Here is a 56,072-nt window from a genome sequence, read left to right as displayed (position 1 = left end):
CCAGGGCAGCCTGACCACGGCGGGCAGCAGCTACGTCGGCGGGTTCAAGAACGGGCGACGCAACGGCGAAGGCACCCTCAAAGAGGGGCAGATGACCTATCGCGGCGAATTCAAAAACGATCAATATTCCGGCCTTGGCCGCCTGGAGTTGGCCGACGGCAGCCAGTACCAGGGCCAGTTCGTGCACGGCAAACCCAATGGCGAAGGCCAGCGCAACGACGACAGCGGCAACCAGTTCAGTGGCCGCTTTGTCGACGGCCAGCTTGAGGGCAATGGCACCTTCAACAGTGCCGACGGCGATATCTATGTCGGCCAGTTCAAACAGAACCAGCTCAACGGCAAGGGCCGTTATGAAAACGCCGACGGCGACGTGTGGATCGGCCAGTTCAAGGAGGGCGCGCTCAGCGGCAAAGGCGAGCTGATTGGCGTGGACGGCAGCCACTACGTGGGCCAGTTCAGCGAATGGCGCTTCAGCGGCGAAGGCCGTCTGAACCTCACCGACGGCAGTTTCTATGTCGGCGGTTTCGACAGCGACAGCTATCAAGGCAAGGGCACCCTGGTGCTCACCGACGGCACCGTGCAGGCCGGCACCTGGGTCAACGGCATGCGCGTGCGCGACGCCGACGGCAAGTTGCTGCCCGACCCACTGGAGGTCGGCGTACTGGCCCAAGGCCGCTTGCTCGATGCTGCCCTCGCCGCCGTGCCACCTTCCACGCCTGCCGTCGAGCTGTACACCCTGGTGCTGGCCGGCGATGGCAAACAAAGCGTGTTCCTGCGCGAAGCCGATTACGTCAGCAACATGCTCGCTACGCGCTTCGGCGCGCGCGGGCAGATCCGCCTGGTCAACCATCGCGACCACATCGCCGACCGCCCGTTGGCCACCCGCGAAAGCCTGCGCCGCGCCGTGCAAACCCTGGCCGAGCGCACCGGGCCGCAAGACCTGGTGTTTATCTACATGACCAGTCACGGCACCCACGAACACGAATTGGTGCTCGACCAGCCGCGCATGGAACTGGCCGACCTGCCCGCCGATGAGCTGGCCGCCGTGCTTGCGCCGCTCAAGGAGCGTGACAAGATCATCGTGATTTCCGCCTGTTATTCCGGTGGGTTTATCCCGGCCTTAAAAGACGAACACACCCTGATCATGACCGCCTCGCGCGCGGATCGCGTGTCCTTCGGTTGTTCCGAGGAAGCGGACTTCACCTACTTCGGCGACGCCCTGTTCGCCCAGGCCTTCAACCAGACCGACGATTTGCAACAAGCCTTCAAACTGGCGCAGTTGCATGTGGCCGAGCGTGAACAGGCGGACAACTTCGAAGCCTCTGAACCGCAGATCTGGGCGCCCAAAGGCGTGATCGCACACTGGCAATTGTTACGTAAACAGCAGGCACGAAAGGCGCTCGAAAGCGTCTCAATGAATAGCAAGGAAGCCAAAGGCAACTAAGCTGTAACGTGTAACAAGGGGGAAACACCATGTACCTGACACCTCAGCATATCCTGCTCGCCGGCGCCTCCGGCCTGACCGGCGAACACCTGCTCGACCGTCTGCTCAACGAGCCCACGGTGACTCGCGTACTGGCACCTAGCCGCAAGCCACTGGCCGAACACCCGCACCTGGAAAACCCGGTGGGCGACCCGGCGGTGTTCCTGCCGCAACTGAGCGGCCAGGTCGATATCGCCTTCTGCTGCCTGGGCACCACGATTAAAAAAGCCGGCTCAGAAGAAGCCTTCCGCGCAGTCGACCTGGACATGGTAGTGGCCTTCGCCAAGCGCGCACGGGAAATGGGCGCGCGGCACTTGATCGTAATCAGCGCAATTGGCGCCGACCCGAAATCCTCGATTTTCTACAACCGCGTCAAAGGCGAAATGGAACAGGCGCTCAAGGCCCAGGACTGGCCGCAACTGACCATCGTGCGGCCTTCGTTGCTGTTGGGGGAACGCCTGGAGTCACGTCTGGCCGAGAAAATCGCCGGGCCGTTGTCGCGGTTGATTCCGGGCAAATACCACGGCATCGAAGTCTGCGAACTGGCCCGCGCCATGTGGCGCCTGGCGCTGGAAGAGCAGGATGGCGTGCGGGTGGTGGAGTCGGATGAGTTGCGCAAGCTCGGCAAGTAATTTTGCGGCGCCTGTGCCCACGCCATCGCAGGCAAGCCAGCTCCCACCTTTGGAATGCATTCCCCTGTGGGAGCCGGGCTTGCCCGCGATAGGGCCGGCGCATTCAATACAACACTAAAGCCCGCCAGTTGCGTTGAACCCCACCCCCAACACCGTCAATACCGACAACGGCAACAACAAGGTATCGAGCAACGCGCTGGCCGGCAGGTCCACATGCGGATAGCTCGGTGCCTCAGCGCCAAACCGGTCCTTGGCGCAACAGCCGCCATTGATCGCATACAAATCCAGCCGCGTGCCGGCATACACCACTGGCGCCCCAGGTTGCGCAGCGTCCAGTGTGCGCGCCGTGGCGCAGCCCGTCAGGTGCAGCGCCAACACCACCAGCAGCGCCTTATTCATCGCTGCTCAAATGGTGCTCGCCCCAACGTGGCAGCATGTCCTGGGGAATGTTCAGCAGGTTGAGAATCCGCGCCACCACAAAGTCCACCAGGTCATCGATGGTTTGCGGCTGGTGATAAAACCCTGGCGAGGCCGGCAAGATGGTCACGCCCATGTTCGACAACTTGAGCATGTGCTCCAGGTGAATGCTCGAATACGGCGCCTCGCGGGGCACCAGGATCAACTGGCGGCGCTCCTTCAAGGTCACGTCCGCCGCCCGCTCGATCAGGTTATTGCAGGCGCCCGTGGCAATCGCCGACAAGGTGCCGGTGGAGCATGGCACCACCACCATCGCCGCCGGCGCACCCGAACCGGACGCTACCGGTGACATCCAGTCCTCTTTACCGTAAACCTTGATCTGCCCGGCCGCCGCGCCGGTGTATTCGGTGAGGAAGGCTTGCATCATCTGCACCTTGGCCGGCAGCTGCACATCCGTCTCGGTGGCCAATACGAGTTGCGCGGCCTTGGAGATCAGGAAGTGCACCTCGCGGTCTTCACGTACCAGACAGTCCAACAGGCGCAGGCCGTAAGGCGCACCGGATGCGCCCGTCATCGCCAGGGTAATGCGTTCCGGGCCGCTCATTTGAGCGCCTCGGCCAATTTACCGTGCAGGCCACCAAAGCCGCCGTTGCTCATGACCACCACGTGGGTGCCGGGCTTGGCTTGATGTTTGACGTGCTCAATGATGCCCTCGATGGAGTCGCACACGATAGAAGGCACGGTGCACAGCGCCGCAATCGCCGGCAGGTCCCAACCGAGGTTGGTCGGGGCGTACCAGACCACCTGGTCGGCGTCGTTGACGCTTTCCGGCAAACCATCACGGTGCGCGCCGAGCTTCATGGAGTTGGAGCGCGGCTCGATAATGGCAATGATGTTGGCCGCACCGACACGCTTGCGCAGGCCATCCAGCGTGGTCGCGATGGCGGTTGGATGGTGGGCAAAGTCGTCGTAGATGGTAATCCCGTTCACATCAGCGACTTTTTCCATGCGGCGTTTCACGCTCTTGAACGCGCTCAATGCCGCGATGCCCATGGCAGGCACCACGCCCACATGACGAGCGGCTGCCAGGGTAACCAAAGCGTTGGCGACATTGTGCTGGCCAGTCATGCCCCAGTCGACAATGCCTTGGGCCTCACCTTCAAACAGCACTTCAAAACGCGAGCCGTCTTCACTGAGCAAGTTGACCTGCCATTGCCCACCCGCGCCGGTGGTTTGCACCGGCGTCCAGCAGCCCATGTCGATCACGCGCTGCAAGGCGGGCTCGGTGGTTGGATGAATCACCAGGCCTTCGCTTGGGATGGTGCGCACCAAATGGTGGAACTGGCGCTCAATGGCGGCCAGATCCGGGAAAATGTCCGCGTGATCGAACTCGAGGTTGTTCAGGATCGCTGTGCGCGGGCGGTAGTGGACAAATTTGGAGCGCTTGTCGAAGAAGGCGCTGTCGTACTCATCGGCCTCAATCACAAAAAACGGCGTATCGCCCAGGCGCGCCGACACCGAGAAGTTTTGCGGCACCCCACCAATCAAAAAGCCCGGGCTCATGCCCGCGTGTTCCAAGACCCAGGCCAGCATGCTGCTGGTGGTGGTCTTGCCATGGGTGCCCGCCACCGCCAGTACCCAACGGCCTTGCAGCACATGGTCGGCCAGCCACTGCGGGCCGGAGACATACGGCAAACCTTTGTTGAGTACATATTCGACCGCCGGATTGCCACGGGACATGGCGTTACCGATGACAACCAGGTCCGGGACCGGGTCGAATTGTGCGGGGTCGTAGCCTTGGGTCAACTCAATACCCTGGGCCTGCAGCTGGGTGCTCATGGGTGGGTAGACATTAGCGTCGGAGCCGGTGACGTGATGGCCCAGCTCTTTGGCCAAAACCGCCATCGAACCCATGAATGTGCCGCAGATACCCAGAATATGAATGTGCATAGTTGACCTCGTAAACATCGAGGCAGGTTAGCGCAGGGAGTAGGAAATCGCACCTTTTAAACGGTTGCAGCGTGAGCGAAATGCGCCAGGCACTTCGCTCGGTGGTGCGATGTTCACGCGGTGGCAGAGGCCTCGGATTCGCGCTGGCTGGCTTTAACCGCAGCGAGCAGGCGCAGGTTTTCATAAGACTCGATCATGCGCTCAAGCTTCTTTTCAATCAGGTCAAGACGCCCTTTTGCGTCGGCTGGAATTTGTTCTCTGGGTTTATAAGGTTTAAAAACAATGCTGTTTTGCCGGGCGGCTTTTTTAAACTGTTGCTCAGTAAGGCCCAGTAACTTTTCAAGATTACTCAAGCGTCCGCTGTCATCGGTTGGCCAACGTTCATCCTTGGTATAGACGCGGTCTTTCTCGCCCACCAGAAGCATGACGGTTGAGGCCATGCCCAACAATTTCATCTCGACATCATCCAGGCGCGCACCGAGTGTGTCCGTCGGGGCGGGGGGCGAGTCGACGGGTTCGACAGGCACATCTGGCTTGGGAGAGGGGGTGGCGCTCGGCAAAAACGGCGGCGGCAATACACCGGGAGCGTAGGAGGACTTGATCTTCTCACCGGCGGCAACGGAGCCTGCGTAGGCGCCGACATTGATCGGCGCACTGACAAGCCCGGTGATACCGGCGCTGATCGCCGCATCACGAGCCACCCGCAGGGCGTTTGGTCCAGTCGAAATCACACCGGACTTGACCAGGCTGTCCGCATCGATCACGCGCTTGGCCGCCTCGGCAACATTGATGGGCGCCTGTTTGCGTAGATTGGCCATCATCAGCTCGTCATGGGCCTTGATTTTATTGGTGTGAATAACAGCCTTGCTCACGTCCTTGAAGCCGCCACCCGAGGGCTTGGGTGCAGGCCCGGGTTTGATCGGTGGAGCAGGCTTTGGATCCGGCTTGGGCCTAGGCGGCACAGGCGGGCGCGGCGATGGTGGCAATGGCAGTGACGATGGTGGCGATGGTGGCCTCGGCCCGCCTCTGCCGCCCCACCACTTAAAGCTGAGGTTTTTGCTTTTGACCTGCCACTTGTCCGGCGCCAAAGGCTCGTCGGCGGGGTCGCCCTTATACGACTCGGACTGCGCAGCAGGCTTGCCGTCGTATACAGGTCGCAGAGGAATGAAAGGAGGCATCGAAGGGGTAATGTTCATAGTGTTAACCCGCGTGATTGTTATTGTATGAAAACACTCTAAGCTGTTGCCCTAGTTAAGTGGGCAACCGCTTCATCGAGGTTCCAGCCAATTATCCACACAGGCTGTACGACATGGGCACTTTAACGCTGAAGGCGGCAGTAAGCCTACAAGCGTAAAGTGCCAATACCGACGACTGCTCGCCTTCAAATAGAACCTAAGAACGGCTCAAGACTTTACAAAAAACTCTGTCACGCATGCACCTCAAGGCTTAATTTTCCCTGCCAACTCTTTACTCAGCGCAGTGATAACAGCCAGCCTTGCCTCAATGGCTTTCGCACGACCTTCAACACTCGTGTCATCGTTACGAGTCGGCGTGAACGAGGACTCAACATCATACTGTTTAGCCAAATCCCGATACTCTTTCTCCATGTCAATAACGAGACTCTCAAGAGAAATCATACGCTCATCGTTAGACTTTAAACTCCACTCAGAAGGAACAACCAATTTTTGTACGCCATGCAATTGATTTAGCGCATTGTGAGCACTAAATACATCTTCTTGAACCCTGTCGACAATGCGAGCATCACGAATGGCTGCGGCTGTCACATCTGCCGGGTTTTTCCTATACGCACTTTTAACTTCTTCGATAATAGCGGCAGTCCCCCCTGCCGTGAACCCCGCAACGGCCGCACCCGCCACCGCCAGGGCAGTTTTTTTGGCGTACCTTTTATATCTTGCTTTGTTTTTCTTGACCGGCTCAAGTTCAGCGTCTGGGTGTTTGTGAGCCTCTTGTAACTCTGTATTTGCTTTTTTTAGCTCCGCACTAGAAAACTCTGGAACCGGCCGTCCGTTGATATGCGCGCCCGGGACATGCAGGGTGGATTTAAAGACGGGAGGTTTTACTTGATCAACGTCCTCCTTTCCAATCTTACTCGATGCATCGTTTTTAGGTTTATAGTCAGCTTGCTCCTGCTTAACTTCCTGTTCATACTTACTGCTACCGGAAGTCCCAGGCCCCTGACCATGGGTTCGAGGAAGCTTATGCTCGTCAGGCGCCTTACCGCCGCCTGGACGTTTACCACCGCCCCCAACAGAGGGGGGGCTTTTTTTGAGAAGTTTACCAAGCCCGCGCTTACTCCGGTTAAAACGGTCGCCCTCAGTAGCAACCATTTCATATTCGGCTGCCTTATCAGCACCGCCCGAGCTTGATGCAGCAAGTTGATTAACGCTCGCAGGTGCTACAGCGGCAGCGTTTACTTCAGCTGTCTTGGCCGGCACATCGACAGGCTGCTCTGACAGGGTATGCGGGAAAGCGGGCAATGCAGAATTTACAAGATTCATGAACTCACCTAACAATTAGTTGACATTAAGAAGTCATCCATTCCTCTTGTCATATAGGTGGCAAATCCACCTGAAAAAGTTCCACCCCGCTTAAGGTTTAACCGCCTGAACAACACCATACTGCACCATCTGTACTCCGGCCGGTGTTTTCGTAACTATATTGTAAGCGTACCAGGCGCCATGTAAAAAAATCGCCGTCACAGGTCCCATTTTTGCTGGGTTGCCAAACTGCTTATAGTAAAAATTACTGACGACATCTCGATGCTTATAAACTTTATTTTCATCAAAACTTCTAATACCCGCGCCCAGCAGCTTGCGCCCCGACGAATGCACTTTTCTGCTGCCGCGTCCCAGTACGTTGAGTCCTTTTTTAAAATTCTTTGATCCATCAAAAAAATCACCGTAGCCAAACGATGCACCCAGCCCCTTGAACACGCCCTTGGCGATGGATTTCAACACGCCGTGGCCAGCTTTCAACCCTCTCATTACGCCTTTACCACCTGGCAGAAGAAAACCAAAAGCATCAAACCCAAACTCTAGAACAGCCCCGGCGACATTCCCGTTAATGGCCGCAACCACCCCATCATAGAAAGGAACAAGGCTCAGAAAAAACCCCGTCAGTTTCTTGTTCTTCGCGATTTCCTTCTCCCGCTCGGTCACGCCATTGGCCGCACTCTTGAGGTCGTCAAGGTCAGAGGTAAAGTGAGTACTTACCGTTTTTCCCAGTGCTTGGCTTCTCGCGGAAAAATAACTACCGTGCAACCCGTCAGCCGAATCAGAAGGCACCTTCGCTGACGCACGGTCCTTGTCTGGCGGCGCTATCAATTCGACTAAAACAAGCGACGTCGAGCCTTTTTCCCTGGCCGGTTCCCCATGATATGGCCGGTCGTCAAAACCCAGTTCGTCACCTGGATCATTGTGCGATGGCTTCCAGGGTTCCTGGGGCTTGTTCAGGACCGGTTGGGTCAACCCAGGCTCACTGATGATTTTGCTTTCACCGGGAAAATAGCTGTAATAACGTATCTGCCCATTACCCAGGTTGGCCCTTATCAGTAAACCATGATGCCCCGTCAGAGCCTTCGTCTCTTTCGGGCTCGGCTTCCCGGCAGGGTAATAAACCCGCTGGCCGGTCACCCTGACATGACTATCAACCTTGTAAGGCTCCCGCACGGCCAAAAAGCTGATATTGGCGTTATTAAAAACTTCTCGATCCGCCACCGGCATTAAAGACAGGTGATACCTGAACAAGGTATTAAAGGCCAACTCATGCCTCGCCCTAAACTTCGCAAACTCGTCCTCAAACGTTTTATTAATGTCCGCCAGCTGTGAAAATTTATGTCGCATGGTGTCGTACGGCACTGCTTTTTCGTCGGTTGACTTCCAGACTTTCTGGCCCAAGTGCCCCGACATATAGAGGTCCAGCAGCGAATATTTTTTAATGTCCGGCCACACTTCGCGACTGTCTACGATGACCTTCTTTTTGAAATCTATATCCTTACCAAACACCCTCTCCAATTCCGTCAGCGCCAACGCTTCGCGGGTGGTTGGCTTACTTTTCAACACCCCAGACGCCCATTCAAGCTCTTTTTGCTGTTTAAGCATCGCCGTCACTGACAGGTTGTAATCTATGGCCGAGAACTCGCCTTTCGGCTCAGCGCCGATCACTTCATTTGCCCGCCCCCAATCCATCATTGGATGGCGCCGTACTTCTTTAAGTTGCTTTTCAGTCTGCGTTGAAATCGGTGTTGTTTGCCCGAAGAGTATGACTTGACTGTACGTCATATTGGCCACGCTCCCCGGCACTTGCTTTTCAATACGCCAGGCGTCGATGGCGTAGGTCACCCAGGTATGTGAGCCAAAGACGAGGCTCGGCGGCAGGTCTTTAGCCAGCAACTCGGGCGCAGAGACCGATAACAACAACCGCGCCACGATTGGCGCCTGTTCTGCCCCCACTTTTCCTTCGAGATGCTGAATGAAACGACCCACAATTTGCGCAGGTGAAGCCCCGACATTCTCTTGGCTGTAAAGGTTGTAACCCGCCAGATTGGAACGTGACGCCCCCCCGGCCGGGTCCATTTCGAGTGCAAGTGCCGCACTCAGGTACTCTATGGCACTCGTGGGTGTTTCTACTCCGTTGACCGCCACCTGGATTTTTTTTGCCCAACTCCCTGGCCTCGGGCGACCGAGTGACTGCATCCAGCGCCGCTGCGGGATTATCGCGAATAGCCTTTCTGGTGTTCTCGGGAAGATAACCTAGCAAGCGTCCTAACAAGCTATCCGACCCTACTCCGGACTGCCCCCCTGATGGACCGACGGGATTCTGCGCTTTCCATTGCACTACAGTTTGTTGCAGCTGGTCGCGGCTTGCATTGTCCAGTGTCGTGGGCTCCGACCCTCGGGTCAGAGGTTGCGCGCCACCTTGTTCTGCCTTCGGCGCACGGACGGCGAAGTCGAAGTCCAGCGCATTGGCCAGGTTGCGCGCCTGCTCAACGTTCTCCGGCACATTCATCTGGTAGTCTTCAATCAGTTGCTCGGCGCTGACCTCAGTAATCGATGGATCACCGTCGTTGAAATACGCGGAACGAGGGTCGATAGGAACCATCACCTTGCTGAGGTCGACCGTTCCACTGGCGTCATCCACCTGATTGTTCAGTGCTGTGATGAGTGCCTGCGTATTAGCCTCGTCTCCCAGCGCCTCCTGGTGCTCAGCCATTGCCTTCCTGGATCTCAGCGACGCGTGAGGAAGGGGCGGGAATTGAACCTTGGTATTTTTTTGAAGCTCGTCGCGGTGCTCGATCGCCTGCGCCGGAGTCAAGTCAGTCGGCTTCCCGTAGAACTTGCCTACAACATCCCACGCTACCTCGCCTTCTGGCCAAGGCACCGTCAGGGTTTGACCGGGCTCTGTAGCCAATGCCTTGGCGATCGCCAGCAGTGTTCGCGAAACATCAGCCCATCCGGACACATCCGAGAGGGAAAAGGTGTGACGCTCACCGCCCACATCGCAGGTCAATTCACCGCGATCAGGGTCCAGCTTCAAGTGCTTTGTATCAACCTGATGTTTGTTCGCCCATGATAAAAACCGCGAGCTGGTCAGAGCACTATCCAGCAATGCACGCCACTGCCCTAAGGTGGATTGCGCAGGAACTTGCACGTTCGGTGGGCTGATTGATGTTTCAAAGGAGCGAGTCGCCAGCGCCTTTGCGTAGGCTTTCGCTAACTCAGCATCGGCGGCTGCGGCGGTATCCACACTCTGTGGCCCTTGCGCACTGCGCTTATCGCGGGCCCCATCGTTATGCGCCTTACTCGCATCGGCAGGCGTCGACTCGCAGGCGATGCCTGGAATGTCTTTTTCGGCAGCCGCAGCAGGTGCATTGTCCACTGGGCCTGCGGAGGGAAAGAAACCGTAAGGTGTAGGAAAACTTGAAACATTCGTCATTTAACTCTCCTCAACGCGACGTCGCTATCCGCAGTTCCTACGTTGAGTGGTTATGCAACTTACGAAGATCCAAGGCGCGGCCAAAAAAATATTATCGCTGTATTACGGACGACTGCCATCGCCCGCCTCGACCTCTCGTACGGTGACTGAAGAGTCGAAACGTCAGACCTCAGTCACCTCGCAGTGATGCCAAGTGAAACAGAGGTCAACGAAGGGGAATACCGTGCTTGCGCAATTTGCGATACAGGGTATTGCGACTGATCCCAAGGTGTTCGGCTGCGTGGGTCATATGCCATCGCTGCTGCTCCAGCGCCTCAAGCAGGGTCAAGCGCTCGGCATGTTCCAGAGGCAGGTCAGGCTTCTCATTGAGTGCATGGGGCGGGAGTGGACGAATGTGCGCCGGCAGATCCTCAAGCCCAATCAGGCCACTCTCGGTCAACGCAACCAATGTGCGCAACACAGTGCGCATCTGCCGCACATTCCCCGGCCAGGCAAACGCTAATAGTCGTTCACGCGCGTCGAGATCAAGCAGGACGTTCTGCGTACCCGCTTCGTCTTTCAGTAAAAAGTCCAGCAACTGCGATTTGTCACTTCGATCACGCAGCGCCGGCAATGAAACTTCCAGACCGTTGAGCCGGTAATACAAATCTTCGCGGAAGCTGCCGTCCTGCACACGCGCCAGCAAATCTCTGTGAGTAGCACTGATGATGCGCACATCTATCGGCTGAGGCTCGCCGCCGATGGGCACCACCAGACGATCCTCCAGGACTCTCAACAAGCGAGTCTGCAAGGCCAAGGGCATGTCACCGATTTCATCGAGAAACAAAGTGCCGCCATCGGACTGCTGTAACTTGCCCTGCATCCCCTCTTTACGCGCGCCGGTAAAGCTGCCGCCGCGATAGCCGAACAGCTCGCTCTCGATCAGGCTTTCCGGGATAGCGGCGCAGTTGAGGGCAACGAAGGCCTTATCGGCACGCAGGCTGGCCTGATGCACGGCCTTGGCGAATGCTTCCTTGCCAGAGCCGGTCTCGCCGTTGATCAACAGCGGTACGTCGCGCTCAAATACTCGCAGGGCCTTGCGAAAATCATTCTGCAACGCGGCATCGCCCAGGCAAATACCCGAAAGGCGTGGCGCCTCAGGCTTGGCTATCGGCGCAGGCGCGTTGCGTGCCTGGCCACGCAACGCGGCGAACAAATGCCGACCATCGCGGGTACGCAACGGCCAACTGGCAGTAGCATTGGCGCTGGCGCGGCCAAGCAACTGGTCCAGCGAGCACTCGAAAAACGCCTCTACCGGTTGCCCCAGCAAACCGCCGCGCGCCTGCCCCAGCAGGTTCAGCGCACTCTGGTTGACCGCGCAGATTCGCCCTTCACCGTCGAACGCCAGCAACCCTTCGCTGAACAACCCCACGGACTCCGCCTGCAGGTGAAAGCGCAGCAGCCAGTGCTGTTCAAAATGACGCAGGAAGTAACAACTTTCGATCATCTTGGCCGACAAGTTCACCAGCGCCATGGTGTGGAACTGGCTTTGACGCGACACGGCCTCACGCGCCGATGACACGTCCAGCACGGCCAACAGTTCGCCATGGGGGTCGAACACCGGGCTTGCCGAGCAGGTCAGGCCGGTGTGGCGGCCGCGAAAATGCTCATCGCGGTGAATGGTCAGGGACTGGCGCTCCACCAGGCAGGTGCCGATACCGTTGGTACCTTCGCACGCCTCACTCCAATCGGCGCCCAGCCACAGGCCGGCGCGCTCGAACACCTTGCGCTCGGCCGGCGCAGTCACGCAGTTGAGGATCACCCCGCGGGCATCGGTGAGCAGCACGGCATGGCCAGCGCCGGAGAGTTGTTGATGCAGGCTGTTCATCTCGCTGCCGGCGATGTGCAGCACCTGCTGCAAGCGCTCGCGGCTTTCCAGCAGGCGCCCGTGTTCAAGCACGGTGGGAGCCATGGTCAGCGCGGGGTCGAGGTGGTAGTCCTCCAGGCAGCGCAGCCAGGAGCGGGCGATGGACGGGTCGCTGCCGGGGCCGTGGCCGAGATCCTGCCCGCGGGTGACGGTGAGGACTTGCTGGGCATGGCGACTGAAATGATCGTTGTGCATGTTCTTATTATTCTCCCTGCGTGAGAACGGCCAGCATCCCCCAGCCATCCGGGCATTGCAATCCCGGGCCGACCCACTGGTCACAGGCTGTACCGCTTATGGCACAAACTGTCACCCCATCTGTACCGCAAGTGTCACAGCAACGCTTTGCAACAAAGCCCAAACCCTTGATTTACCTGGCGTGCAAGGCGGTGGCCCGACCTTTGCTCTACGCTTTATCACGCGCAACACCGCTGTACTCCAATAAACATAAAAGCAGGAGATACCCACCATGCGTTATGCACATCCCGGCACCGAAGGCTCGATCGTTTCCTTCAAGGCCAAGTACGGCAACTTCATCGGCGGCGAATTCGTTGCGCCGGTGGACGGCAACTATTTCACCAACACCTCGCCGGTCAACGGCAAGCCCATCGCCGAATTCCCGCGCTCCACCGCCAAAGACATCGACAAGGCCCTGGACGCCGCCCACGCCGCCGCTGACGCCTGGGGCAAGACCTCGGCCCAGGACCGCTCGCTGGTGCTGCTGAAAATCGCCGACCGCATCGAACAGAACCTCGAACTGCTGGCCATCACCGAGACCTGGGATAACGGCAAGGCCGTGCGGGAAACCCTCAATGCCGACATCCCGCTGGCCGCCGACCACTTCCGCTACTTCGCCGGTTGCATCCGCGCCCAGGAAGGCACCAGCGCCGAGATCAACGAACTCACCGCCTCCTACCACTTCCACGAACCGCTGGGCGTGGTCGGCCAGATCATCCCGTGGAACTTCCCGCTGCTGATGGCCGCGTGGAAACTCGCACCGGCCCTGGCCGCCGGTAACTGCGTGGTGCTTAAACCCGCCGAGCAAACCCCGTTGGGCATCAACGTGCTGATGGAGCTGATCGGCGACCTGCTGCCGCCTGGCGTGCTGAACGTGGTGCACGGCTTCGGTAAAGAAGCGGGCGAAGCCCTGGCCACCAGCAAGCGTATCGCTAAGATCGCCTTTACCGGCTCCACCCCGGTGGGCTCGCACATCATGCACGCGGCGGCCGAAAACATTATTCCGTCGACCGTTGAACTGGGCGGCAAGTCGCCGAACATCTTCTTTGCCGACATCATGAAGGCCGAACCTTCGTTTATCGAAAAAGCCGCTGAAGGCCTGGTCCTGGCGTTCTTCAACCAGGGCGAGGTGTGCACCTGCCCGTCCCGCGCACTGGTGGAAGAGTCGATCTACGACGACTTCATGAAAGTGGTGATGAAGAAGATCGAGCAGATCAAACGCGGCGACCCGCTGGACACCGACACCATGGTCGGCGCCCAGGCGTCCGAGCAGCAGTTCGACAAGATCCTGTCCTACCTGGAAATCGCCAAGGGCGAAGGCGCGCAACTGCTCACCGGTGGCAAGGTCGAGCAACTGACCGGCGACATGGCCGGTGGTTATTACATCCAGCCGACGCTGCTCAAGGGCACCAATGAGATGCGCGTGTTCCAGGAAGAAATCTTCGGCCCGGTGGTGAGCATCACCACCTTCAAGGACGAAGCCGAAGCCCTGGCGATTGCCAACGACACCGAGTTCGGCCTCGGCGCCGGCGTATGGACCCGCGACATCAACCGCGCCTACCGCATGGGCCGCGCGATCAAGGCGGGCCGTGTGTGGACCAACTGCTACCACCTGTACCCGGCGCATGCCGCGTTTGGTGGCTACAAGAAGTCCGGCGTGGGCCGTGAGACCCACAAGATGATGTTGGACCATTACCAGCAGACCAAGAACCTGCTGGTGAGTTACGACATTAATCCACTTGGCTTCTTCTAACTTCGCCTCCTAGCAGGCGACCCGCTCTCAACTTGAAATAAGATCAAGTGTGGGAGCTGGCTTGCCTGCGAAAGCGGTGTGTCAGCCAAGTATGTGTTAGCTGACAAAACGCTTTCGCAGGCAAGCCAGCTCCCACATTTGAACTTCGCAAGTAGCTGCTACCTCATTCGGCACACTGAGGCCGAGTTAAAAACAATAAGAATGGAAGGTACTTTCCCATGCCTAGCGAACCCACTGGCTCCTCCGTCGACTTCGAAAAAGTCGGCACCGACTATTTCCAACAACGCGAACTGAAAAAAGGCGCCGCCGGTTGGGTACTGCTGGTCGGCCTTGGCGTTGCCTACGTGATCTCCGGCGACTACGCCGGTTGGAACTTCGGCCTGGCCCAGGGTGGCTGGGGTGGTATGTTCCTCGCCACCTTGCTGATGGCCACCATGTACCTGTGCATGTGTTTCTCCCTGGCCGAACTGTCTTCCATGATTCCTACCGCCGGCGGTGGCTACGGCTTTGCCCGCAGTGCCTTCGGCCCTTGGGGCGGGTTCCTCACGGGCACCGCCATCCTCATCGAATATGCGATCGCGCCCGCCGCCATCGCGGTGTTTATCGGCGCCTATTGCGAGTCGTTGTTCGGCATCGGCGGCTGGATGATTTACCTGGCGTTCTACATCATCTTTATCGGCATCCACATCTTCGGCGTGGGTGAAGCCCTGAAGCTGATGTTTGTGATCACCGCCATCGCAGCGATTGCCTTGGGCGTGTTCCTGGTGTCGATGGTGCCGCACTTCAACGTCGCCAACTTGCTGGATATCCCGGTGACCGAGGCCAAGGGCGCCAGCACCTTCCTGCCGTTTGGCTACGTCGGCGTGTGGGCGGCGATTCCCTACGCGATCTGGTTTTTCCTCGCCGTCGAAGGCGTGCCCCTGGCCGCTGAAGAAACCAAGAACCCCAAGCGTGACCTCCCGCGTGGCCTGATTGGCGCCATTGTGGTGCTGACCAGTTTTGCCCTGTTGATTCTGGTGATTGCGCCAGGTGGCGCGGGCACTTATGCACTGATCAAGTCGGGCAACCCGCTGGTTGAAGCGCTGGCATTGTCTTACGGCGGCTCGACCTGGATGGGCAGCTTCGTCAACCTGGTCGGCCTGGCCGGGCTGATCGCGAGCTTTTTCTCGATTATCTACGCCTATTCGCGGCAGATTTTTGCTCTGTCCCGCGCCGGTTACCTGCCGCGCAAGCTGTCGCAGACCAACAAAAGCAAGGCGCCGGTGCTGGCCTTGGTCATTCCCGGCATTATCGGCTTTGGCCTGTCGCTGACAGGTCAAGGTGACTTGCTGATTCTGGTGGCGGTGTTCGGCGCGACCATTTCCTATGTACTGATGATGGCCGCGCACATCACGTTGCGCATCCGTCGCCCTAAGATGGAGCGTCCGTACCGCACGCCGGGTGGCATTTTCACGTCAGGTATCGCGCTGGTACTGGCCTGCGTGGCCGTGGTGGCGGGCTTTCTGGTGGACCCACGGGTGGTGATTGGCGCGGCGATCATCTATGGAGTATTAATTGCTTACTTTGCTTTCTACAGCCGGCATCACTTGGTAGCGGGCACGCCCGAAGAGGAATTCGCGGCGATCCAGGCCGCAGAGGCCGCCTTGCACTGATAGCCGTAAACCTCGGCGCGGGCGCCTTACTCAAGGGCAGCTCGCGTCGCCAAGGAGACACTGTATGGCAAGCTTTTCCCACGCGGTGGGTACACAAACCTACCGCTTCGACAGCCTCAAGGACGTGATGGCCAAGGCCAGCCCGGCGCGCTCCGGCGACTTCCTCGCGGGCGTGGCCGCGCAAAACGACGGCGAGCGCGTCGCGGCGCAAATGGCGCTGGCCAATATCCCGTTGAAACACTTCCTCGAAGAAGTGCTGATCCCCTACGAAAGCGACGAAGTCACCCGGCTGATCATCGACACCCACGATAAACAAGCGTTTAGCGTGGTCAGCCACCTGACCGTGGGCGGCCTGCGCGACTGGCTGCTCAGTGATGCGGCTGATGAACAAAGCCTACGCGCCCTGGCGCCCGGACTTACACCGGAAATGGCCGCCGCCGTGTCGAAGATCATGCGCGTGCAGGATTTGGTGCTGGTGGCGCAGAAGATCCGCGTGGTTACACAGTTTCGCGGCACCATGGGCCTGCGCGGGCGGCTGTCGACCCGGCTGCAACCCAACCACCCCACCGATGAACCGGCCGGCATCGCCGCCAGCATTCTCGACGGCCTGCTCTACGGCAACGGCGACGCCATGATCGGCATTAACCCGGCCACCGACAGCATCGCCTCGATCTGCGCCATGCTGGAGATGCTCGACGCGATCATCCAGCGCTACGAAATCCCCACCCAAGCCTGCGTGCTGACCCACGTGACCACCTCCATCGAGGCCATCAACCGTGGCGTGCCGCTGGACCTGGTGTTCCAGTCGATTGCCGGCACCGAAGCGGCCAACGCCAGTTTCGGCATCAGCCTGAGCGTGCTGCAGGAAGGCTACGAAGCGGGTTTGAGCCTGAATCGCGGCACCTTGGGCCAGAACCTGATGTATTTCGAAACGGGCCAGGGCAGTGCCTTGTCGGCCAACGCGCACTTTGGCGTCGACCAGCAAACCTGTGAAACCCGCGCCTACGCCGTGGCGCGGCATTTCAAGCCATTTTTGGTCAATACGGTCGTAGGTTTTATCGGCCCGGAGTACCTGTACAACGGCAAGCAGATCATCCGCGCCGGCCTCGAAGACCACTTTTGCGGCAAGCTGCTCGGCGTGCCGATGGGCTGTGATATCTGCTACACCAACCACGCCGAGGCCGACCAGGATGACATGGACACGCTGCTGACCCTGCTGGGCGTGGCCGGGATCAACTTCATCATGGGCATCCCCGGCTCCGACGACATCATGCTCAACTACCAGACCACCTCGTTCCACGACGCCTTGTATGCCCGGCAAACATTGGGTTTAAAACCGGCGCCGGAGTTTGAACAGTGGCTGGCGAAAATGGGCATCTTCACCCAGGCCGACGGCAAGGTGCACTTTGGCAACAGCCTGCCACCGGCGTTTCGTCACGCCTTGAAGCAATTAGGATGAAGGAGCCGCCAGTGCAACTCGACCTGCCTGACAACCCGTGGCTGGAACTGCGCCGCCTCACGCCTGCGCGCATTGCGCTGGGCCGCACCGGCACCAGCATTCCCACCAACGCGCAGCTGGATTTCCAGTTCGCCCACGCCCAGGCGCGCGATGCGGTGCACTTGCCCTTCGACCACGCGGGCCTGAGCAGCCAAATGGCCGAGCGCGGGCGTGACAGCCTGTTGTTGCACAGCGCTGCCGTGGACCGGCACATGTACCTGCAGCGCCCGGATTTGGGTCGACGTTTAAGCGATGAGTCAGCCCAGAGCCTGCGTGACTACGCCGCCGTCAACCCAGGCGGCGTGGATTTGGCCGTGGTGGTGGCCGATGGCCTGTCGGCGCTGGCGGTGCATAAACATACATTGCCGTTTCTTACACGCATGGAGGAGCAGACCCAGGCTGAAGGATGGTCCTTGTCGCCGGTGATCCTGGTGGAACAGGGCCGCGTGGCCGTGGCCGATGAAATCGGTCAGTTGCTGGGGGCCAAGATGGTGGTGATTCTGATCGGCGAACGGCCTGGGCTCAGCTCGCCGGACAGCCTGGGGCTGTATTTCACCTACAACCCCAAGGTCGGCCTCACCGATGCCTACCGCAACTGCATTTCCAACGTACGCCTGGAGGGCCTGAGCTACGGCATGGCCGCCCATCGCCTGCTTTATTTGATGAAAGAGGCGTGTCGTCGGCAACTGTCGGGGGTCAACCTCAAGGACGAGGCGCAGGTTCAGACCCTCGAATCGGATGATCCTGACCTGATCAAAGGCAATTTCCTGCTCAGCCCACCCAATGACTGATAGCTGCACGATTGCGCTTTTTGGCGTCATTAGGCAGCATCGAGTCACGGCCGCTTGTGTGGTCATACCCCATTTGGAAGTTGAGGCCTGGCATGCGGATTACTCAAGCGACCCTGGAACACCTGGACCTGCTGACCCCGTTGTTCGTCAAATACCGTGAGTTTTATGGCGCGCTGCCCTTCCCGGACTCGTCGCGGGCCTTTCTGGAAAAGCGCCTGCGCCGCAAGGAGTCGGTGATCTACCTGGCCCTGGCGGATGATGACGACAAAAGGTTGCTGGGGTTCTGCCAGCTGTACCCGAGCTTTTCGTCGCTGTCGCTTAAACGCGTGTGGATCCTCAACGACATCTACGTCGCCGAAGATGCCCGCCGACAGTTGGTGGCCGACAACCTGATGCGCACCGCGAAGAAGATGGCCAAAGAGACTCATGCCGTGCGGCTGCGGGTGTCGACCAGCAGTGACAATGAGGTGGCGCAGAAGACCTATGAGTCGATCGGCTTTCGAGAGGATACGGAGTTCAAGAACTACGTGCTGCCGATCAGTGAGGACTGACGCTGTTAGCCCAACCACCATAGATCCCCTGTGGGAGCGGGCTTGCTCGCGAAAGCGGTGTATCAGTTAATAAAGACTCGACTGACCCACCGCTTTCGCGAGCAAGCCCGCTCCCACATTTACATCTAAGCAACATTTGGATCAGTGTAGAGCCTTGCTACCAGCGACACTCCCCGCTACAAAACCAACACGCTTTTCACCTCTCAATCCGTATAATGCGGACCTCTCAGAGTTGTAAGAATCGCGACATACGCTTGTAGCCTAACTTACCCGTAGCTTCCGCACAGGCCTGCTGAGCCGGGCCATTCACACAGGTGCCATTCATGGATTTCAACCCGCTCGACCTTATCCTGCATCTCGACGTGTACCTCGACATGCTGGTAAGAAACTACGGAGTGTGGATCTACGCCATTCTGTTCCTGGTTATCTTTTGCGAAACCGGTTTGGTGGTTATGCCTTTCCTGCCCGGTGATTCCTTGCTGTTTATCGCCGGCGCCATTGCCGCAGGCGGCGGCATGGACCCAGTCCTGCTGGGCGGCCTGTTAATGCTGGCAGCCATCCTCGGCGACAGTACCAACTACGTGATCGGACGAACGGCCGGGGAACGCTTGTTCAGCAACCCGAACTCGAAGATCTTCCGCCGCGACTACCTGCAAAAAACCCACGACTTCTACGATAAACACGGCGGCAAAACCGTGACCCTGGCGCGCTTCCTGCCAATCCTGCGCACCTTTGCGCCGTTCGTGGCCGGTATCGCCAAAATGCCTTACCCGCGCTTCTTCGGCTTCAGCGTGTTCGGCACCATCCTGTGGGTCGGCGGCCTGGTCACCCTGGGTTACTTCTTCGGCAACGTGCCGTTTATCAAGAAGAACCTCTCGCTGCTGGTGGTGTTTATTATCCTGCTGTCGCTGGTGCCGATGATCATCGGCGTGTTCCGCAGCCGGTTTGGCCGCAGCTCCGAAGCCAAGCCGCAGTAACCCGCGATGTGGTCCCTCAGCGCCTGGCGTCGCCAGCGCCTGCTGGCCAAGCATCCGATTGCCGATGACACCTGGCAGCGGGTACGCCATCACCTGACCTTCCTCGACGGCATCAGCGCCGAGCAGGACCAGTGGCTGCGCGAAGCCTGTGTGGTATTCCTGAGTGAAAAGCACCTGACCGCCCTGCCCGGCGTCGAGCTGCACCAGGAGCAGCGTCTGTTGCTCGCTGCCCAGGCGCAATTGCCGCTGATGAACCTGGGTGACCTCGACTGGTATCAGGGCTTTCACGAAATCGTGCTGTACCCCGACGACTTCCTCAGCCCCCAGCGCCATCGCGATGCCAGCGGTGTCGAGCACGAGTGGGACGGTGAACACAGCGGCGAAGCCTGGCAGCAAGGCCCGGTGATCCTCGCCTGGCCCGGCGTTCTGGCCAGCGGCCAGTGGGAAGGCTACAACCTGGTGATCCACGAGCTGGCGCACAAGCTGGACATGCTCAACGGCGACGCCAACGGCCTGCCGCCGCTGCACCACGACATGCGCGTGCAGGAATGGGCCAGCGTGATGCAAAGCGCCTTTGACGACCTCAACCGCCAGCTGGATGCCAACCCGGACGCCGAAACGGACATCGACCCCTACGCCGCCGAAAACCCGGCGGAGTTCTTTGCCGTCACCAGTGAGTATTTCTTCAGTGCCCCGGATTTACTGGTCGGCACTTATCCCCAGGTGTACGCGCAATTGAGCCGCTTTTATCGCCAGGACCCGCTGGCCCGCCTGCACCAACTGCAATCCGGCGATGCCCGCTACCAGACTGAACCGCTGGCGCCACACGACGTCTGACGCATGGCATCGGCGTCAGAATATGCCTATAATCGCCGCCACTTTTAGGCCAATCCGGCCATGTTTCATGGCCAACTACGGGGGCACCGCCCAATGAGCTACAGCAAGATTCCGGCTGGCAAAGACCTGCCGAACGACATCTACGTCGCCATCGAAATTCCGGCCAACCACGCGCCGATCAAATACGAAATCGACAAAGACAGCGACTGCCTGTTCGTTGACCGTTTCATGGCCACCCCAATGTTCTACCCGGCCAACTACGGTTTCATCCCTAACACCCTGGCTGACGACGGTGACCCCCTCGACGTGCTGGTAGTGACCCCTTACCCGGTTACCCCAGGCTCGGTTATCCGTGCGCGCCCAGTGGGCATCCTGAATATGACCGACGACGGCGGCGGCGATGCCAAAGTTATCGCTGTGCCACACGACAAGCTGTCCCAGCTGTACGTGGACGTGAAGGAATACACCGACCTGCCGCCACTGCTGCTGGAACAGATCAAGCACTTCTTCGAGAACTACAAAGACCTCGAAAAAGGCAAATGGGTGAAGATCGATGGTTGGGGCAACGCAGACGCCGCCCGCGCCGAGATCATGAAGTCGGTCGCTGCCTACAAAGGCTGATACCCGCTCCTCATTGCCCCGGCAATCAAAAAAGCCCCGACGATTCGGGGCTTTTTTTGTGGGAAAAATTAAACGCCAAGTTCAATGTTTAATTCGGAACGTTTAATAAGATTAGATAACTGAAATATCAGACTACAACTAAGCAAATCCCTACACACGAAACTCAACGCATAGTTTATTTGATGTATTTTTCCGGCCAGTAAACTCTGCGTTTATGAATACATCAGGTGATCGACTAAAAGCGTTACTGCGGGAAGTTCATCTTTCCGCCTCCGACTTCGCCAAGAACCGTGATGTCACGCCTCAACACGTGAATAACTGGTTCAAGCGCGGCGTGCCCATGGGCCGACTCAACGAGATCGCAGAACTGCTCTGCGTCTCGAGCCGTTGGCTGCGCACCGGCGAAGGCCTCAAACACCCACCGGCCAACTTCCTGCTGGAAGGCCCGGACCCAAGGAAAGGCATCGCCACCCGCGAAGAAAGCGGCAAGTACCTCACGGGCCCCGCCCGTCTCCCGGAAAAAATCGACGTGGAGATTCCCCTCCACCCCACGTTCACTTCGACCGAGCGCATCCGCGTCTCCCTGCACACCCTCGAAACCCTCAACGTAAACCCCGACCGCGCGGTAGGCGCCTACATGGTCGACAACAGCATGATCGACATCATCCAGCAAGGCGCCACCCTCGCCATCGACCGAGGCCGCAGCCAAATCACCGACGGCGAAATCTACGCCGTCGAACACGACGGCATGCTACGCATCAAATACCTCTACAACCGCCCCGGCGGCGGCCTGCGCATGCGCAGCCACAACGCCGGCGAACACCCGGACGAATACCTCACCCACGAACAACGCTTTGAACAGAACTTCGAGATTGTCGGCTGGGTGTTCTGGTGGTCCACCCTGAACAACCGCAGGCCGGTGCCGCTGGACGAACACCTGCTGGGCTGGGAAGGCTCTAAATCGGACCCGGAGGTAGGCATATGAGGTGAATGTGGTTAGAATGCCGCCCACATTTGGCAGGGGGTGGCGTTGCGCTACCTATCCTGCCTGGCGAAGCGGAGGAGTTCCCGCAGATGCCCCTACTATTCAGCCCGACGCGATGTGGGCTGAGCGATTTGAAGGCTGGTGAGGTTTGTCAAAAACAAGCTGAGGCAGTCCCCGAGAAGCCGGCCACAAGCCGGCTTTTTAATGCCCTTTCAACCTCAAAAACGCGTGGGTACCTGCTGGGGCAAGTCATTACGCTACGTACTATCACCTCTACTCCGCAAAAAACTCTATTCTAAAGCGCACGCCTCAATGAATAGCCGCCGAGCTGGTTGGCTCATACCTAAAGTGTCGTCGCCAGCGACACAAGAACAAGACATGTCGCAAAAATCGTAAAATAGCGACATATGATGCTCACATGCTTACACTGACGCCATGAGAGGGCGCTTATGAAAGCGACCTCGCCTATAAATGAACCTCGTGGACACACCTTCATCCATGACAACACCTCATTTCCCATGGCAAGCCGATAAGCCTTACAACCAGCTTCCGCCATTGCCGCCGTCAGCAGAGCTGGAGACCCGTGCAGTACTCAAACGCTGCATTGAAGCCCGCGCAGCCTTGGCCGAATTGAAACAAGCTGCCGAGCTGATCCCTAATCAAACGATGCTGATCAATACCATCCCCTTGCTGGAAGCCAAGGACAGCTCCGAGATCGAAAGTATCGTCACCACCACGGACTTGCTCTTCCAGCATGCCCAGGATGGAGCAAATCACGCGGACCCCGCGACCAAAGAAGCCCTGCGGTACCGCAAGGCTCTTCATAACGGTTACCAATCGTTGGCTGAGCGCCCACTCTCCACAGGCACGGCAGTAGAGATCTGTCGCACGCTCAAGGGCGTGAACATGGACATTCGCCGTGTACCAGGCGTCCAGCTAGCCAATGACCGCACCGGCGAGATCATCTACACGCCACCAGAGGGCGAAGATCGCTTACGCGACTTGCTAGCTAATTGGGAACGTTTTTTACACAACGAGACAGACCTCGATCCATTGGTACGAATGGCCGTGGGGCACTATCAATTCGAGGCCATTCACCCGTTCACCGATGGCAATGGCCGTACCGGCCGGGTACTCAATACCCTGTATCTGATTCAGGAAGGTCTGCTGAATCTACCGATTCTCTACCTTAGCCATTTCATCATTGCGCATAGAGCCGATTACTACCGACTGCTGCTTGATGTGACCCGCGAGCAAGCCTGGGAGCCCTGGCTGCTTTATATGCTCACCGCCGTAGAAGAAACCGCCCGCTGGACCAGTGCCAAAATTGCCGCCATTCGCAGCCTATCCGAGCACACAACGCAGTTTGTTCGCGAACGTCTGCCAAAAACCTATACCCGCGAATTAGTGGATGTGATTTTCGAGCAACCCTACTGCCGCATTAGCAACGTCGTCGATAAGCAGATCGCTCAACGCCAGGCCGCCTCTCGCTACCTCAAAGAGTTAGTGTCCATTGGCGTTCTACAGGAGGTTCAGGTTGGCAAGGAAAAGCTCTTCATTCATCCCAAGCTGATGCAGCTACTGATTCGCGACAGTAACGACTTCAAGACGTATACCTGAGCCGTACTGAAGGACATTGAGTATTGAGTCGCCTGAACGGTGAAGACTGAACAGGCGACGTTTTCTTACTTGGGCTGCATACACTCCACAGCCCGATCCGCCACCATCTTCGCCATCTCCACCAAATGCATCACCGCCCTGTGCGGCGCGCCCAGCGGTTCACCAAGCGCCTGCGACGTAGCCACCGCACACTGCAGCAACTCGGCCACGCGTACCCAGGCATCTTCAAAGCTCAGCTCTTCATTAACAGTAAAAGGCTTGGTCGCAGCCGATGAGGGCAAATCCGAAACAACGTTATCCATAGCAAAACTCCAATCGATAATTTGGAGCTGCCAAGATCCGCGACTAAACGAAAGGCGGCAGCTGTACGCAGGTTAGTCGACCGGTCGATTGGGAACCCGGCGCACCCGGAGGTGCCCTGCGCACAGCCACCATAAGATGCAGGCGAAAGAGTGCCTGACTCATGAATTGCTTATGCGCCAATCGAATCCGGGCGACTAAACCCGATCACTGAAAAAGCAGTGACGGAACGCAGCCTAGTCGCGAGATTTTGCTGACGCAAGCGGCTGGGATTCTCTAGGAAACGTCCTGCAAATGAAAGGGATCCGTACTGCTGGCCATCCAACCATTGTCACCTTTAAGTTGACAGTATTACCTACCTCACCCGATTTATCCCCCACCACCCACCCATTAATCTGTGCCCATGTTGAACGCAACGCCAAACCAACCCAACCAAAAAAGGACTTCAACCATGAGCACTCCAACCCTCAGCCGCTTGAACAAAGACGACGCCATTGTTCTGCTGATCGACCACCAAACCGGCCTCATCTCGCTGGTGCAGGACTTCTCCCCCAACGAGTTCAAGAACAACGTGCTGGCCCTGGCGGACGTCGCCAAGTTCTTCAACTTGCCGACCATTCTCACCACCAGTTTCGAGCAAGGCCCCAACGGCCCGTTGGTGCCGGAGTTGAAGGAGATGTTCCCGGAGGCGCCGTATATCGCTCGCCCTGGTCAGATCAATGCGTGGGACAACGAGGACTTCGTCAAGGCGGTCAAGGCGACTGGGCGCAAGCAGATCATTATTGCGGGTGTGGTGACGGATGTGTGTGTGACGTTCCCGACGTTATCGGCGCTGGCGGAGGGGTTTGAGGTGTTTGTGGTCACGGATGCGTCGGGCACGTTTAATACGACGGTGCAGCAGGCGGCGTGGAGCCGGATGGTGCAGGCGGGGGCGCAGATGATGAATTGGTTTTCGGTGGCGTGTGAGTTGCAGGGTGACTGGCGCAACGATATCGAGGGGTTGGGAAATTTGTTGTCGCAGCGGATTCCTAACTATCGCAATTTGATGAACAGCTATTCGGTGCTGGCGGCGCGTCAGGGTTGAGATTGAGCGTTTCTCCCCCCTAAAAATTGTGGGAGCGGGCTTGCCCGCGATGGCGGTGAATCAGTCACTACATTCGGTGACTGGCCTACCGTCTTCGCGGGCAAGCCCGCTCCCACATTTGGTCTTTGCTGCGTTGCGATTGAGCTGGCTCAGTCGAGGATCAGGTGCGGTAGAAACCGGCTTGAGTCCTTGGTGATCAGGCTGTTGTCTTCGCGCACGCCGATGCCTGCGGCTTGGTCAGCGATGACCCAGGAGCCGATCAGTGTGTAGCTGTCGCCAAAGCGTGGCAGCGGCGCGAATTCCTGAAGGATAAACGGCGCGTCCGTGTAGGGGCCGTCTTCTTTTACGATCAGGCCGTCGGCGGTTTGCAGTTCGATGTTGGCGCCTTCGCGGGAGAAGAACGGTTTGCGTACCCAGCCCTTGGGCACGGCTTTGTCGGGGGCGGTGTCCAGGTGGGAGGCGAGCAGGTTCGGGTGGCCCTTATTGAATTCCCACAGCAGCGGCAGGATGCCTTTGTTGGAGAGGATGGCTTTCCACGCGGGCTCGAAAAACTGGGTGTCGCTCTGGGCAATCGCGGCGCCGAAGGGTTCGTGGAAGATGAATTCCCAGGCGTGCAGTTTGAACAGGTGGGGAATCCAGCGATCCTCCAGGTCGACGAAGCGGCCTTCGCTGGTGAGGCCGATGTCTTCGATGTCGATGTGGCGGGATTCAATGCCGACTTTTTCGGCGACCAGGCGCAGGTAGTCGGTGGTGCCTTTGTCTTCGATCGAGTCTTTCATCGAGGCGAAGTAGAACGGCTGGTTAAGCTGCAATTGCGCGAAGGCTTGATGCAGCTTGGTGTCGATGCTGTTGAATTGGTCGGCGTGCTTGGGCAGCAGGCCGCGTTCGATGCATTGCTCCAGCCAGCCCCATTGAAACGCCGCCGCTTCATAGAGGCTGGTGGGTGTGTCGTAGTTGAGCTCGAGCAGTTTGGCTGGCCCGTTGCCGTTGTAGGAGAAGTCCATGCGCCCGTACAGGTGCGGGTGGCCTTCGAGCCATGAGGTGCGGATCATGTCGAAGAACGGCGCGGGAATGCTCAGGCGTTCCAGCAGCTCCTCGTTTTGCACCACGCGGGCCACGAGGTCCATGCACATGTCATGGATCTCGGTGGTAGGGTCCTCGAGGTCGCGCTCGATTTGCTCAAGCGTGAACTGGTAGTACGCGCTTTCGTCCCAGTAGGGTTCGCCGTCGATGGTGTGGAACAGGAAACCGAGGCTGTCGGCGGTCTGTTTCCAGTCATGACGTTCTGCGCAGTGGATCTTCTTCATGAACTGGCTTCCTTAACTGCTCGACCCACCGCCGCCCCAGCCGCTACGGGCGCTGGCTTTGCTGCCGAAGCCGCCACGGGAGGTGGACGACGCGACGTTCACCGGCTTGCTGGAGGAGCGCAGCGTGTTGGAGTAGTTGCTGCTGCCGTATCGGGCCTGGTTGGAACGGCCAAAGGTCGCCCCGTTGGAGACGCGCTGGTTGAGCGTCGAGTTGCCGTAATTGCCGCGATCGTCGCGGTAGCGGTAGACCGGCTCGGAGCGGTAGCTGTTGCGATTGTTGCTGAGCATGTTGCCGATCAACAGGCCGGTGAGCAGGCTGCTGGTGGAGAAACCTGAGCCACCGCTGTTGGCTTGCGAGCCGGCCACCTGGGCATTGGCCGCGTCGACCTGGGATTGGGTTACCTGGCCTTCGGCGGTCAGTTCGAAACCGCCCAGCCTTGGGATGAACTTGCCGGTGGAGTCTTGCTGGCACCAGTCGGCGACAAAGTCGGCGTCGCAATCGGTCTGGCTGTCGTACACCGGCGCGATGCGGCGGTGCTCGGCCATGGCGGTCATGTAGGCGTCCGAGCAGACGTCTACCGGCAGCTTTTCATCGGCGCATTGCTGGACCGACTGGAAGTTGTACTTCTTTTGCAGATCGTAGGTTTTTTCCGTCGGCCCGCAGCCGGATATCGCCATGGCGACCGACGCAGCCAGCGAAAGCTGGACGTACTTGCTTCGTTTCATCGAGAGCTCCGTGCGCAATCAGTACTGGGTGGGCGTCATGCACGCGGCGTTCAGCATGCCGACGCTGATGGCGACGGCGGCCACGTAGATGCCGGCCGCGACTTCGCCGTTCTTGATGCGCTCGGACGTGCCTTTGAGCACCAGGCTGGTCAGCAGAAACGCCAGCAACTGGACGACGGCCGCGATCACCGACCAGACGACAAAATCCAGCAGACTGATGGAGTAGGCGATCACGTTGCTGGCCGGAATGGCGAAGCCAATGATCGCGCCACCCAGGGCCACCGCCGCCGAAACGTTACCGGCGCGGATCAGTTCGAACTCCTTGTGCGGGGTGATGCGGGTGTAGATGAACTGGAACAGCGCGAACAACACCGCAGCCCCCAGGATGTAGATGACAAAGCCGAGCACAGCGGCTTTGTTCAGGGAAATGGAGAGAGCTTCTAGCATGGACGGCTTCCTTTTTTAGAGCGCGGTCAGGTCGGTTGTGTACAGCGAAATGCCCAGCGACGTGCTCAGGCTGATGCCACCCTCGGCATCCTCTTCGACGGAAAACAGCAGGAACTCGCGGCGATCGGTTAGGCCGGTGTCGCGGGCGTACAGCATCGAACGGTGCTCAACGTTGTAGGCGCCTTCCGGGTTTATCACGCGCTCGCTCATCGCCACCAATTCGGTCTGCCCGGCTTCGCTGCCCCACACACGGGTGTATTCGACGCCGTTGTGCGTGTAGGTCGGCAACCCGATCAAGCTTTGTGGGCCGGCCAGCCTGCGCAGTTCCGCTTCGCTGCTGATGGTGACGTAGCTCAAGTAGTTGAACAGGATCACCGACTCGACCTGCCCGGCGATGTCGCCGGTGGTGTGCACCTGCAGCCAGTAATCTTCGTCGTTCATGTAATAGCGTGACAGCCAGGTCGACTGCCCGAGGTCGACGGTGCCGTTACTCCAGATTTCCTGGGAGCCGGGGATCACCACCGAGGTTTTCCCATCGAGCAACAATTTCAGGGTGGTGTCGAACATCACGCCTTTGCCAGGCGCCAGGCCCAGCGGCCCGGTGGTCGGCACGGGTTCGGCGGCGGGCCGGTTCGATTGTGGATTCGCGTTCGGGGCCTCGAGCCCCATCAACTGTTTAAACCATCCCATTGGAGATTTCCTTGAGGCGGGTGGAGGCAATGTAGAAGAGCTCGCCGCCTTCAACGCGCGTGGCACTGGGCGGGTTGATCGACGGTTGCTGCGCACCTTTGGCGCGATAGCCGATAAGGGTGGCGTTGTGGTGTTCTTTCATCCGCGTGTACAGATCGCCGAAGGTGGCTTCAAAGGCCTCGGGCAATCGCATCAGGTATTGAGTGGCGCCCTGCCCCACGCACAGCAGCTCATTGATGACCACTGACGAGCCCGGATCCTGGGAGGCGCGCACCAGCATTTCGATGGCCATGCTGGACGTGCATTCCAGGCGCGGGGCATAGGAGCTGGCCAGTGCGGCAATTTCACTTTCATTGAAGTGGGCGACCACATGCCCGACGGGGTTCAGTTGATTCACCGCCAGTACCGTGGCCAGCGTCAGGTCGTCAGACGGGGTTCGCACCAGCACACGCTCGGCACCGGGCACACCGGCGCGCAGCAACAACGCGGTGGAGGACAGGCTTTCACCACGGATGAACGCGGCTTTGCCCGGCATCGGGTTTTCTTCGAGGGTGCAATCGCAAATCACGATCAGGTTGTCGTTCGAGGTTTCATCTTGCAGCAACAACTCGATGACCCGCTCACTGGACGCACCTTCCCAGCCGATGAGTACCGTATGACCGACCTTGCCGGTGAAATCACCTTTGCCCTTCATGCCTTTTCTCCATGCATCGATAACACTGCTGGTGGTTTTGCCGATGGCCGCCGTTAGCAGCGCAATGCCCCCGAGCATCACCCAGGTCGCCACGAAAATGCGCCCTGCCGAGGTCTGCGGGGCGAGGTCGCCGTAGCCGACGGTGAGCGTGGTGGTGAGATAGAAGTAGATAAACGTGGCGAGGGCGGTGAGGTGTTGCTCGCCCAGAAGCACCAGGCCCAGGTAAGCCGTGCTCAGGTGTACGCCCAGGGCAATGATCAAGCCTGCCCAGCCGAAGCGGTGAAAGAGGGAGGAAGCGTACATGCGCAACAAAAGGAAAATCGACATTTCGCCCCTGGCTCCCTGGGTACTTGAATCCTGATGACGTCATCGCCTCGGCGTCTGGATGCTCAAGTGCGTTCACCCGGCATTAAACCTGCTGCGCGGTGTTGAGAGAAGTACCTTGGCAGCAATAAATCCGGCGAGCGCACCAAACAGATGCCCTTCGAAGGAAATACCCTGGCGCGGCACAAACCCCATGATCAATCCGCCATAAAACACCGCCACGACAGCGGCGACTATCAGGTTGCTCCAGCTCCTGTGGAACCAGGCGCGCGACAAGAGGTAGGCCCATAGCCCAAAGACCCAGCCGCTGGCACCGACGTGTACGCCGCTGAACCCGAACAGCCAGACCAACGAACCGCCCAGCAGGATAATAATCGCGCTGACGGTTATGAAACGGTTGAGCCCTTCGACCATGACCAGGGTGCCCAGCACTACAAAGGCAATCAGGTTTGCGCTCAGGTGGGCAAAGGAGGCGTGCAGAAATGGCGAGGTGAGGATGCCGAACAGGCCCTGCACGGTCCTCGGAACCAACCCGAACGCCATGAGGCTGTAACCGGTGGCGACATTGAGCAGTTGCAGCGCGACCATGAACACGGCCAGGCCTGCGATTGTCTTGAAACCCTTCAGGGCGTCCATCCAGACCTCGAGGTAAAAAGGGCACAGTCAATGCCCGCCCGCTTAGAAAGAACACGGTCACTGTGGCGAGGGAGCTTGCTCCCGTTGGACTGCGTAGCCGTCCCATTTTCAGGGCCGCTGCGCAGCCCAGCGGGAGCAAGCTCCCTCGCCACGGGTCTAGCAGTGCAAGCCCTACTCGGCCGACTTTTGCTTCAGACGTTCCAGGATCGCATTAGCGCTGCCAGTGTCCGGCGTGATGCCGGCGTCGCGCAGTTTGCGTTCCAGGTCAGTACCGGTCGATGCCTCGGCCAGTTCATCCTGGGCTTGCAGTTCAGCGGCACGTTGCTGCTGTTTGGCTTGCAGGCGGTTAAGCGTACCCACCGCAGTTTCCAGCTTGCCGTTAGCGCCGCCGCTGGCGATGGAAGCGCTGACCTGGGCCTTTTGCACGCTTTCGCGGGCCTTGGCCATGTCCACTTGCTGGCGCAGGCTTTTGATCCGGCTTTCGGCCTTGGTGATGTCCTTGCGCATGCTGTCGGCGTAGCCACCGAACTCGGCGGTCTGCTTTTGCTCGGCATCACGCTCGTTGGTCAGGGTCGAAATGGCTTCGGCCACTTCCAGGGCCAGGTCTTCACGGTTGGCCTGAATAGCGGCCATCGCTTTGGATTCCAGGTCTTTGATCTTGGCGTCGTACTCGCCTACGCGATCCGCTGCCAGCTTGTGCTTGGCCATGATGCTCACCAGCTCACGCTTGGCGTTGGCCAAGGCGGTGTCGGCGTCGCGAATTTCTTGATCAAGGATGCGCAGGGCCTGTTGGTCGACGATCGATTCGCCGACTTCGCTGGCACCGCCACGCAGCGCGGTGAACAATTTGCTCCAGATGGACTGAGTCATTGGATACTCCCGAATACTTAATTGAAGAAACGTTCGAAGGCTTCGCTGGCGCGCTGCACGTTATCGACCAGGGTTTTCACCTCGGTCACGATGTTGGTCAGGCTGGAGTCGGAACTCAGCGCACCAAACATGTTGAAAACAACCTGGCCGTTCGGCATGGACTCGATGCCGATCGACGACAACGGGAACATTTCCCGGCTGCGCAGCACGGCGTCATTGAAGGCCGTTACGTCGTTGATCGACTCGACGTCGACCAGCACGGTATCGACGATGATCTGCTCGCCCACCACCGCGATGTAAATCGGCAAGCCCCCGAAGTCGTTCATTTCCAGCTTGATGCTGGACTCGGAGCCTTGAACCAGAGAAAGCGTAATGTCTTTGGCGACCACTTCGTCCAGGGCTTGCAGCGCGCTGAAGAGGCGGTCGATGTTCCAGTTGGTACCTGCGCTCATGAAATTCTCCGACATGAATGAGCCAGCCAGAATCGGTTGGCGAAGCTGTTTCTCCATTTGCTTGAGCAGGCTTCGGTTTTCGGGAAGCACCCAAGTCTCGTGTTTCACATAACCGGCGGCCGCCAGCCCCGCGCGCATCTGCTTCATATAAAAGCTCGACGGCTTTTTAACCGGCGGTTTCAAGCGCTCTCCCTTGCGGCTTGCTGAATCGGTATCGGGCTCTGCTGGCGGGCTCGATGGAGAGCTGCTTTTCATGGTACTGGCCTCGTTGTGAAAATCTCACGCGTGAGAAAATCTACAGGCAATTTTTGCAATGCTCAATAGCTCACGCGTGAGATTTTTTGTCTCACTGGTTCGGACATGGATACGGGAAAGAAGAAAAGCGCCTGCTTTATCCAGCCAACCCTTGCAACCTGTCCTGAACGGCAAGCTGTCACGGTTGAATGCACCCCGCCAGCTCCCGCTCAATCTGCTCAATGCTTGGCAAACTTGTTCGTAGCTCTGCCGGTAAAGATTCCACCAACTGATATTCCGCCACGCCGATCGGTCGGTTGTTGTCGCGCAATGCGTATTCAGCCACCACTTCATTTTTGCTCTTGCACAACAACAGGCCGATGGTGGGCCCGTCCTGCGGGTGTTTAAGCTGAGCATCCACTGCCGACAGGTAAAAACTCAGCTTGCCGAGGTGTTCAGGTTTGAATTTACCGGCCTTGAGTTCGATCACCACGTAGCAGCGCAGCTTCAGGTGATAGAACAACAGGTCGACGAAAAACTCATCACCGCCAACATCCAGCAACACCTGCTGCCCGACAAAGGCGAAACCGGCGCCCAGTTCAAGCAGGAAGTCGGTGACGTGCTTGATTAACGCGTTTTCTATGTCGCGCTCCTGTGCATCCAAAGCCAGGCTGAGGAAGTCGAAACGATAAGGATCCTTGAGCGATTCGCGCGCCAGGTCGGATTGGGGTTTGGGCAAATGGTGTTCAAAATTGCTGACGGCCTTGCCACTGCGCTCCAGCAGGCGATGCTCGATGTGCATCACGAGGGTGTTACGTGACCAGTTGTGTTCGATTGCCTGGGCGACATACCAACGGCGCGTTTCGGGGCCGGGCAGTTTGTCCAGGAGCACCACATTGTGGCCCCACGGCAATTGTGCAGCAGCCTGTTGCACAAATTCGGCATTCGGCCACGCCTCGGCAAAAGCGCGCATATATTTGAGGTTGCGCGGCGAAAAACCCTTCATTTTCGGAAAGGCCGCGCGCAAGTCTTGGGCAAGGCGATCAACCACCTTGCTGCCCCAACCCTGCGCCGCCTGGCGGGTCAGAATATCGTGGCCGATCTGCCAGTAAAGCAGCACCAGTTCGCGGTTCACCGCCAGCGTCGCTCGCTGCTGGGCCGTATGGATGCGCAGTTTAAGGTCGCTCAGCCAGTCGCTGTAGCCCACAGGAGGCGTGATCAAGCCTATAGAGGTTTCGCTCATGCCCGTTTCACTCTTGACTGGAAGGGCACAGGCTAGTCAGTGGTTTTTATGCTCACAAGGGGCCGCGAACGGTTCAGGAAGGGCCCTGCACAGATCACAGAAACGTCCTGCTGGCCCTTGCAAATCAACGCATTGCTGGGCCAAGCCTTGACTCTCCCCTATACGGCACACCCTACCCTGAAAGCCCCACTTTCAGGCTCAGGCACCATGACTCAGCGCATCCTGCTTATTCTCGGCCATCCCTCTAACACCAGTTTCTGCTCAGCCGTGGCTGACACCTACATTCACGCGGCTACAATCGCCGGCCACGAGGTCCGCGCCCTGCGCCTGGGCGAACTGGCTTTCGACCCGGTCCTGCATAACGGCTACGCCCTGCCCCAAGCCTTGGAACCGGATTTGCTCAGCGCCCAAGCCGATGTCCTCTGGGCGACTCATCTGGCGTGGGTTTTCCCGATCTGGTGGGGCGGTATCCCGGCGCTGATGAAAGGCTTCATCGACCGCATTTTCCTACCCGGCTTTGCCTTTAAGTACCGCAAGGGCAAGGCATTCCCGGATAAGCTGCTGCAGGGCCGCACCGCCCATTTGTTGGTGACCCTGGACACGCCAGCGTGGTATTACCGCTGGTTCTATCGCATGCCGGGCATTCATCAGATGCGCAACACGACTCTGGCCTTTTGCGGCATAAAGCCGACCAAGACCTTGATGTTCGGACCGGTACTGGGATCCACAGCGACGCAACGCGACACGTGGCTGAAACAGGTCGGCGCACTCTTTGAAAAAAGGAATTTTCATGTACATCGGCAAAGCCGCGCAGTTGTCGGGCACGACCATCAAGGCGATTCGCCACTATGAAGCGATTGGCCTGTTGCCAGCGCCGCAGCGTGTAGGGCGTTATCGGGTGTACTCGGCGCAGAGTGTCGAGCTGCTGACGCTGATCAAATGCGCCCAGCAGTTGGGGTTCAAGCTCAAGGAGTTGCAGGGGATTTTGCACGGCAGCCAAGGCGATGCTCGGCTTTGGGAGCGGGCAGCCCAGGCCATCGCCATCAAACAGCAGGAACTCGCTGCGCAAATCGCGGAGCTGCAAAAGATGCAAGCAGGGTTGTTTGAACTGGAGGCAATGACTCAATGCACCGAATCCCTGCTAGGCAAAGCATTGCGATGAACAGCCAACCAAGCTCGTCGCCAACCGGACATAGGTAGCTAGCGCAAGTGGACGACGAGCCGAATAGAATGCACAATCGGCTCATTCCATGAGCCGAATAATCTCCTTATTCGGCTCATATACCCAGGCACACTTCCATGGACCAACCGAACTGGATCTGGCAACACACCGACTGGCCGCACTTCCACTGGCAGCCTGGGCACCTTGCGGCCCTGCTGCGTGAGTGCGGGCAGGCCCAAGGCAAGTTGCTGGGCATGCTCGGCTCCGTCAGCCAGGCGACCAGCGCGCAGAATGAACTGGATGCACTGCTGCAAAACATTCTGACGTCCTCGGCCATCGAGGGCGAGCACCTGAATGTGGGCTCTGTGCGCTCTTCATTGGCGCGCCGCCTGGGCCTGGAGGCGAAGGAAGATGGCCAAGTCAGCCGCCGCAGCGAAGGGCTTGCCGAATTGATGATGGATGCCACCACGCAATTCGCCCAGCCGTTCACCCTCGCTCGCTTATTAAATTGGCATCAATGGCTTTTCCCCGAGCAGGAAGCCGGCATCACTGCACGCATGCTCAATATCAGGGGTTTGCGGGGCGATGAGCCTATGCAGGTGGTATCAGGGCGACTTGATCGGCCGACCGTGCACCTCGAAGCCCCACCACGCATGGGCTTGGAGCAGGCCGTGGATGATTTCATCGAATGGTTTGAGTCCAGCCGCGATCAGCCTGAACTGGACCCGCTGGTACGCGCAGGCGTTGCGCACTTCTGGTTTGTGACGCTGCACCCGTTTGATGACGGTAATGGCCGCCTGACCCGCGCAATTACTGACTTGGCGCTGGCCCAGGGTGAGCATCAGGCCATTCGCTTTTATGCCCTGTCAGCCAGCATTCTTGAGGACCGCGCTGGGTACTACCACGCGTTAGAGACCAGCCAAAAGGCCACGCTGGACATCACCGACTGGTTGCAATGGTTCCTCAAGACCCTGCTGCGCAGCCTGCAGCAAGCCATGGCGCGGATTGATCGGGTGCTGGACAAGACCCGGTTCTGGCAACAGCACCATGACCTTTCTTTTTCCGTTGAACAGATCAAAGTACTCAACCGCTTGCTCGATGGTGGTGAGAAAGGTTTTGAGCAGGGCATCAGTGCCGCGCAATACCAGGCCGTAGCGAAGGTGTCCAAGGCAACGGCGACACGGCATCTGGCTTATCTGCTGGAAAAAGGCTGCCTGGCCCGCTTGCCCGGCGCAGGCCGCAGTACGCGCTATCAAATCCCTGAAACGGGCAACTGAACCACCCCGCTCATTTGCCCAGAATCCCCATGTCTGCTAGTGTCGCGCCGGTTTACCGTCTACCGGATTAGCCGCCATGGCCCGCAAAAAAGTTGCACTCGATTTCGAACAATCCCTCGCCGACCTGCAAACCCTGGTTGAGCGTCTGGAGAACGGCGAGTTGTCGCTGGAAGACTCGTTGACGGCGTTTGAGCAAGGCATCGGCCTGACGCGCGACTGCCAGAGCGCGTTGGCGCAGGCAGAGCAGAAGGTGCAAGTGTTGCTGGAGCGTGACGGGGAGTTGGCCGAAGAACCTTTCGATGCGGAACAGCCCGAATGATCGACGCGTATCAGGCCAGCAGCCAAGCCCGGGTCAACGCGGCACTCGAACCTTTGTTCGTGGCGCCAGGCCCGCAAATGCAGCGCTTGTATGAAGCCATGCGCTACAGCGTGATGAATGGCGGCAAGCGTGTGCGCCCGTTGCTGGCGTATGCGGCCTGTGAAGCCCTGGGCGCGCCGGCCGAGCAGGCCAATGGTGCGGCGTGTGCGGTTGAGCTGATTCATGCCTATTCGCTGGTGCATGACGATTTGCCGGCCATGGACGACGACGATCTGCGCCGCGGCCAGCCCACCACCCATAAAGCCTTTGACGAAGCCTACGCGATCCTCGCCGGTGACGGCCTGCAGAGCCTGGCGTTCAGCGCCTTGCTGGACCCGCGCCTGAACAGCGTGAATGCCGAGATCAGCCTGCGTATGGTCACGGCCCTGGCCCTGGCCGCAGGCCCGGCCGGCATGGTCGGCGGGCAGGCCATCGACATGGGTTCGGTCAGCCTCAAGCTCGACCAGAAAGCCCTCGAACATATGCACCGCCACAAGACCGGCGCGCTGATCGAGGCCGCCGTGCACTTGGGCGCCTTGGCCAGTGGCCGCGCCGAAGCTGCGCAGCTGGTGGCCCTGCAGACCTACTCCCGGGCCATCGGCCTGGCGTTCCAGGTGCAGGACGACATTCTCGACGTGGAAAGTGACACCGCCACCCTGGGCAAACGCCAAGGCGCGGATATCGCCCGGGACAAACCGACTTATCCGGCGTTGCTGGGTCTTCAAGCCGCCAAGGCTTACGCCGTGGAACTGCGCGATCAGGCCCTGGACGCCCTGCGACCTTTCGACGCGGCGGCCGAGCCACTGCGCGACCTGGCGCGGTATATCGTCGAACGCCGCCACTGATAACCGCGGCCTTTCGCGCCGCATATCGGCCAAGTTCGGCGCCCTGCGTGGGCAGTTTGCACCGCTTGAGGTAAACTGCCGCCTCTTCTATACCTATAACGATTCGCCTGATGCCCACGACGTTTCAAGAGATTCCCCGCAAGCGCCCGTCCACGCCCCTGCTCGACCGTGCTGTCACGCCGGTCGGCCTGCGTCGACTGGGTGAAGCCGAGCTGGAAACCCTGGCCGATGAGTTGCGCCTGGAATTGCTCTACACGGTCGGCCAGACCGGTGGGCATTTCGGTGCCGGGCTGGGCGTCATCGAGCTGACCATCGCCTTGCACTACGTGTTCGACACCCCGGACGACCGGCTGGTGTGGGACGTGGGCCATCAGGCGTATCCGCATAAAATCCTCACGGGCCGCCGCGAGCGCATGGGCAGCCTGCGCCAGAAGGACGGCCTGGCCGCCTTCCCGCGCCGCTCCGAAAGTGAGTACGACACCTTTGGCGTCGGCCACTCCAGCACCTCCATCAGCGCCGCGCTGGGCATGGCAATTGCCGCCCGCCTGCAAGGCAGCGACCGCAAGGCGATCGCGGTGATCGGTGATGGCGCGCTGACCGCCGGCATGGCCTTTGAAGCACTGAACCACGCGCCGGAAGTGGACGCCAACATGTTGGTGATCCTCAACGACAACGACATGTCGATTTCGCGCAATGTGGGTGGCCTGTCCAATTATCTGGCAAAAATCCTTTCGAGCCGCACCTACGCCAGCATGCGCGAAGGCAGCAAGAAGGTGCTCTCGCGTCTGCCCGGCGCGTGGGAAATTGCCCGGCGTACCGAAGAATATGCCAAGGGCATGCTGGTGCCTGGCACCCTGTTTGAAGAGCTGGGCTGGAACTACATCGGCCCGATCGACGGCCATGACCTGCCGACCCTGATCGCCACGCTGCGCAACATGCGTGACCTCAAGGGCCCGCAGTTCCTGCATATCGTCACCAAAAAAGGCAAAGGCTTCGCTCCGGCAGAAGTCGACCCCATTGGTTACCACGCCATCACCAAGCTCGAACCCGTGGACGCGCCCGCCGCTGCGCCAAAAAAAACCGGCGGGCCGAAGTATTCCGGCGTGTTTGGCGAATGGCTGTGCGACATGGCCGCCGCCGACCCGCGCCTGGTGGGTATTACCCCGGCGATGAAGGAAGGTTCGGACCTGGTGGCATTCAGCGAGCGTTTCCCGCTGCGCTACTTCGACGTAGCCATTGCCGAACAACACGCGGTGACCTTCGCCGCCGGCATGGCCTGTGAAGGCGCCAAGCCGGTGGTGGCGATCTACTCCACCTTCCTGCAACGCGGCTATGACCAGCTTGTTCACGATGTGGCGGTGCAGAACCTTGACGTGCTGTTCGCCATCGACCGCGCCGGTTTGGTCGGCGAAGACGGCCCGACTCACGCAGGCAGCTTCGACTTGTCTTACCTGCGTTGCATTCCCGGCATGCTGGTGATGACCCCGAGCGATGAAAACGAGCTGCGCAAGATGCTCAGCACCGGGCACCTGTATAACGGCCCGGCTGCCGTGCGCTACCCGCGCGGCAATGGCCCGAATGCGGTGATCGAAAAAGACCTGGAGCCGATCGAGATTGGCAAAGGTATCGTGCGCCGCCAAGGCAGCAAGACCGCGTTTCTGGTGTTTGGCGTTCAATTGGCCGAAGCCCTGAAGGTCGCCGAGAAGATCGACGCCACCGTGGTCGACATGCGCTTCGTCAAACCTCTGGATGAGGCCTTGGTGCGTGAAATCGCCGCCAGCCATGAACTGCTGGTGACCATCGAAGAAAACGCCATCATGGGCGGTGCTGGCGCGGCCGTCAGTGAGTTCCTGGCGCGGGAGAACATCCTCAAGTCGGTGCTGCACCTGGGCCTGCCGGATGTGTATGTGGAACACGCCAAGCCGGCGCAGATGCTGGCCGAGTGTGGCTTGGACGAGGCCGGGATCGAGGCTTCGGTGCGCACGCGCATGGCGCTGCTCGGCCTGTAACCCATCTCCCGGTAGAAACCTGGACTAAATGTGGGAGCGGGCTTGCTCGCGAATGCAGAGTGTCAGTCAACCAAGATGTTGAATGTGCCACCGCTTTCGCGAGCAAGCCCGCTCCCACATTGGCTTTATGCCATTTTCAAATGCTATGGACAGCCCATGAATTGCCTTCGCTTTGCCCTGCCCCTGCTGCTGCTCCCCGCCACTGAAGTGCTGGCCGACAGCTTCGAGCGCGACGACGCCCTCAAACTCTCCGACGTGGTGATCAGCGCCAACCGCCAGGTGCAGGCGCGTAACGACAGCAGCGCCGCCAACAGCGTGTTTACCCGCGACGACATCGACCGCTTGCAGCCCACCAGCGTGAGCGACTTGCTCAGCCGTGTACCTGGCGTACAAGTGGCGCAAAGTGGCGGCCGTGGCAGCGTGGCCAACGTGTATGTGCGTGGCACCTCTACCGCCCAGAGCCTGGTTCTGGTGGATGGCCAGCGCATCAGCAGCTCCACCACCGGCACCAGTAACCTGCAATACCTCAACATCGACCAGATCGAGCGCGTAGAGGTGCTGCGCGGTTCGCGCTCGGCGATCTACGGCAGCGATGCGATTGGCGGGGTGATTCAGATCTTCACCCGGCGCAACACCGACGCGGGCCTGCAACCGCGCCTGCATGTGGGTTTTGGCAGCAACCAGACGTGGGAGCGCAGCCTGGGACTGTCCGGCGGCGACCAGCAAACCCGCTTCAGCCTCGGCGCCAGCCTGGATGACACCGCCGGGATCAACCGCACACACGCGTCCTACCCGAGCGATGGCGACCACGATACCTATCGCAACCAAGCCATCAGCTTCAGCCTGAGCCATGCCTTTACCGATGACATCGACGCAGGCGTGAACGTGCTGGATAACCGTGGCAAAAGCGAATTCGACAACCCTTTTGGTCGCTATGACTCGCTCACCTACCAGAGCTTCCAGCAAAAACCCTATACAGACTTCACCGTCAGCAGCGTCAGCAGTTATGTCGACGCGCGCCTCAACGATGCGTGGAAGTCTCGCCTGGAGCTGGGCCACAGTGAAAACCGCGAAAAAACCCTGGATAAGCTCAGCGACGACCGCAGCGTATTCAACACTTACCGCGACTCGCTGACCTGGCAGAACGACTTGACCCTCAATGACCAGAACAGCCTGATCCTGGGCGGCGACTGGTACGAAGATCGGGTCAACAGCAGTACGGTGCTCGCCGAAGACAGCCGCTGGAACCGTGCCGCCTTTATCCAGCACCGCTTTGAAGCGCAGTATTTTTCCACCGAGCTGGGCCTGCGCCGCGACCAGAACCAACAGTTCGGCGGTCACACCAGCTGGAGCGGCACCCTGACCCTGCCGGTGAACCCGGATAACGACCTGTTGCTGAGCTACAGCGAGGGCTTCCGCGCACCGACCTTCAACGACCTTTACTACCCGGACGAATACGGCTTTAAAAACGCCAACCCGAATCTGAAACCCGAAACCTCCAAAAGCTATGAACTGCAGTGGCGCAGCCAGCTCAGCGACACCAGCCGCCTGGAGGCGTCGCTGTACCGCACCGATATTCAAGATGCGATCGTGTTCGGCAGCGACGGTCCGCAAAATGTCAGCTCCGCACGCATCAATGGTTTTGAAGCCGCCCTCAAGCAAGAATTGTTCGGCTGGCAGGGCAGCCTTGGGCTGGCGATGATTGACCCACGCGACCGCGACTCCGGCCGCACATTGGCGCGCCGCGCCAGACGCACGGTGAGCCTGGACCTGGATCGCCAATTCGATCAGTTTGGCGTCGGCGCCAGCTGGCAAGCGGTGAGCAGCAGCTACGACGACCCGAAGAACCAGCAGCGACTCGGCGGTTACGGGTTGCTGGGGCTTCGCGCCAGTTGGGCCATGAACCGTGAAATCACGCTGAACATGAAGGTCGATAACCTGCTGAACAAAGACTACAGCCGGGCGTTGTATCAGTATCAAGGCCAACAATACGGCTATCGGGAAGAAGGCCGGGCGCTGTTGTTCGGAGTGACCTGGACGCCGGAACTGTAACGCCAGCGCGCACTATCCATGATCAGTACTGTCTCTTGATTCGCTCGTTAGATGTCAGGCTGCCTGCTGCCACCTCCTTGCTGCACGTTGAGTAGCCCCAGGCATTTGCCCAACCTTGAGAGGTGAACGCGACGAAATAATCGGCTCTTTTACCGTCGCGCTCCAACGCGTAATCAAAGCACTGGGAGGTGCCTCCACGGATCGAGGTGATTTTCGCAGGCTTCTGGATAGTGAGGAGGTCTTGCCGGGTGCTGTCCACCTCTGCCGAGGTGACCCTGTGCACCACAGGATGATTGCCAAATGTCCTGAGTTCGGAAATTCTTTGGGAAATATCGCACCCGCTAATAAGCGCCAATGCGAAAGCCGCGCCGGCCATCGCCAATAGATAACGCATGATGTGTCCTTGATCAGCTTGAATGTGAAGCCGCGAAACTAGCACTCAAAGGCGGGCAGATCGCCAGGCAAAATCCGATGGTGTTGACAGACTAATCGCACCACAGCAGACGACAACACAGCGATTCTCAGCGCTGGGCAGCCATTGCCTGACAGAGCTTCGCGATGGCCTCGACCATCTGCCCGCTGGGCCGCTCCAGCCCCTTGTCGGGCACGACCTGCAAACGACCTTCAGCCACGGCCGCTATCTGGGGCCAGGCCTTCCACTCGTCGAGTTGCGCCTGATCACCCGCCAGGATCAGTTGGGGGTTGCGCTGCAACACTGATTCGACGCTGACCTGCGGCGCGGGCAGCTTGAGGTCGGCAAACACGTTGCGTGCGCCGCAAACCTGCAAGGCATCACTGATGATCTGCCCGCCGCCAATGGTGTACAGCGGCTGGTTCCACACCTGGTAAAACACCCGCAACGGCTCGGCGCGCTGATAGCGCTGGCGCAGTTCGGCGAGGCGTTGGCGTAACTGCGCGGCCAGCGTGCGCCCCGCCGCTTCGCGGCCCAATTGTTGAGCGATGGCTTGGACCTGGGCCGTCAGTTGCTCAAGGCTATGGGGTTCAGCTACATAGACGGGGATGTTCAGGCGTTGCAACTGTTCGCGCTGGGCCGGGCCGACACTGCCGGGCCAGAGCAGAATAAGGTCGGGCTTGAGGCTGAGCAGGCGCTCCATATTGAGCTGGCCGTATTGCCCAACCGATGGCACTTGTGCCAATGCCGCCGGGCGTTCGCCACCGTCGAGCACGCCCACCAGCAAGTCGGCGGCGCCCAGTTCGACCACGATTTCAGACAGGGACGGCGCCAGGCTGACGACACGCTCGACCGCCAACACCTGTGCACTGAATGCCAGCAGAACCGCCAGCCAATAGCGCCTCATCCCAACTGGCGCGGGATGCGGTAGAGGTAAAACAGCACCAGCGTCGATAACGCCAGCAGAAACAGCGGCACCGCTTCCAACCCCACGAATACCGCCAGCGCGCCGATCCAGGCGGGTAAGGCGGCCACCAGCAACGCCGCACGCCGGCGGGCCGCGAGGGTAATCCAGGCGGCCGGTTCTTCGGGCGTATCGAGCGCTTTGGAAGTGGCGATCAATGCGTGTTTATAGCCATGAAAATAACGCAGGCTCAGAAACATCGAGGCCACGCCGGCAATAAAGAACGGCATGGCCAACACGGGAAGCAGGGATTGGGCCTGGCCAAACACCAGGTTGAGCACGAACAGCGGGGCCAATGCCAGGGCCAGGTACTGCCACCAGTTGAAGGACAGTCGCCGTTTTACCTGGCCGCGGGTCACGCGCGGTCGACCTCGCCCTGATGCTCGTTGCCCATCATGTGGTCGAGCTTGCTGGCTTTGGTCGCCAGGTAGAGTTTGTTGTGCGGGTTTTGCCCGGTGTGCAGCGGCACGCGCTCGGCCACGGTGATGCCCATCTCGGTCAAGGCTTTGACCTTGCGCGGGTTATTGGTCATCAAACGCAGGGATTTGACGCCCAAATGCTCGAGCATCGGCAGGCAGATTGCGTAGTCACGCTGGTCGGCGGCGAAGCCCAGGCGCTCGTTGGCCTCAACGGTATCGGCGCCGCCGTCTTGGAGTTCGTAGGCGCGGATCTTGTTCATCAGGCCAATGCCGCGGCCTTCCTGACGCAAGTACAGCAGCACACCGCGGCCTTCACGGGCGATGGCGCGCATGGCCGCTTCCAGTTGCGAACCACAGTCGCAACGCTGGCTGAACAAGGCATCGCCGGTCAGGCACTCGGAATGTACGCGGCCCAGCACCGGCGCGCCGTCGTCGATAGCCCCCAGGCTGAGCACAACGTGCTCGCGGCCGGTGGCTTCTTCGAGAAAGCCGTTCATGGTGAACGTGGCAAAGGGGGTAGGCAGCTTGGAAGCGGCGACGAAAACGACGGGCACCGTGTGCTCCTGATTTCAGATTTCACAGAGGGCGTCATTGTAACAGCAGGTTCCTACAGACGCTTAAGCTGAATTATCGCTGATAAAGATCAATAGGTTCGATTGGCCTTCGTCCTGGTTCTATGCAGGTCAGAACGGGTACGGCTGCTTCCAGTGTGCGAAAATCGGTTTCAGCTCGCCGCTCTTTACCAATACCGCCATGCGATGGTCATACACGCCCATCAGCGCCCGGCCCCGGTCGGTGTCGGCAAAGCCGATGTAGAGCGGCAGTTCGGCTATATGAGTGAGCTTGAATTGCGCCGGGTCATCCGACTGGCTGAGCACGTATTTGGCTTCAGTGAGGGCATCAATGTAGAAGTCGGCGCGGCGGTGTTGCAGCATCGGCAGGATGCCACTGCGACGTTCTATCTGGTTGAAGCGGCGCACATTCGGCAGGTATTCCTCGTACTTGTAGCCGCGCACCCAGGCCAAGCGATAATTGCCCAGCGTGGCGATGCTCGGTGCTGGTGTGGCGGCCAGCCCGAGGGCGTAGATGTGGTCGGAATCGAAACTCCAGTGCGGGTACAGCACGCCGCTGGCCTCATCGCGATAGGAACCGACCCAGCCATCCACCTCGCCACGCTGGGCCAGGCCGACCGAACGGGTATAGGGCACGCTGCGGGTTTGCACGGTAATGCCCACCGGCTCGAAGACCCGCCGCAACACATCCCAAGCCAGGCCGCTGCCATCTTTGTTGGTGAAGTCGTTCCATTGCTCACTGGCCAGCGTGATCTTGCCAGGTACAGGTGCTTCATCCGCCAGAACCTGGGGTGCAAGAACGCACAACACTATCAGCAGCCAACGGCGCACACCCATGGTGACAACCTCCTGCACGGGGGGAACCGTATAGAGGGTAGCGCAGGTCTGCCGCTTACGGCGTGTCGCGAAAATGCTGATAGCCGCGCACGGCTGGCGTGATGTCTTGCCCGGCGGCGTCGAGCAGCGTCACGCCCTGCCCGGCCTCGACCCGGCCGATTACGTGGACGGGCCAGCCGCCCGCCAACAACGGCGCCAGCTCGGCCGGTGGCAGGGTGAACGCCAACACATAGTCGTCGCCCCCGCTCAATGCCGCGACGCGAGCCTCGTCATCGCCGACAAACGCCAGCAACGCCTGGGATAACGGCAGCGTCTCACGCTCAATGACCAGACTGACGGCCGATGCCTTGGCGATATGCCCACAATCGGCCAGCAGGCCGTCGGAGATGTCCATCGCAGACGTGGCCTTACCCCGAAGCGCGAGGCCCAGCGCCAACTGCGGTTGCGGTGACCAGTAATGGGCGAGCAGTGGATCAGCGATGGCCGCGTCCGCCGTGCGTTGCCCCAATACCAGCGACAAAGCACCGGCAGCGTTACCCAAGTCCCCGCCCACACACAGTAGGTCACCCGGCTGCGCACCACTGCGCACCAACGCCTGCCCGGCAGGCACACGGCCAAACACGGTCAGGGTCAGGCTCAGCGGCCCGCGCGTGGTATCGCCGCCCACCAGCCCAACACCGCAGCTCTGTGCCATGGCGTTCAAACCCTGGGCATAGCGTTGCAGCCAATCGGCATCGACGGTAGGTGTGGTGAGTGCGAGGGTGAAGGCCAAAGGGTGGGCGCCCATCGCGGCCAAGTCGCTGACTGCCACGGCCAACGAGCGCTGGCCGAGCAGGAACGGGTCGCAGGGGTCGGCAAAGTGCACGCCGGCCACCAGCGTATCGGTGGAGATTGCCAGTTGCTCCCCGGCGGGGAGTGCCAGCAGGGCGCAGTCGTCGCCGATCCCCAGGGCAATACCTTCACCGCCCTGCGCACAGGGCGCGGCGGCGAAGTAGTTGCGGATCAGCTCGAACTCACCCATTCGGGACTCAAGCGACTTAGCGCTTGTGTTCCTTCACTTCGGCTTCACGCAAGCGCGGGGCCAGCTTGTCGAGCACGCCGTTGACGAACTTGTGGCCGTCGGTCGAACCGTAGACTTTCGCCAGTTCGATACCTTCGTTGATCACCACGCGGTACGGTACGTCGACGCGCTTGAGCAGTTCCCAGGTGGACAAGCGCAACACAGCCAGTTCAACCGGGTCGAGTTCTTCGATGGTCAGGTCAAGGCACGGGGACAGCGCGGTATCGATCTCGGTCAGGTTGGCCGGAACACCGTGCAGGATGTCGTGGAAGTAGCTCTGGTCGGCGAAGGTAAAGTCGTTATCGACGAGAAATTGCGCTTCGATTTCGTTCAGCGAAGTACCCGCCATGTGGCGCTGGTACAGCGCTTGGGTGGCGAGCTGACGGGCAGCACGGCGTTTTTCGCTTTTCGAAGGCTTGCCGGCGTCGGCTGGACGCTCGTCACGTGGGTTGAAACGATCGCTCTCGTCGGAAATCACTTGGCCTCCAACTGCGACAGCAGGCTGACCATTTCCAGTGCGGACAGAGCGGCTTCAGCGCCCTTGTTACCGGCCTTGGTGCCGGAACGCTCGATGGCTTGCTCGATGGAGTCTACGGTCAGTACGCCGAAAGCGACTGGCACGCCGAACTCCATGGACACCTGGGCCAGGCCCTTGGTGCATTCGCCAGCCACGTATTCGAAGTGCGGAGTACCGCCACGAATGACCGCGCCCAAGGCGATGATCGCTGCGTATTCACCCTGCTGCGCAACTTTTTGCGCAACCAGTGGAATTTCGAAGGCGCCAGGGGCGCGGATGATAGTGATGTCGCTCTCGCTCACACCGTGGCGAACCAGGGCATCCACGGCACCGCTTACCAGGCTTTCAACCACGAAGCTGTTGAAGCGGCCAACCACCAGGGCGTAGCGGCCTTTGGGGGCGATGAAGGTACCTTCGATGGTCTTCAGGGTCATTCGACAAATCTCTTAAAGAGCCGGGACGCGAAAAGTGCGTCCCTCAGTGATGATTTAACCGCGAACAAGGGGCAGAAAACGCCGGCCTTTATTCGGAGGGCACGTATTCTACAACTTCCAGGTCGAATCCGGATATCGCATTAAATTTCATCGGTGCGCTCATCAGGCGCATTTTGCGCACACCGAGGTCACGCAGGATCTGTGAACCGGCACCGACGATGCTGTAGGTGGTCGGTGTTTTGACCTGGGTGTGCTCGGCGGTTTCACGAATATGCGCGAGCAATACGTCGCCATCCACCGGGTTGCCGAGCAACAGCACCACACCACTGCCAGCCTCGGAAACCGCGGCCATGGCGGCGCGCAGGCTCCAGCGGCCGGGCTGTTTGACCATCAGCAGGTCGCGCAGCGGGTCCATGTTGTGCACGCGCACCAGGGTCGGCTCTTCGGCGCAAATATTCCCCAAGGTGAGGGCCATGTGCACGTCGCCTTCGACTGAATCACGGTAGGTCACCAGGTTGAACTGGCCCAGTTCGCTGTCCAGCGGCTGCTCGGCAATCCGCTGAACGGTACGTTCGTGGATCATGCGGTAGTGAATCAGGTCGGCAATGGTGCCGATCTTGATGCCGTGTTCGGCCGCAAACGCCTCGAGTTCGGCGCGACGGGCCATGGTGCCGTCGTCGTTCATTACTTCGCAGATCACGCCGCTCGGTTCGAAACCGGCCATGCGCGCCAGGTCGCAGGCGGCTTCGGTGTGGCCGGCGCGAGCAAGGGTGCCGCCCGGTTGGGCCATCAGCGGGAAAATGTGGCCGGGGCTCACAATGTCTTCGGCCTTGGCGTCTTTGGCCGCAGCGGCTTGCACGGTGCGCGCACGGTCGGCAGCGGAAATGCCGGTGGTGACGCCGGTGGTCGCTTCAATCGATACGGTGAACTTGGTGCCGAAACCCGAACCATTGCGCGGCGCCATCAACGGCAGCTTGAGCAATTCGCAGCGCTCGCGGCTCATGGGCATGCAGATCAACCCTCGGGCGTGCTTGGCCATAAAGTTGATGTGCTCGGGCTTGCAGGCCTCTGCGGCCATGATGATGTCGCCTTCGTTCTCGCGATCTTCGTCATCCATCAGGATGACCATCTTGCCTTGGCGGATGTCTTCAACCAGTTCTTCGATGCTATTGAGCGCCACGCGGCACCCCCTTGGTCAGGATTTCAGGTAGCCGTTAGCGGCCAGAAAACTTTCAGTGATGTTCCCGCGCCCTTGTAAAGAGTCAGGCTCAGCTGCCATATCGCCCATCAGCAGGCGCTCCAGGTAACGAGCAAGCAAGTCGACTTCCAGGTTCACCCGGCGACCTGGCTGGTACGACGCCATGATGGTTTCGCTCAGGGTGTGCGGGATGATGGTCAGTTCGAATTCGGCGCCATTCACGGCGTTCACGGTCAGGCTGGTGCCATCGACGGTGATCGAGCCTTTGTGGGCGATGTACTTGGCCAGCTCTTTCGGCGCGCGGATACGGAATTCCACGGCGCGCGCGTTTTCGCTGCGTGCAACCACTTCGCCGACGCCGTCGACGTGGCCGCTGACCAGGTGGCCGCCCAAACGGGTGGTCGGGGTCAGGGCTTTTTCCAGGTTGACCGGGCTGCCGGCCTTGAGGTCATTCATCGCGGTGCAGTCCAGGGTTTCCCGGCTGACGTCGGCGGCAAAGCCGTTACCCGGCAACTCGATGACGGTCAGGCACACGCCGCTGACGGCGATGCTGTCGCCCAGTTTGACGTCGCCGAGGTCGAGCTTGCCGGTTTCAACCAGCAGGCGCACGTCGCCGCCCTTTGGAGTCATGGCGCGGATGCTGCCGATGGATTCGATAATGCCGGTGAACATGGCCTTCTCCTGGAAAACGGTGCGGGCGCTTGAGCGCCCGGTCAGAATTATACGCTCGCTGGTGGTAGCGGGATGGCAGTGACTCGCCAGTCGTCGCCTACAGCGCGCATTTCAGTGATCTTGAGTTGGGGGGCGTCGGCCAGTTTCTCAAGCGGCCAGTCCAGCAAAGGCCGGGCGGCGGAGCCCAGGAACTTGCCGGCGACGAAAATCACGTATTCGTCGACCAGGCCTTGCTGGGCAAACGCGCCCGCCAGGCTTGGTCCGGCTTCTACCAGCACGTCATTCACGCCACGGGCAGCCAGCGCCACCAGCGCCGAACGCAGGTCGACCTGACCTTCCACGCCCGGCACCACCAGGCATTCCGGGCCACGGGGGAACTGGTTTTCCGGGGTGACGCAGGTGATGACCAGCGCCGGGCCAGCCTTGAAGAACGGTGCGTTGAGCGGCACCCGCAGGCGACCGTCGATCAACACGCGCAATGGCGGGCGCGACATGGCCAGGGCGGTGGTTTCTGCGTCCAGGCCCAACTCGGCGGCGCGTACGGTCAGGCGCGCACCGTCGGCCAGCACGGTGTCGGCGCCGGTCAGCACCACGCTGGCCTCGGCACGCAGGCGCTGCACGGCGGCGCGGGCAGCAGGCCCGGTGATCCATTGGCTTTCGCCGCTGGCCATCGCAGTACGGCCGTCCAGGCTCATTGCCAGCTTGACCCGCACAAACGGCAGGCCGTGTTCCATACGCTTGAGGAAGCCGGGGTTCAGCGCGCGCGCTTGTTGTTCCAGTACGCCGCTGTGGGTTTCGATACCGGCTTGGGCCAAACGCTGCAGGCCGCGCCCGGCGACCTCCGGGTTCGGGTCCTGCATCCCGGCCACCACGCGTGCCACACCGGCGGTCACCAGCGCATCGGCGCAGGGCGGCGTGCGCCCATGGTGGCTGCACGGTTCGAGGGTCACGTACACCGTGGCGCCACGGGCCTTGTCGCCGGCGGCGCGCAGGGCGTTCGGCTCGGCATGGGGCTCGCCGGTGCGTTCATGCCAGCCTTCGCCGACAATCTGCCCATCCCGCACAATCACACAGCCCACCCGTGGGTTGGGATGGGTGGTGTACAGGCCTTTGCGCGCCAGTTCGAGGGCGCGGGCCATGTAATGGGCGTCGAGGACCGCTTGTTCGGCAGACGGAGGGTTCATTCTTTGGCAGGCTCACGGGCCAGGCGGTCGATTTCTTCGCGGAACTCATTGAGGTCCTGGAAGCGTCGATACACCGAGGCGAAACGGATATAGGCGACTTCGTCGAGCTTTTGCAGCTCGCCCATCACCAGTTCTCCAACCACCAGGGATTTGACCTCGCGCTCGCCGGTGGCGCGCAGCTTGTGCTTGATATGCACCAGCGCCGCTTCCAGCCGCTCGACACTCACCGGGCGTTTTTCCAGGGCACGCTGCATACCGGCGCGCAGTTTTTCTTCGTCGAAAGGCTGGCGGCTGCCGTCGGACTTGATCAGACGTGGCAATACCAGTTCGGCGGTTTCGAAGGTGGTGAAACGTTCACCGCAGCCAGAGGCCAGGCATTCGCGCCGGCGGCGTACTTGATCGCCCTCGGCGACCAGACGCGAGTCAATGACCTTGGTGTCGTTGGCACCGCAGAAGGGACAGTGCATGGTTGGCAGGCAACAAAAAATGGGAGGGCCATGGTAGCGCATCCCCGTGGCAAGACAAGCCATAGCCTTTACGGTATATAGGCTGACTATTATGTTTCATATTTTATAAGCCACGGATTTTGCCCTTTCTGGAGCCGTACATGCAGTTACGACCACTTGTTTTACTCGCCCTGTTCAGTTTTCTGGTCGCCTGTAGCAGCGAAGCCCCAAAACCGTCGATACCGCAGCCGACGCCTGCCCAAGAGAAAAAAGTCCCCGGCATTGAAGACTTGGGCCCACTGCCGGCTTACCAGCGTGAAATCAACGGCACCCTCAATGGCGTGCCGGCCAACGCCGAAGTCGAACTGGCCCTGTTGGTGATCGATGAACGTAACCGCCCGCAACAATTGCTCGCCAGCAGCGTACTCACCGGCAACGGCAAGCCCCTGGCCTTCCGCTTGCGTTTCAACCCGGAAGCCTTCCCGGTGGGTGCACGGGTTGAACTGCGCGGTCGCGCCAGCCAGTCCGGCCAGTTGGTCCTGCACCTGCCCGCGGTGCGCATCACCCAGGCGATCACCCAGACCACCGGCCCGCTGCAACTCGTCCGGGCACCATGACGCCACCGCTGGGCCTGCAGCGCGCCCTGAGCGAACTGATCGGCGACGCGCACCTGGTGCCCTGCCCGCTGCCAGGCACCGCGCTGTCGTTGTGGCTGCTGGATGCGGACAACATGGACCGTGCCTTCAGCCAGGAAGAGACCCGGCGCATCCTGCATGAACCGCCGTACTGGAGTTTTTGCTGGGCCAGCGGTTTGGCACTGGCGCGCTACCTGGCCGCGAATCCCGAGTGGGTGGCGGGCAAACGCGTGCTGGATTTTGGCGCCGGTTCCGGCGTGGCCGGCATAGCGGCGGTTAAAGCCGGGGCGCTGGAAGTGGTGGCCTGCGACCTCGACCCGCTGGCCTTGGCCGCGTGCCGGGCAAACGCCGAACTCAATGGTGTAGCGCTGAGTTATTCAGCCGACTTTTTTGCCGAGGCCGACCGCTTCGACCTGATCCTGGTGGCCGACGTACTCTACGACCGCGCCAACCTGCCGCTGCTCGACCACTTCCTGACACGCGGCCGTGAAGCGCTGGTGGCCGACTCAAGGGTGCGTGACTTCCAGCACCCGGCTTATCAGCGCCTGGACATCCTCGATGCGCTGACGCTGCCAGACCTGGCCGAGCCTTGGGAGTTTCGCAAGGTGAGCCTGTACCATTCGCGGCGTTAAGGCTCAGCGTTACAAATTTTCAGCAATAGATCGACTAAGACAGAACGCAACAGGCCATGGAGAATATTGTCCCTTCACACACGCCGTGGACAATCAACCCGTATGCCTTTGCACACAGTTTTGCTTATCGGCTCGCGGGCAGAGACCTTGCAAATAGCCGGGTATCTGCCTAACCTTCGTCGCAATACACCCGCCATGCCTCTGGTTGCGTCAGCAACCAAGCACAAATTGTGCGGGTTTTTTATGCCCGGCACTTTTTGAGCATGAGGGCGTTCAGCAAACCTGCCATCGACGTTCCTGCACAGTTGGAACTGCTCAAGCTACGCGGACTGATTATTCACAATGAGGCCCGTGCAGAACGCTTCTTGCAATCAGTGAGCTTTTTTCGACTCAGCCCATACATGCGACCTTTCCAACGACCGGAAGACAGTGATCATCACTTTCGTGAAGGTAGCCAGTTGGGCCAACTGACGCGGCTCTACGACTTCGACCGGAGGCTGCGCTTACTCACCATGGATGCCCTTGAGCGAGTCGAAATTGCATCACGCTCAGTCATCAGCAACCACATGGGGCCGACCCATGGCAGCCATTGGTATATCAATCCACAGATATTTCACCCGGCATTTGATCATCAACGACTGCTGACAATGCTGTCCAACAAGCAAACCGCGGCGGCACGTGACTACCATCGCGAATGCGAGCGCATCGATAGATCCCACGCCAGCAACAACAGAAAGGATCTTCTTAAACGCCAAAGGGCGAAAGAAAGCTATGCCCGTCATTATCCAGTGACCTACGCCCATCCATCCCTGATGCCGGGCTGGGCGATGCTGGAGGAATTGACACTGGGTGACCTCTCCCACCTTTACAAAGGTCTGGCCAAGGATGCTGATAAGAAGGCCATTGCCAGACGCCTGATGCTGCCGGCACCCCTTATGCAGTCGTGGCTGCACACCCTGACGACCATCCGAAACATTTGCGCCCATCATTCAAGAATGTGGAACCGGGAATTGGGAATTCGCCCCGAGTTACCGAAGAAAGCCAATTTTTTGTGGCCGGAACATCTGTTTCAACCCAGGCAACATAGCCGCATGTTTTCGGTACTCTGCATTCTGAATCATCTGATGCGTCAAGTAAGCCCGCACACTCGTTGGGGCCAACATTTGTATCAACTGATCAGCGAGTTCCCGGACGTCAGCTTAAAGGCGATGGGTTTTCCTCACGACTGGCATCAAGACCCTTTTTGGCACACGACTCACGTCTGACTCCCCGTGCAGCTTCCGGTCAACCTCGCCAGCCCTTATAGTTGCCCCATTCCCGCTTTATTCGAGACGCCCCATGAGTGAGCCCACGCCGTACATCTTCGACGCCACCACTGCTACGTTCGACCAGGCAGTGATTCAGAACTCATTCGAAAAACCCGTGCTGGTGGATTTCTGGGCCGAGTGGTGCGCGCCGTGCAAGGCATTGATGCCGATGCTGGCGAAAATCGCCGAGAGTTATCAGGGCGAGTTGCTGCTGGCCAAGGTCGATTGCGAAGCCGAGCAGGACATCGTTGCGCGCTTTGGCATTCAGAGCCTGCCCACGGTGGTGCTGTTCAAGGACGGCAAGCCGGTGGACGGGTTTGCCGGGGCACAACCGGAGTCGGCCGTGCGAGCGATGCTGGAACCCCACGTAAAGATGCCGCCACCGAAAGCGGCTGACCCGTTGGAACAGGCCCAGGCGTTGTTTGCCGAAGGCCGTATCAGCGATGCAGAGGCCGTGCTGGTGGCGCTGTTGGGCGAGGACAACACCAACGCTGGCGCGCTGATTCTGTATGCACGTTGTCTGGCTGAGCGCGGTGAATTGGGCGAAGCTCAGGCTGTACTCGACGCGGTGAAAAGCGACGATCACAAAGCCGCCCTCGCCGGCGCCAAGGCGCAAATCACCTTCCTGCGCCAGGCCGCCGACCTGCCGGACGCCGCCGACTTGAAAAGCCGCCTGGCGCAAGACCCGCAGGATGATGAAGCCGCCTATCAGTTGGCGATTCAGCAACTGGCGCGCCAGCAATACGACGCCGCGCTGGAAGGCCTGCTCAAGCTGTTCATCCGCAACCGCAGCTACAGCGAAGGCTTGCCGCACAAGACGTTGCTGCAGGTGTTTGAACTGCTCGGCAATGACCATCCGCTGGTCACGGTGTACCGTCGCAAGCTGTTCGCCGCGCTGTATTAATCGCCGATCCAGCTGTACAGCGGCGTATCCCCGCCGCTGGCCACTTTCACACTGGCGCTGTGGCGCAGCCGCACAAGCAGGCGTTTGCCTGAGGCCGCATCACCGGCCAAGCCCTCAAGCTGATCAAGCAACTCAAGCCCATTGAGTTGCCCGGCCTTGCGCAACAGATCCTGGGCGTTCTGCCACAAATCATCGCTGTGTTTGACCGGCGCAACAGCGGGCGCACTCGGCGCCGGTGTTGCCTGCAAGTGGGCGCCCAGGCGTGCCCAATCGCCATCATCGAGTTCCAGGGTCAAATCCACCGGCATGTCACCGACGGTTCCACGAATTCGCAACATCGCGCTTACTCCCGCAGTTTTCCGACCCGCATGCTCCCACGCGACTTGCACAACGCCAAGCGGGCGTTCAAACTGGCGCGAATATTGTTATAAGATCACATAACAAAACTTTCATCTTATGGAGCCTTCTCATGCGCCGTCTGCTGCTTGCCTTGCCGTTTGCCCTGCTGCCCCTGGCCATCGCCCATGCCGCCGATGAACATGATCATGAGCATGAACACGGCAGCCTCGGTGCCCACGAGCACGGTGTCGGCCGGCTCAACGCGGTACTCGACGGCCAGGCGCTTGAGCTGGAATTCGACAGCCCGGCCATGAACCTTGTGGGCTTTGAACACAAAGCCACCACGCCTGCCGACAAGGCCAAGGTCGCCGCCGCGCGCAAACAATTGGAAAACCCGCTGGCGCTGTTCAACCTGCCCAAAGCGGCCGGCTGTGTGATCAGCACCCAGGAACTCAATAGCCCGTTGTTCGGCGACAAGCCTGAAGCCGACCATGATGAGGACGATGACGACCACGCCACCGACGGCAAAGGCGCTGCCGCCCACGAACATCATCACGACCACAGCGAAATCCACGCCCACTACCAGTTCACCTGCGCTACGCCGACGGCCCTGAGCAACCTTGACCTGACCCAAGTGTTCAAGACCTTCCCCGCCACCCAGAAGATTCAGGTACAACTGATCGGCCCAAGCGGCCAGCAAGGTGTTGAAGCGACGGCCACGACCGCCACTCTTAAATTCTGATTTGAAACACGGTCAATGTGGGAGCTGGCTTGCCTGCGATAGCGGTATCACAGACACATCGATATTGAATGTGCCGCCGTCATCGCAGGCAAGCCAGCTCCCACATTGGATCGGCGCCACGCTCTACAACCAGGCGATATTGATTTCACATGACCCAAGCACTGATCGAACTGTCTGACCTGGGCTTCAACTGGCCCGGCCACCCGCAGTTGCTGGACATCCCCGCGTTCCGCCTGGAAGCGGGAGAAACCCTGTTTCTAAAGGGCCCGAGTGGCAGTGGCAAAACCACTTTGCTCGGGCTGCTGGGCGGCGTGCAGAAACCCAGCCAGGGCAGCATCCGCCTGCTCGGCCAGGAGCTGACCGAACTCTCGGCCGGTGCCCGCGACCGCTTCCGCGTTGATCACACGGGTTACATATTTCAGCAATTCAACCTGCTGCCATTTCTCTCCGTGCGCGAGAACGTCGAGCTGCCGTGTCACTTTTCCAGGCTGCGTGCGCAGCGGGCAACTCAGCGTCACGGCAGTGTCGACCAGGCCGCCGCGACCTTGCTGGCGCATTTGGGCTTGAAGGACAAAGACCTGCTGGAACGCCGCGCCGACTCGCTGTCCATCGGCCAGCAACAGCGCGTGGCCGCCGCCCGCGCGTTGATCGGCCAGCCGGAACTGGTGATCGCCGACGAACCCACCTCGGCCCTGGATTACGACGCCCGCGAAGCGTTTATCCGGCTGTTGTTTGCCGAATGCCGCGAAGCCGGCGCCAGCCTGTTGTTTGTCAGCCATGACCAGAGCCTCGCGCCGCTGTTCGACCGCCACCTGTCGCTGGCCGAGCTCAACCGCGCCGCCACACCCGTAGAGGTTTGAGATGTATCTGTTCCGTCTAGCCATGGCCAGCCTGGCTAACCGCCGCTTTACCGCGATCCTCACCGCCTTCGCCATCGCCCTTTCGGTGTGCCTGTTACTCGCCGTGGAACGCGTGCGTGTTGAGGCGCGCAACAGTTTCGCCAGCACCATCAGTGGCACCGACCTGATCGTCGGTGCCCGCTCCGGCTCGGTCAACTTGCTGCTGTATTCGGTATTCCGCATTGGCAACGCCACCAATAACATCCGCTGGGACAGCTTCGAGCACTTCGCCGCCAGCCCGCAGGTGAAATGGGCGATCCCGATTTCACTCGGCGACTCGCACCGTGGCTATCGCGTGATGGGCACCAACGCTTCCTACTTCGAGCATTACCAATACGGCCGCAAGCAGAACCTCGAACTGGCCAGCGGCCGCGCCTTCGCCACTGACCCATTTGAGGTGGTGCTCGGCGCCGAAGTGGCGGATGCGCTGCACTACAAACTCGGCGACAAGCTGGTGCTGGCCCACGGCGTAGCGGTGGTAAGCCTGGTTAAGCACGATGACAAACCCTTCACCGTGGTCGGCATTCTCAAGCGCACCGGCACGCCGGTGGACCGCACGCTGCACATCAGCCTCGGCGGCATGGAGGCGATCCATATCGACTGGCACAACGGCGTGCCGGCCCAGGGCAAAGGCCGTATCAGTGCTGACCAGGCACGCAATATGGACCTCACGCCGCAGGCGATCACCGCGTTTATGCTGGGCCTGAACAACAAGATTTCCACCTTTGCGCTGCAGCGCGAGATCAATGAATTCCGTGGCGAGCCGATGCTGGCGATCCTGCCGGGCGTGGCGCTGCAAGAGCTGTGGAGCATGATGGGCACCGCCGAAAAAGCGCTGTTCGTGATCTCGCTGTTCGTGGTGCTGACCGGTTTGATCGGCATGCTCACCGCAATCCTCACCAGCCTTAATGAACGCCGCCGCGAGATGGCGATTTTGCGTTCGGTGGGCGCACGGCCGTGGCACATTGCGACACTGCTGATCTTCGAAGCCTTCGCGCTGGCTTTGTCTGGCGTCGTGGCGGGCGTGGGCCTACTGTACGTGTGCATCGCCGCGTCGCGCGGGTATTTGCAGGCCAACTACGGCCTGGACCTGCCGATGTCGTGGCCGAGTGAATATGAATGGACCTTGCTCGCCGGTATCCTGGCCGCCGCGCTGTTGATGGGCAGCGTGCCCGCGTGGCGCGCCTATCGGCAATCTTTGGCCGATGGCCTGTCCATACGTTTATGAGGAAGCTGTCGATGCGTCGTGCCCTGTTTGCGCTGTTGCTGCTGGTGGTGGTGCCCGCCTGGGCCGACGAGCAGCCCAAGGACCTGTCGTGGCAGGAAA

59 protein-coding genes (2 of these 59 cut by a window edge) are annotated in these 56,072 nt (G+C 59.8%); 28 read left to right on the top strand and 31 right to left on the bottom strand.

Going from position 1 to position 56,072, the window contains the following annotated elements; translation table 11 throughout:
- Together QF043_RS01955 and QF043_RS01950 are read left to right on the top strand one after the other, a co-directional pair.
- A protein-coding gene (locus QF043_RS01955) for a C13 family peptidase (protein ID WP_307417328.1) crosses the window boundary here: on the top strand, positions 1-1,444 show its 3' portion. Its footprint begins 275 nt before the window's first position; 1,444 of the gene's 1,719 nt are visible here — the last part of the coding sequence; the start codon falls outside the window, past its left edge; the stop codon is at positions 1,442-1,444.
- Positions 1,445-1,473: 29 nt separating this feature from the next.
- Positions 1,474-2,115, top strand: coding sequence for an oxidoreductase (locus QF043_RS01950; protein ID WP_017136040.1), 642 nt, complete (start codon positions 1,474-1,476; stop codon positions 2,113-2,115).
- 114 nt (positions 2,116-2,229) lie between these two features.
- Here QF043_RS01950 and QF043_RS01945 read toward each other — a convergent pair whose 3' ends face one another.
- The 8 genes from QF043_RS01945 to QF043_RS01910 form a co-directional block, all read right to left on the bottom strand.
- Positions 2,230-2,514, bottom strand: a complete 285-nt coding sequence (locus tag QF043_RS01945; protein WP_307417327.1) for a YceK/YidQ family lipoprotein — start codon at positions 2,512-2,514, stop codon at positions 2,230-2,232.
- Positions 2,507-3,136, bottom strand: coding sequence for a flavin prenyltransferase UbiX (gene ubiX, locus QF043_RS01940; protein WP_017136038.1), 630 nt, complete (start codon positions 3,134-3,136; stop codon positions 2,507-2,509). The genes QF043_RS01945 and ubiX overlap by 8 nt, the downstream gene beginning before the upstream one ends.
- Positions 3,133-4,482 carry a UDP-N-acetylmuramate:L-alanyl-gamma-D-glutamyl-meso-diaminopimelate ligase gene (gene mpl / locus QF043_RS01935; protein ID WP_307417325.1) on the bottom strand — a complete coding sequence of 450 codons (1,350 nt, stop codon included), beginning with the start codon at positions 4,480-4,482 and terminating at the stop codon, positions 3,133-3,135. The genes ubiX and mpl overlap by 4 nt, the downstream gene beginning before the upstream one ends.
- Positions 4,483-4,595: 113 nt before the next feature.
- Positions 4,596-5,678: a hypothetical protein gene (locus QF043_RS01930; RefSeq protein ID WP_307417324.1), complete on the bottom strand. Its 1,083-nt coding sequence runs from the start codon at positions 5,676-5,678 to the stop codon at positions 4,596-4,598.
- 243 nt (positions 5,679-5,921) lie between these two features.
- The gene (locus QF043_RS01925; RefSeq protein WP_307417323.1) at positions 5,922-7,001 is read right to left on the bottom strand and encodes a hypothetical protein; all 1,080 of its coding nucleotides are present in this window, start codon (positions 6,999-7,001) and stop codon (positions 5,922-5,924) included.
- A 90-nt stretch (positions 7,002-7,091) separates the two neighbouring features.
- Positions 7,092-8,930 carry a hypothetical protein gene (locus QF043_RS01920; protein WP_307417321.1) on the bottom strand — a complete coding sequence of 613 codons (1,839 nt, stop codon included), beginning with the start codon at positions 8,928-8,930 and terminating at the stop codon, positions 7,092-7,094.
- Positions 8,884-10,437 (bottom strand): hypothetical protein, encoded by a 1,554-nt coding sequence (locus QF043_RS01915; RefSeq protein ID WP_307417319.1) that lies wholly within the window; start codon positions 10,435-10,437, stop codon positions 8,884-8,886. The genes QF043_RS01920 and QF043_RS01915 overlap by 47 nt, the downstream gene beginning before the upstream one ends.
- A 205-nt stretch (positions 10,438-10,642) precedes the next feature.
- Positions 10,643-12,538 carry a sigma-54-dependent Fis family transcriptional regulator gene (locus QF043_RS01910; protein ID WP_307417318.1) on the bottom strand — a complete coding sequence of 632 codons (1,896 nt, stop codon included), beginning with the start codon at positions 12,536-12,538 and terminating at the stop codon, positions 10,643-10,645.
- A 271-nt stretch (positions 12,539-12,809) separates the two neighbouring features.
- Here QF043_RS01910 and QF043_RS01905 point away from each other — a divergent pair, with 271 nt between their 5' ends.
- The 10 genes from QF043_RS01905 (at position 12,810) to fic (ending at position 23,862) form a co-directional block, all read left to right on the top strand.
- Complete coding sequence (locus tag QF043_RS01905; protein WP_056861948.1) at positions 12,810-14,330, top strand: aldehyde dehydrogenase family protein; 1,521 nt, start codon at positions 12,810-12,812, stop codon at positions 14,328-14,330.
- 218 nt (positions 14,331-14,548) lie between these two features.
- Complete coding sequence (eat, locus tag QF043_RS01900) at positions 14,549-15,982, top strand: ethanolamine permease (protein WP_058420204.1); 1,434 nt, start codon at positions 14,549-14,551, stop codon at positions 15,980-15,982.
- Between the two features lie 64 nt (positions 15,983-16,046).
- Complete coding sequence (locus QF043_RS01895) at positions 16,047-17,441, top strand: ethanolamine ammonia-lyase subunit EutB (protein ID WP_236369617.1); 1,395 nt, start codon at positions 16,047-16,049, stop codon at positions 17,439-17,441.
- Positions 17,438-18,271, top strand: coding sequence for an ethanolamine ammonia-lyase subunit EutC (eutC, locus tag QF043_RS01890; protein WP_307417317.1), 834 nt, complete (start codon positions 17,438-17,440; stop codon positions 18,269-18,271). The genes QF043_RS01895 and eutC overlap by 4 nt, the downstream gene beginning before the upstream one ends.
- 92 nt (positions 18,272-18,363) lie before the next feature.
- Positions 18,364-18,822 (top strand): N-acetyltransferase, encoded by a 459-nt coding sequence (locus QF043_RS01885; protein WP_065911257.1) that lies wholly within the window; start codon positions 18,364-18,366, stop codon positions 18,820-18,822.
- 323 nt (positions 18,823-19,145) lie between these two features.
- Entirely contained in the window at positions 19,146-19,799 is a 654-nt protein-coding gene (locus QF043_RS01880; protein ID WP_056861943.1) for a DedA family protein, read from the top strand.
- Positions 19,800-19,805: 6 nt separating this feature from the next.
- Positions 19,806-20,636, top strand: coding sequence for a zinc-dependent peptidase (locus tag QF043_RS01875; RefSeq protein ID WP_307417316.1), 831 nt, complete (start codon positions 19,806-19,808; stop codon positions 20,634-20,636).
- 93 nt (positions 20,637-20,729) lie between these two features.
- Entirely contained in the window at positions 20,730-21,257 is a 528-nt protein-coding gene (gene ppa, locus QF043_RS01870) for an inorganic diphosphatase (protein ID WP_003176323.1), read from the top strand.
- 214 nt (positions 21,258-21,471) lie between these two features.
- Positions 21,472-22,242, top strand: a complete 771-nt coding sequence (locus tag QF043_RS01865) for an XRE family transcriptional regulator (protein WP_307417315.1) — start codon at positions 21,472-21,474, stop codon at positions 22,240-22,242.
- 498 nt (positions 22,243-22,740) lie between these two features.
- Positions 22,741-23,862: a protein adenylyltransferase Fic gene (fic, locus tag QF043_RS01860; protein WP_307421288.1), complete on the top strand. Its 1,122-nt coding sequence runs from the start codon at positions 22,741-22,743 to the stop codon at positions 23,860-23,862.
- A gap of 65 nt (positions 23,863-23,927) precedes the next feature.
- On the opposite strand, the gene QF043_RS01855 is transcribed toward fic, so the two are convergent.
- On the bottom strand, positions 23,928-24,164 hold the full coding sequence (locus tag QF043_RS01855; protein WP_307417314.1) for a DUF6124 family protein: 237 nt from the start codon (positions 24,162-24,164) through the stop codon (positions 23,928-23,930).
- Between the two features lie 449 nt (positions 24,165-24,613).
- Here QF043_RS01855 and ycaC point away from each other — a divergent pair, with 449 nt between their 5' ends.
- The gene (ycaC, locus tag QF043_RS01850) at positions 24,614-25,246 is read left to right on the top strand and encodes an isochorismate family cysteine hydrolase YcaC (protein ID WP_307417313.1); all 633 of its coding nucleotides are present in this window, start codon (positions 24,614-24,616) and stop codon (positions 25,244-25,246) included.
- Positions 25,247-25,395: 149 nt separating this feature from the next.
- On the opposite strand, the gene QF043_RS01845 is transcribed toward ycaC, so the two are convergent.
- The 9 genes from QF043_RS01845 to QF043_RS01805 all read right to left on the bottom strand — a co-directional run bounded on the left by QF043_RS01845 (position 25,396) and on the right by QF043_RS01805 (position 32,869).
- On the bottom strand, positions 25,396-26,553 hold the full coding sequence (locus QF043_RS01845; RefSeq protein ID WP_307417311.1) for a glutathionylspermidine synthase family protein: 1,158 nt from the start codon (positions 26,551-26,553) through the stop codon (positions 25,396-25,398).
- A gap of 12 nt (positions 26,554-26,565) precedes the next feature.
- Complete coding sequence (locus QF043_RS01840) at positions 26,566-27,279, bottom strand: DUF1190 domain-containing protein (protein ID WP_056861937.1); 714 nt, start codon at positions 27,277-27,279, stop codon at positions 26,566-26,568.
- Between the two features lie 18 nt (positions 27,280-27,297).
- Positions 27,298-27,726 carry a DUF350 domain-containing protein gene (locus tag QF043_RS01835; protein WP_056861936.1) on the bottom strand — a complete coding sequence of 143 codons (429 nt, stop codon included), beginning with the start codon at positions 27,724-27,726 and terminating at the stop codon, positions 27,298-27,300.
- A 15-nt stretch (positions 27,727-27,741) separates the two neighbouring features.
- The gene (locus tag QF043_RS01830; RefSeq protein WP_307417310.1) at positions 27,742-28,416 is read right to left on the bottom strand and encodes a DUF2491 family protein; all 675 of its coding nucleotides are present in this window, start codon (positions 28,414-28,416) and stop codon (positions 27,742-27,744) included.
- A complete protein-coding gene (locus tag QF043_RS01825) occupies positions 28,403-29,437 on the bottom strand; it encodes an ion channel (protein ID WP_307417309.1) in 1,035 nt (344 codons plus the stop codon). The genes QF043_RS01830 and QF043_RS01825 overlap by 14 nt, the downstream gene beginning before the upstream one ends.
- A 72-nt stretch (positions 29,438-29,509) precedes the next feature.
- The gene (locus QF043_RS01820; RefSeq protein ID WP_305456013.1) at positions 29,510-30,070 is read right to left on the bottom strand and encodes a rhomboid family intramembrane serine protease; all 561 of its coding nucleotides are present in this window, start codon (positions 30,068-30,070) and stop codon (positions 29,510-29,512) included.
- A gap of 171 nt (positions 30,071-30,241) precedes the next feature.
- Positions 30,242-30,940, bottom strand: coding sequence for a PspA/IM30 family protein (locus QF043_RS01815; protein ID WP_056861932.1), 699 nt, complete (start codon positions 30,938-30,940; stop codon positions 30,242-30,244).
- 17 nt (positions 30,941-30,957) lie between these two features.
- Positions 30,958-31,539, bottom strand: coding sequence for a YjfI family protein (locus QF043_RS01810; protein WP_307417308.1), 582 nt, complete (start codon positions 31,537-31,539; stop codon positions 30,958-30,960).
- A 286-nt stretch (positions 31,540-31,825) separates the two neighbouring features.
- On the bottom strand, positions 31,826-32,869 hold the full coding sequence (locus QF043_RS01805; RefSeq protein ID WP_307417307.1) for a YhcG family protein: 1,044 nt from the start codon (positions 32,867-32,869) through the stop codon (positions 31,826-31,828).
- Between the two features lie 207 nt (positions 32,870-33,076).
- On the opposite strand from QF043_RS01805, the gene QF043_RS01800 reads away from it, so the two are divergent.
- The 7 genes from QF043_RS01800 to QF043_RS01770 all read left to right on the top strand — a co-directional run bounded on the left by QF043_RS01800 (position 33,077) and on the right by QF043_RS01770 (position 40,572).
- Complete coding sequence (locus tag QF043_RS01800; RefSeq protein ID WP_307417306.1) at positions 33,077-33,721, top strand: NAD(P)H-dependent oxidoreductase; 645 nt, start codon at positions 33,077-33,079, stop codon at positions 33,719-33,721.
- Positions 33,660-34,031: a MerR family transcriptional regulator gene (locus QF043_RS01795; protein ID WP_065911281.1), complete on the top strand. Its 372-nt coding sequence runs from the start codon at positions 33,660-33,662 to the stop codon at positions 34,029-34,031. Before QF043_RS01800 ends, QF043_RS01795 begins: the two co-directional genes overlap by 62 nt.
- A gap of 137 nt (positions 34,032-34,168) precedes the next feature.
- Complete coding sequence (locus QF043_RS01790; RefSeq protein ID WP_307417305.1) at positions 34,169-35,308, top strand: Fic family protein; 1,140 nt, start codon at positions 34,169-34,171, stop codon at positions 35,306-35,308.
- Between the two features lie 76 nt (positions 35,309-35,384).
- Positions 35,385-35,627, top strand: a complete 243-nt coding sequence (locus QF043_RS01785) for an exodeoxyribonuclease VII small subunit (protein ID WP_003176346.1) — start codon at positions 35,385-35,387, stop codon at positions 35,625-35,627.
- Entirely contained in the window at positions 35,624-36,511 is an 888-nt protein-coding gene (locus QF043_RS01780; protein WP_307417304.1) for a polyprenyl synthetase family protein, read from the top strand. Before QF043_RS01785 ends, QF043_RS01780 begins: the two co-directional genes overlap by 4 nt.
- A 110-nt stretch (positions 36,512-36,621) precedes the next feature.
- Positions 36,622-38,520 carry a 1-deoxy-D-xylulose-5-phosphate synthase gene (gene dxs / locus QF043_RS01775; RefSeq protein WP_307417303.1) on the top strand — a complete coding sequence of 633 codons (1,899 nt, stop codon included), beginning with the start codon at positions 36,622-36,624 and terminating at the stop codon, positions 38,518-38,520.
- Positions 38,521-38,676: 156 nt separating this feature from the next.
- Entirely contained in the window at positions 38,677-40,572 is a 1,896-nt protein-coding gene (locus tag QF043_RS01770) for a TonB-dependent receptor domain-containing protein (RefSeq protein ID WP_307417302.1), read from the top strand.
- Between the two features lie 22 nt (positions 40,573-40,594).
- On the opposite strand, the gene QF043_RS01765 is transcribed toward QF043_RS01770, so the two are convergent.
- The 12 genes from QF043_RS01765 to nrdR all read right to left on the bottom strand — a co-directional run bounded on the left by QF043_RS01765 (position 40,595) and on the right by nrdR (position 49,308).
- Entirely contained in the window at positions 40,595-40,966 is a 372-nt protein-coding gene (locus tag QF043_RS01765) for a hypothetical protein (RefSeq protein ID WP_307417301.1), read from the bottom strand.
- Between the two features lie 127 nt (positions 40,967-41,093).
- On the bottom strand, positions 41,094-41,891 hold the full coding sequence (locus tag QF043_RS01760; protein WP_307417300.1) for a cobalamin-binding protein: 798 nt from the start codon (positions 41,889-41,891) through the stop codon (positions 41,094-41,096).
- A complete protein-coding gene (locus QF043_RS01755) occupies positions 41,888-42,307 on the bottom strand; it encodes an MFS transporter (protein ID WP_307417299.1) in 420 nt (139 codons plus the stop codon). The genes QF043_RS01760 and QF043_RS01755 overlap by 4 nt, the downstream gene beginning before the upstream one ends.
- On the bottom strand, positions 42,304-42,921 hold the full coding sequence (ribA, locus tag QF043_RS01750; protein WP_056861921.1) for a GTP cyclohydrolase II: 618 nt from the start codon (positions 42,919-42,921) through the stop codon (positions 42,304-42,306). The genes QF043_RS01755 and ribA overlap by 4 nt, the downstream gene beginning before the upstream one ends.
- A 129-nt stretch (positions 42,922-43,050) precedes the next feature.
- On the bottom strand, positions 43,051-43,776 hold the full coding sequence (locus QF043_RS01745; protein WP_307417298.1) for an ABC transporter substrate-binding protein: 726 nt from the start codon (positions 43,774-43,776) through the stop codon (positions 43,051-43,053).
- A gap of 55 nt (positions 43,777-43,831) precedes the next feature.
- Positions 43,832-44,797 carry a thiamine-phosphate kinase gene (gene thiL, locus QF043_RS01740; protein WP_307417297.1) on the bottom strand — a complete coding sequence of 322 codons (966 nt, stop codon included), beginning with the start codon at positions 44,795-44,797 and terminating at the stop codon, positions 43,832-43,834.
- A 16-nt stretch (positions 44,798-44,813) separates the two neighbouring features.
- Positions 44,814-45,314, bottom strand: coding sequence for a transcription antitermination factor NusB (nusB, locus tag QF043_RS01735; RefSeq protein WP_307417296.1), 501 nt, complete (start codon positions 45,312-45,314; stop codon positions 44,814-44,816).
- Positions 45,311-45,787 (bottom strand): 6,7-dimethyl-8-ribityllumazine synthase, encoded by a 477-nt coding sequence (ribE, locus tag QF043_RS01730; protein WP_003176356.1) that lies wholly within the window; start codon positions 45,785-45,787, stop codon positions 45,311-45,313. Before ribE ends, nusB begins: the two co-directional genes overlap by 4 nt.
- Before the next feature lie 88 nt (positions 45,788-45,875).
- Positions 45,876-46,967 (bottom strand): bifunctional 3,4-dihydroxy-2-butanone-4-phosphate synthase/GTP cyclohydrolase II, encoded by a 1,092-nt coding sequence (gene ribBA / locus QF043_RS01725; RefSeq protein ID WP_200432067.1) that lies wholly within the window; start codon positions 46,965-46,967, stop codon positions 45,876-45,878.
- Between the two features lie 15 nt (positions 46,968-46,982).
- A complete protein-coding gene (locus QF043_RS01720) occupies positions 46,983-47,657 on the bottom strand; it encodes a riboflavin synthase (RefSeq protein ID WP_307417295.1) in 675 nt (224 codons plus the stop codon).
- A gap of 47 nt (positions 47,658-47,704) precedes the next feature.
- A complete protein-coding gene (ribD, locus tag QF043_RS01715; protein ID WP_065911300.1) occupies positions 47,705-48,841 on the bottom strand; it encodes a bifunctional diaminohydroxyphosphoribosylaminopyrimidine deaminase/5-amino-6-(5-phosphoribosylamino)uracil reductase RibD in 1,137 nt (378 codons plus the stop codon).
- A complete protein-coding gene (nrdR, locus tag QF043_RS01710) occupies positions 48,838-49,308 on the bottom strand; it encodes a transcriptional regulator NrdR (RefSeq protein ID WP_015886108.1) in 471 nt (156 codons plus the stop codon). Before nrdR ends, ribD begins: the two co-directional genes overlap by 4 nt.
- A gap of 140 nt (positions 49,309-49,448) precedes the next feature.
- On the opposite strand from nrdR, the gene QF043_RS01705 reads away from it, so the two are divergent.
- The 4 genes from QF043_RS01705 to trxA all read left to right on the top strand — a co-directional run bounded on the left by QF043_RS01705 (position 49,449) and on the right by trxA (position 52,765).
- The gene (locus QF043_RS01705; RefSeq protein WP_307417293.1) at positions 49,449-49,904 is read left to right on the top strand and encodes a YbaY family lipoprotein; all 456 of its coding nucleotides are present in this window, start codon (positions 49,449-49,451) and stop codon (positions 49,902-49,904) included.
- Positions 49,901-50,554 (top strand): methyltransferase, encoded by a 654-nt coding sequence (locus tag QF043_RS01700; protein ID WP_236371100.1) that lies wholly within the window; start codon positions 49,901-49,903, stop codon positions 50,552-50,554. The genes QF043_RS01705 and QF043_RS01700 overlap by 4 nt, the downstream gene beginning before the upstream one ends.
- A 263-nt stretch (positions 50,555-50,817) precedes the next feature.
- The gene (locus QF043_RS01695) at positions 50,818-51,819 is read left to right on the top strand and encodes an Abi family protein (protein WP_307417292.1); all 1,002 of its coding nucleotides are present in this window, start codon (positions 50,818-50,820) and stop codon (positions 51,817-51,819) included.
- Between the two features lie 73 nt (positions 51,820-51,892).
- Positions 51,893-52,765: a thioredoxin gene (gene trxA, locus QF043_RS01690; protein ID WP_307417291.1), complete on the top strand. Its 873-nt coding sequence runs from the start codon at positions 51,893-51,895 to the stop codon at positions 52,763-52,765.
- On the opposite strand, the gene QF043_RS01685 is transcribed toward trxA, so the two are convergent.
- Positions 52,762-53,103 (bottom strand): hypothetical protein, encoded by a 342-nt coding sequence (locus tag QF043_RS01685; protein WP_307417290.1) that lies wholly within the window; start codon positions 53,101-53,103, stop codon positions 52,762-52,764. The two genes, trxA and QF043_RS01685, sit on opposite strands and share 4 nt — an antisense overlap.
- 131 nt (positions 53,104-53,234) lie before the next feature.
- Between QF043_RS01685 and QF043_RS01680 the strand changes: the two genes are divergently transcribed.
- From QF043_RS01680 to QF043_RS01665, 4 genes are all read left to right on the top strand, one after another.
- Positions 53,235-53,846, top strand: coding sequence for a DUF2796 domain-containing protein (locus tag QF043_RS01680; RefSeq protein ID WP_307417289.1), 612 nt, complete (start codon positions 53,235-53,237; stop codon positions 53,844-53,846).
- A gap of 149 nt (positions 53,847-53,995) precedes the next feature.
- Positions 53,996-54,706, top strand: coding sequence for an ABC transporter ATP-binding protein (locus QF043_RS01675; RefSeq protein ID WP_307417288.1), 711 nt, complete (start codon positions 53,996-53,998; stop codon positions 54,704-54,706).
- 1 nt (position 54,707) lies between these two features.
- Complete coding sequence (locus tag QF043_RS01670; RefSeq protein ID WP_056861908.1) at positions 54,708-55,973, top strand: ABC transporter permease; 1,266 nt, start codon at positions 54,708-54,710, stop codon at positions 55,971-55,973.
- A gap of 11 nt (positions 55,974-55,984) precedes the next feature.
- Positions 55,985-56,072, top strand: partial view of a DUF3299 domain-containing protein gene (locus QF043_RS01665; protein WP_307417286.1) — the start only. It continues 434 nt past the right edge of the window; the window shows 88 of its 522 coding nt (coding positions 1-88); the start codon lies at positions 55,985-55,987; its stop codon lies beyond the right edge, outside the window.

This window comes from Pseudomonas sp. W3I7, from assembly GCF_030816095.1.
GTDB classification, from domain to species: domain Bacteria; phylum Pseudomonadota; class Gammaproteobacteria; order Pseudomonadales; family Pseudomonadaceae; genus Aquipseudomonas; species Aquipseudomonas salomonii.
The sequence above is the reverse complement of the archived record's forward strand: the minus strand, read 5'-3'. Positions and strand labels throughout refer to the sequence as shown.

Bases quoted from the DNA above. Each gene is read 5' to 3' on its own strand.
- QF043_RS01950 (WP_017136040.1), top strand. From the start codon at position 1,474: ATGTACCTGACACCTCAGCATATCCTGCTCGCCGGCGCCTCCGGCCTG.
- QF043_RS01945 (WP_307417327.1), bottom strand. From the start codon at position 2,514: ATGAATAAGGCGCTGCTGGTGGTGTTGGCGCTGCACCTGACGGGCTGC.
- ubiX (WP_017136038.1), bottom strand. From the start codon at position 3,136: ATGAGCGGCCCGGAACGCATTACCCTGGCGATGACGGGCGCATCCGGT.
- mpl (WP_307417325.1), bottom strand. From the start codon at position 4,482: ATGCACATTCATATTCTGGGTATCTGCGGCACATTCATGGGTTCGATG.
- QF043_RS01930 (WP_307417324.1), bottom strand. From the start codon at position 5,678: ATGAACATTACCCCTTCGATGCCTCCTTTCATTCCTCTGCGACCTGTA.
- QF043_RS01925 (WP_307417323.1), bottom strand. From the start codon at position 7,001: ATGAATCTTGTAAATTCTGCATTGCCCGCTTTCCCGCATACCCTGTCA.
- QF043_RS01915 (WP_307417319.1), bottom strand. From the start codon at position 10,437: ATGACGAATGTTTCAAGTTTTCCTACACCTTACGGTTTCTTTCCCTCC.
- QF043_RS01910 (WP_307417318.1), bottom strand. From the start codon at position 12,538: ATGCACAACGATCATTTCAGTCGCCATGCCCAGCAAGTCCTCACCGTC.
- QF043_RS01905 (WP_056861948.1), top strand. From the start codon at position 12,810: ATGCGTTATGCACATCCCGGCACCGAAGGCTCGATCGTTTCCTTCAAG.
- eat (WP_058420204.1), top strand. From the start codon at position 14,549: ATGCCTAGCGAACCCACTGGCTCCTCCGTCGACTTCGAAAAAGTCGGC.
- QF043_RS01895 (WP_236369617.1), top strand. From the start codon at position 16,047: ATGGCAAGCTTTTCCCACGCGGTGGGTACACAAACCTACCGCTTCGAC.
- eutC (WP_307417317.1), top strand. From the start codon at position 17,438: ATGAAGGAGCCGCCAGTGCAACTCGACCTGCCTGACAACCCGTGGCTG.
- QF043_RS01885 (WP_065911257.1), top strand. From the start codon at position 18,364: ATGCGGATTACTCAAGCGACCCTGGAACACCTGGACCTGCTGACCCCG.
- QF043_RS01880 (WP_056861943.1), top strand. From the start codon at position 19,146: ATGGATTTCAACCCGCTCGACCTTATCCTGCATCTCGACGTGTACCTC.
- QF043_RS01875 (WP_307417316.1), top strand. From the start codon at position 19,806: ATGTGGTCCCTCAGCGCCTGGCGTCGCCAGCGCCTGCTGGCCAAGCAT.
- ppa (WP_003176323.1), top strand. From the start codon at position 20,730: ATGAGCTACAGCAAGATTCCGGCTGGCAAAGACCTGCCGAACGACATC.
- QF043_RS01865 (WP_307417315.1), top strand. From the start codon at position 21,472: ATGAATACATCAGGTGATCGACTAAAAGCGTTACTGCGGGAAGTTCAT.
- fic (WP_307421288.1), top strand. From the start codon at position 22,741: ATGACAACACCTCATTTCCCATGGCAAGCCGATAAGCCTTACAACCAG.
- QF043_RS01855 (WP_307417314.1), bottom strand. From the start codon at position 24,164: ATGGATAACGTTGTTTCGGATTTGCCCTCATCGGCTGCGACCAAGCCT.
- ycaC (WP_307417313.1), top strand. From the start codon at position 24,614: ATGAGCACTCCAACCCTCAGCCGCTTGAACAAAGACGACGCCATTGTT.
- QF043_RS01845 (WP_307417311.1), bottom strand. From the start codon at position 26,553: ATGAAGAAGATCCACTGCGCAGAACGTCATGACTGGAAACAGACCGCC.
- QF043_RS01840 (WP_056861937.1), bottom strand. From the start codon at position 27,279: ATGAAACGAAGCAAGTACGTCCAGCTTTCGCTGGCTGCGTCGGTCGCC.
- QF043_RS01835 (WP_056861936.1), bottom strand. From the start codon at position 27,726: ATGCTAGAAGCTCTCTCCATTTCCCTGAACAAAGCCGCTGTGCTCGGC.
- QF043_RS01830 (WP_307417310.1), bottom strand. From the start codon at position 28,416: ATGGGATGGTTTAAACAGTTGATGGGGCTCGAGGCCCCGAACGCGAAT.
- QF043_RS01825 (WP_307417309.1), bottom strand. From the start codon at position 29,437: ATGTCGATTTTCCTTTTGTTGCGCATGTACGCTTCCTCCCTCTTTCAC.
- QF043_RS01820 (WP_305456013.1), bottom strand. From the start codon at position 30,070: ATGGACGCCCTGAAGGGTTTCAAGACAATCGCAGGCCTGGCCGTGTTC.
- QF043_RS01815 (WP_056861932.1), bottom strand. From the start codon at position 30,940: ATGACTCAGTCCATCTGGAGCAAATTGTTCACCGCGCTGCGTGGCGGT.
- QF043_RS01810 (WP_307417308.1), bottom strand. From the start codon at position 31,539: ATGAAGCAGATGCGCGCGGGGCTGGCGGCCGCCGGTTATGTGAAACAC.
- QF043_RS01805 (WP_307417307.1), bottom strand. From the start codon at position 32,869: ATGAGCGAAACCTCTATAGGCTTGATCACGCCTCCTGTGGGCTACAGC.
- QF043_RS01800 (WP_307417306.1), top strand. From the start codon at position 33,077: ATGACTCAGCGCATCCTGCTTATTCTCGGCCATCCCTCTAACACCAGT.
- QF043_RS01795 (WP_065911281.1), top strand. From the start codon at position 33,660: ATGTACATCGGCAAAGCCGCGCAGTTGTCGGGCACGACCATCAAGGCG.
- QF043_RS01790 (WP_307417305.1), top strand. From the start codon at position 34,169: ATGGACCAACCGAACTGGATCTGGCAACACACCGACTGGCCGCACTTC.
- QF043_RS01785 (WP_003176346.1), top strand. From the start codon at position 35,385: ATGGCCCGCAAAAAAGTTGCACTCGATTTCGAACAATCCCTCGCCGAC.
- QF043_RS01780 (WP_307417304.1), top strand. From the start codon at position 35,624: ATGATCGACGCGTATCAGGCCAGCAGCCAAGCCCGGGTCAACGCGGCA.
- dxs (WP_307417303.1), top strand. From the start codon at position 36,622: ATGCCCACGACGTTTCAAGAGATTCCCCGCAAGCGCCCGTCCACGCCC.
- QF043_RS01770 (WP_307417302.1), top strand. From the start codon at position 38,677: ATGAATTGCCTTCGCTTTGCCCTGCCCCTGCTGCTGCTCCCCGCCACT.
- QF043_RS01765 (WP_307417301.1), bottom strand. From the start codon at position 40,966: ATGCGTTATCTATTGGCGATGGCCGGCGCGGCTTTCGCATTGGCGCTT.
- QF043_RS01760 (WP_307417300.1), bottom strand. From the start codon at position 41,891: ATGAGGCGCTATTGGCTGGCGGTTCTGCTGGCATTCAGTGCACAGGTG.
- QF043_RS01745 (WP_307417298.1), bottom strand. From the start codon at position 43,776: ATGGGTGTGCGCCGTTGGCTGCTGATAGTGTTGTGCGTTCTTGCACCC.
- thiL (WP_307417297.1), bottom strand. From the start codon at position 44,797: ATGGGTGAGTTCGAGCTGATCCGCAACTACTTCGCCGCCGCGCCCTGT.
- ribE (WP_003176356.1), bottom strand. From the start codon at position 45,787: ATGACCCTGAAGACCATCGAAGGTACCTTCATCGCCCCCAAAGGCCGC.
- QF043_RS01720 (WP_307417295.1), bottom strand. From the start codon at position 47,657: ATGTTCACCGGCATTATCGAATCCATCGGCAGCATCCGCGCCATGACT.
- ribD (WP_065911300.1), bottom strand. From the start codon at position 48,841: ATGAACCCTCCGTCTGCCGAACAAGCGGTCCTCGACGCCCATTACATG.
- nrdR (WP_015886108.1), bottom strand. From the start codon at position 49,308: ATGCACTGTCCCTTCTGCGGTGCCAACGACACCAAGGTCATTGACTCG.
- QF043_RS01705 (WP_307417293.1), top strand. From the start codon at position 49,449: ATGCAGTTACGACCACTTGTTTTACTCGCCCTGTTCAGTTTTCTGGTC.
- QF043_RS01700 (WP_236371100.1), top strand. From the start codon at position 49,901: ATGACGCCACCGCTGGGCCTGCAGCGCGCCCTGAGCGAACTGATCGGC.
- QF043_RS01695 (WP_307417292.1), top strand. From the start codon at position 50,818: ATGAGGGCGTTCAGCAAACCTGCCATCGACGTTCCTGCACAGTTGGAA.
- trxA (WP_307417291.1), top strand. From the start codon at position 51,893: ATGAGTGAGCCCACGCCGTACATCTTCGACGCCACCACTGCTACGTTC.
- QF043_RS01685 (WP_307417290.1), bottom strand. From the start codon at position 53,103: ATGTTGCGAATTCGTGGAACCGTCGGTGACATGCCGGTGGATTTGACC.
- QF043_RS01680 (WP_307417289.1), top strand. From the start codon at position 53,235: ATGCGCCGTCTGCTGCTTGCCTTGCCGTTTGCCCTGCTGCCCCTGGCC.
- QF043_RS01675 (WP_307417288.1), top strand. From the start codon at position 53,996: ATGACCCAAGCACTGATCGAACTGTCTGACCTGGGCTTCAACTGGCCC.
- QF043_RS01670 (WP_056861908.1), top strand. From the start codon at position 54,708: ATGTATCTGTTCCGTCTAGCCATGGCCAGCCTGGCTAACCGCCGCTTT.